53 protein-coding genes, 2 tRNA genes, 2 pseudogenes and 1 riboswitch (1 of these 58 cut by a window edge) are annotated in these 56,074 nt (G+C 71.8%); of the genes and pseudogenes, 29 read left to right on the top strand and 28 right to left on the bottom strand.

Translation table 11 applies throughout. The annotated features are described in order from the left end of the window. A protein-coding gene (locus tag ACFVT2_RS32025; RefSeq protein WP_390023555.1) for a cytochrome P450 crosses the window boundary here: on the top strand, window positions 1-389 show its 3' portion. The gene continues 844 nt to the left of window position 1, outside the view; the window shows 389 of its 1,233 coding nt (coding positions 845-1,233); its start codon lies off the left edge, out of view; it ends in the stop codon at window positions 387-389. Here the strand turns inward: ACFVT2_RS32025 and ACFVT2_RS32020 are convergent. Together ACFVT2_RS32020 and ctaD are read right to left on the bottom strand one after the other, a co-directional pair. Next, the gene (locus tag ACFVT2_RS32020) at window positions 361-735 is read right to left on the bottom strand and encodes a hypothetical protein (protein ID WP_390023553.1); all 375 of its coding nucleotides are present in this window, start codon (window positions 733-735) and stop codon (window positions 361-363) included. The genes ACFVT2_RS32025 and ACFVT2_RS32020 overlap by 29 nt on opposite strands. Before the next feature lie 25 nt (window positions 736-760). Then, window positions 761-2,419, bottom strand: a pseudogene (gene ctaD, locus ACFVT2_RS32015) (cytochrome c oxidase subunit I); the annotation flags it as partial. Window positions 2,420-2,546: 127 nt separating this feature from the next. Between ctaD and ACFVT2_RS32010 the strand changes: the two are divergent. From ACFVT2_RS32010 to ACFVT2_RS31995, 4 genes are all read left to right on the top strand, one after another. Next, complete coding sequence (locus ACFVT2_RS32010; RefSeq protein WP_390023551.1) at window positions 2,547-3,086, top strand: RNA polymerase sigma factor; 540 nt, start codon at window positions 2,547-2,549, stop codon at window positions 3,084-3,086. Beyond that, a complete protein-coding gene (locus tag ACFVT2_RS32005; RefSeq protein WP_390023549.1) occupies window positions 3,079-4,107 on the top strand; it encodes a CU044_5270 family protein in 1,029 nt (342 codons plus the stop codon). The genes ACFVT2_RS32010 and ACFVT2_RS32005 overlap by 8 nt, the downstream gene beginning before the upstream one ends. Window positions 4,108-4,609: 502 nt before the next feature. Further along, window positions 4,610-6,091, top strand: coding sequence for a glycine betaine/L-proline transporter ProP (proP, locus tag ACFVT2_RS32000; protein ID WP_390023548.1), 1,482 nt, complete (start codon window positions 4,610-4,612; stop codon window positions 6,089-6,091). Between the two features lie 166 nt (window positions 6,092-6,257). Continuing rightward, on the top strand, window positions 6,258-7,397 hold the full coding sequence (locus tag ACFVT2_RS31995; RefSeq protein ID WP_390023547.1) for a DUF2330 domain-containing protein: 1,140 nt from the start codon (window positions 6,258-6,260) through the stop codon (window positions 7,395-7,397). 16 nt (window positions 7,398-7,413) lie between these two features. Here the strand turns inward: ACFVT2_RS31995 and ACFVT2_RS31990 are convergent, their stop codons facing one another. The 5 genes from ACFVT2_RS31990 to ACFVT2_RS31970 form a co-directional block, all read right to left on the bottom strand. Further along, window positions 7,414-7,626, bottom strand: coding sequence for a hypothetical protein (locus ACFVT2_RS31990; protein ID WP_390023546.1), 213 nt, complete (start codon window positions 7,624-7,626; stop codon window positions 7,414-7,416). A 27-nt stretch (window positions 7,627-7,653) separates the two neighbouring features. Continuing rightward, the gene (locus tag ACFVT2_RS31985; protein WP_390023544.1) at window positions 7,654-7,923 is read right to left on the bottom strand and encodes a hypothetical protein; all 270 of its coding nucleotides are present in this window, start codon (window positions 7,921-7,923) and stop codon (window positions 7,654-7,656) included. Between the two features lie 232 nt (window positions 7,924-8,155). Then, the gene (locus tag ACFVT2_RS31980) at window positions 8,156-8,416 is read right to left on the bottom strand and encodes a hypothetical protein (protein ID WP_390023542.1); all 261 of its coding nucleotides are present in this window, start codon (window positions 8,414-8,416) and stop codon (window positions 8,156-8,158) included. A gap of 32 nt (window positions 8,417-8,448) precedes the next feature. Then, window positions 8,449-8,931, bottom strand: a complete 483-nt coding sequence (locus ACFVT2_RS31975) for a glycine-rich domain-containing protein (RefSeq protein ID WP_390023540.1) — start codon at window positions 8,929-8,931, stop codon at window positions 8,449-8,451. A 133-nt stretch (window positions 8,932-9,064) separates the two neighbouring features. Next, window positions 9,065-9,331, bottom strand: a complete 267-nt coding sequence (locus ACFVT2_RS31970; RefSeq protein ID WP_390023538.1) for a hypothetical protein — start codon at window positions 9,329-9,331, stop codon at window positions 9,065-9,067. A gap of 249 nt (window positions 9,332-9,580) precedes the next feature. Between ACFVT2_RS31970 and ACFVT2_RS31965 the strand changes: the two genes are divergently transcribed. Together ACFVT2_RS31965 and ACFVT2_RS31960 are read left to right on the top strand one after the other, a co-directional pair. Continuing rightward, complete coding sequence (locus tag ACFVT2_RS31965; RefSeq protein ID WP_390023590.1) at window positions 9,581-10,321, top strand: helix-turn-helix domain-containing protein; 741 nt, start codon at window positions 9,581-9,583, stop codon at window positions 10,319-10,321. A gap of 4 nt (window positions 10,322-10,325) precedes the next feature. Continuing rightward, entirely contained in the window at window positions 10,326-10,796 is a 471-nt protein-coding gene (locus ACFVT2_RS31960; RefSeq protein WP_390023536.1) for an NUDIX hydrolase, read from the top strand. Window positions 10,797-12,065: 1,269 nt separating this feature from the next. On the opposite strand, the gene ACFVT2_RS31955 is transcribed toward ACFVT2_RS31960, so the two are convergent. Together ACFVT2_RS31955 and ACFVT2_RS31950 are read right to left on the bottom strand one after the other, a co-directional pair. Then, window positions 12,066-12,136 (bottom strand) — tRNA-Asn (locus ACFVT2_RS31955). Continuing rightward, window positions 12,100-12,360: a recombinase family protein gene (locus ACFVT2_RS31950; RefSeq protein WP_390023589.1), complete on the bottom strand. Its 261-nt coding sequence runs from the start codon at window positions 12,358-12,360 to the stop codon at window positions 12,100-12,102. Before ACFVT2_RS31950 ends, ACFVT2_RS31955 begins: the two co-directional genes overlap by 37 nt. A 348-nt stretch (window positions 12,361-12,708) precedes the next feature. Here ACFVT2_RS31950 and ACFVT2_RS31945 point away from each other — a divergent pair, with 348 nt between their 5' ends. Both ACFVT2_RS31945 and ACFVT2_RS31940 read left to right on the top strand, forming a co-directional pair. Further along, window positions 12,709-13,029: an antibiotic biosynthesis monooxygenase family protein gene (locus tag ACFVT2_RS31945; RefSeq protein WP_390023534.1), complete on the top strand. Its 321-nt coding sequence runs from the start codon at window positions 12,709-12,711 to the stop codon at window positions 13,027-13,029. Between the two features lie 120 nt (window positions 13,030-13,149). Then, window positions 13,150-13,725, top strand: coding sequence for a GNAT family N-acetyltransferase (locus ACFVT2_RS31940; RefSeq protein WP_390023532.1), 576 nt, complete (start codon window positions 13,150-13,152; stop codon window positions 13,723-13,725). Between the two features lie 7 nt (window positions 13,726-13,732). Here the strand turns inward: ACFVT2_RS31940 and ACFVT2_RS31935 are convergent, their stop codons facing one another. Next, a complete protein-coding gene (locus ACFVT2_RS31935; RefSeq protein ID WP_390023531.1) occupies window positions 13,733-15,823 on the bottom strand; it encodes a DHA2 family efflux MFS transporter permease subunit in 2,091 nt (696 codons plus the stop codon). Window positions 15,824-16,744: 921 nt separating this feature from the next. On the opposite strand from ACFVT2_RS31935, the gene ACFVT2_RS31930 reads away from it, so the two are divergent. Next, window positions 16,745-17,323: a peptidoglycan-binding protein gene (locus ACFVT2_RS31930; protein ID WP_390023529.1), complete on the top strand. Its 579-nt coding sequence runs from the start codon at window positions 16,745-16,747 to the stop codon at window positions 17,321-17,323. 248 nt (window positions 17,324-17,571) lie between these two features. Then, entirely contained in the window at window positions 17,572-18,234 is a 663-nt protein-coding gene (locus ACFVT2_RS31925) for an HAD-IA family hydrolase (protein ID WP_390023527.1), read from the top strand. A gap of 114 nt (window positions 18,235-18,348) precedes the next feature. Here ACFVT2_RS31925 and ACFVT2_RS31920 read toward each other — a convergent pair whose 3' ends face one another. Continuing rightward, window positions 18,349-19,095 carry an ABC transporter permease gene (locus ACFVT2_RS31920; protein ID WP_390023525.1) on the bottom strand — a complete coding sequence of 249 codons (747 nt, stop codon included), beginning with the start codon at window positions 19,093-19,095 and terminating at the stop codon, window positions 18,349-18,351. 65 nt (window positions 19,096-19,160) lie between these two features. On the opposite strand from ACFVT2_RS31920, the pseudogene ACFVT2_RS31915 reads away from it, so the two are divergent. From ACFVT2_RS31915 to ACFVT2_RS31900, 4 genes and pseudogenes are all read left to right on the top strand, one after another. After that, window positions 19,161-19,427 (top strand): annotated as a pseudogene (locus ACFVT2_RS31915) (DUF1524 domain-containing protein); the annotation flags it as partial. A 221-nt stretch (window positions 19,428-19,648) separates the two neighbouring features. Beyond that, on the top strand, window positions 19,649-21,568 hold the full coding sequence (locus ACFVT2_RS31910) for an FAD/NAD(P)-binding protein (RefSeq protein ID WP_390023523.1): 1,920 nt from the start codon (window positions 19,649-19,651) through the stop codon (window positions 21,566-21,568). A gap of 120 nt (window positions 21,569-21,688) precedes the next feature. Beyond that, window positions 21,689-22,153, top strand: coding sequence for a DoxX family protein (locus ACFVT2_RS31905; protein WP_390023521.1), 465 nt, complete (start codon window positions 21,689-21,691; stop codon window positions 22,151-22,153). A 143-nt stretch (window positions 22,154-22,296) separates the two neighbouring features. Further along, window positions 22,297-22,935 (top strand): DedA family protein, encoded by a 639-nt coding sequence (locus ACFVT2_RS31900; protein ID WP_390023519.1) that lies wholly within the window; start codon window positions 22,297-22,299, stop codon window positions 22,933-22,935. A gap of 34 nt (window positions 22,936-22,969) precedes the next feature. On the opposite strand, the gene ACFVT2_RS31895 is transcribed toward ACFVT2_RS31900, so the two are convergent. Continuing rightward, a complete protein-coding gene (locus ACFVT2_RS31895; RefSeq protein ID WP_390023517.1) occupies window positions 22,970-23,920 on the bottom strand; it encodes a universal stress protein in 951 nt (316 codons plus the stop codon). Window positions 23,921-24,243: 323 nt separating this feature from the next. Between ACFVT2_RS31895 and ACFVT2_RS31890 the strand changes: the two genes are divergently transcribed. Next, complete coding sequence (locus tag ACFVT2_RS31890) at window positions 24,244-25,407, top strand: methyltransferase (RefSeq protein ID WP_390023515.1); 1,164 nt, start codon at window positions 24,244-24,246, stop codon at window positions 25,405-25,407. A 198-nt stretch (window positions 25,408-25,605) separates the two neighbouring features. Here ACFVT2_RS31890 and ACFVT2_RS31885 read toward each other — a convergent pair whose 3' ends face one another. Continuing rightward, window positions 25,606-26,181 carry a TetR/AcrR family transcriptional regulator gene (locus ACFVT2_RS31885; RefSeq protein WP_390023513.1) on the bottom strand — a complete coding sequence of 192 codons (576 nt, stop codon included), beginning with the start codon at window positions 26,179-26,181 and terminating at the stop codon, window positions 25,606-25,608. 106 nt (window positions 26,182-26,287) lie between these two features. Between ACFVT2_RS31885 and ACFVT2_RS31880 the strand changes: the two genes are divergently transcribed. The 4 genes from ACFVT2_RS31880 (at window position 26,288) to ACFVT2_RS31865 (ending at window position 30,178) form a co-directional block, all read left to right on the top strand. After that, entirely contained in the window at window positions 26,288-26,944 is a 657-nt protein-coding gene (locus tag ACFVT2_RS31880; RefSeq protein ID WP_390023511.1) for a nucleoside/nucleotide kinase family protein, read from the top strand. Window positions 26,945-27,119: 175 nt separating this feature from the next. Beyond that, window positions 27,120-27,818, top strand: coding sequence for a MarR family winged helix-turn-helix transcriptional regulator (locus tag ACFVT2_RS31875; RefSeq protein ID WP_390023509.1), 699 nt, complete (start codon window positions 27,120-27,122; stop codon window positions 27,816-27,818). Beyond that, window positions 27,815-28,663: an alpha/beta fold hydrolase gene (locus ACFVT2_RS31870; RefSeq protein ID WP_390023507.1), complete on the top strand. Its 849-nt coding sequence runs from the start codon at window positions 27,815-27,817 to the stop codon at window positions 28,661-28,663. Before ACFVT2_RS31875 ends, ACFVT2_RS31870 begins: the two co-directional genes overlap by 4 nt. Window positions 28,664-28,733: 70 nt before the next feature. Then, a riboswitch (cobalamin riboswitch) is annotated at window positions 28,734-28,948 on the top strand. Window positions 28,949-28,978: 30 nt separating this feature from the next. Continuing rightward, window positions 28,979-30,178, top strand: a complete 1,200-nt coding sequence (locus tag ACFVT2_RS31865) for a HoxN/HupN/NixA family nickel/cobalt transporter (protein ID WP_390023505.1) — start codon at window positions 28,979-28,981, stop codon at window positions 30,176-30,178. 86 nt (window positions 30,179-30,264) lie between these two features. On the opposite strand, the gene ACFVT2_RS31860 is transcribed toward ACFVT2_RS31865, so the two are convergent. Next, window positions 30,265-30,765, bottom strand: a complete 501-nt coding sequence (locus tag ACFVT2_RS31860; protein WP_390023503.1) for a VOC family protein — start codon at window positions 30,763-30,765, stop codon at window positions 30,265-30,267. 179 nt (window positions 30,766-30,944) lie between these two features. Further along, window positions 30,945-31,496, bottom strand: coding sequence for a DoxX family protein (locus tag ACFVT2_RS31855; protein ID WP_390023502.1), 552 nt, complete (start codon window positions 31,494-31,496; stop codon window positions 30,945-30,947). 469 nt (window positions 31,497-31,965) lie between these two features. On the opposite strand from ACFVT2_RS31855, the gene ACFVT2_RS31850 reads away from it, so the two are divergent. After that, a complete protein-coding gene (locus ACFVT2_RS31850; protein WP_390023500.1) occupies window positions 31,966-33,102 on the top strand; it encodes a nuclease-related domain-containing protein in 1,137 nt (378 codons plus the stop codon). Window positions 33,103-33,155: 53 nt separating this feature from the next. On the opposite strand, the gene ACFVT2_RS31845 is transcribed toward ACFVT2_RS31850, so the two are convergent. Next, complete coding sequence (locus tag ACFVT2_RS31845; RefSeq protein ID WP_390023498.1) at window positions 33,156-33,305, bottom strand: hypothetical protein; 150 nt, start codon at window positions 33,303-33,305, stop codon at window positions 33,156-33,158. Window positions 33,306-33,494: 189 nt separating this feature from the next. Beyond that, window positions 33,495-33,566, bottom strand: a tRNA-Val gene (locus ACFVT2_RS31840). A 210-nt stretch (window positions 33,567-33,776) separates the two neighbouring features. Between ACFVT2_RS31840 and ACFVT2_RS31835 the strand changes: the two genes are divergently transcribed. The 6 genes from ACFVT2_RS31835 to ACFVT2_RS31810 all read left to right on the top strand — a co-directional run bounded on the left by ACFVT2_RS31835 (window position 33,777) and on the right by ACFVT2_RS31810 (window position 40,154). After that, a complete protein-coding gene (locus ACFVT2_RS31835) occupies window positions 33,777-35,186 on the top strand; it encodes a hypothetical protein (RefSeq protein WP_390023496.1) in 1,410 nt (469 codons plus the stop codon). Window positions 35,187-35,613: 427 nt separating this feature from the next. After that, window positions 35,614-36,402: a DUF4383 domain-containing protein gene (locus ACFVT2_RS31830; protein WP_390023587.1), complete on the top strand. Its 789-nt coding sequence runs from the start codon at window positions 35,614-35,616 to the stop codon at window positions 36,400-36,402. Between the two features lie 228 nt (window positions 36,403-36,630). Then, a complete protein-coding gene (locus ACFVT2_RS31825; RefSeq protein ID WP_390023494.1) occupies window positions 36,631-37,335 on the top strand; it encodes a FadR/GntR family transcriptional regulator in 705 nt (234 codons plus the stop codon). Window positions 37,336-37,459: 124 nt separating this feature from the next. After that, window positions 37,460-38,608: a galactonate dehydratase gene (dgoD, locus tag ACFVT2_RS31820; protein ID WP_390023585.1), complete on the top strand. Its 1,149-nt coding sequence runs from the start codon at window positions 37,460-37,462 to the stop codon at window positions 38,606-38,608. Window positions 38,609-38,809: 201 nt separating this feature from the next. Beyond that, the gene (locus ACFVT2_RS31815; protein WP_390023492.1) at window positions 38,810-39,847 is read left to right on the top strand and encodes a sugar kinase; all 1,038 of its coding nucleotides are present in this window, start codon (window positions 38,810-38,812) and stop codon (window positions 39,845-39,847) included. 85 nt (window positions 39,848-39,932) lie between these two features. Beyond that, entirely contained in the window at window positions 39,933-40,154 is a 222-nt protein-coding gene (locus tag ACFVT2_RS31810) for a zinc ribbon domain-containing protein (protein ID WP_390023490.1), read from the top strand. 30 nt (window positions 40,155-40,184) lie between these two features. Here the strand turns inward: ACFVT2_RS31810 and ACFVT2_RS31805 are convergent, their stop codons facing one another. The 4 genes from ACFVT2_RS31805 to ACFVT2_RS31790 are packed head-to-tail and all read right to left on the bottom strand — an operon-like array spanning window position 40,185 to window position 45,419. Then, on the bottom strand, window positions 40,185-40,844 hold the full coding sequence (locus ACFVT2_RS31805) for an O-methyltransferase (RefSeq protein WP_390023488.1): 660 nt from the start codon (window positions 40,842-40,844) through the stop codon (window positions 40,185-40,187). A gap of 52 nt (window positions 40,845-40,896) precedes the next feature. Continuing rightward, window positions 40,897-41,724 (bottom strand): HAD family hydrolase, encoded by an 828-nt coding sequence (locus tag ACFVT2_RS31800; RefSeq protein ID WP_390023486.1) that lies wholly within the window; start codon window positions 41,722-41,724, stop codon window positions 40,897-40,899. Continuing rightward, on the bottom strand, window positions 41,724-44,189 hold the full coding sequence (locus tag ACFVT2_RS31795; RefSeq protein WP_390023484.1) for a phosphoribosyltransferase: 2,466 nt from the start codon (window positions 44,187-44,189) through the stop codon (window positions 41,724-41,726). Before ACFVT2_RS31795 ends, ACFVT2_RS31800 begins: the two co-directional genes overlap by 1 nt. A gap of 57 nt (window positions 44,190-44,246) precedes the next feature. Then, window positions 44,247-45,419, bottom strand: a complete 1,173-nt coding sequence (locus ACFVT2_RS31790) for an HpcH/HpaI aldolase/citrate lyase family protein (protein ID WP_390023482.1) — start codon at window positions 45,417-45,419, stop codon at window positions 44,247-44,249. Between the two features lie 218 nt (window positions 45,420-45,637). Here ACFVT2_RS31790 and ACFVT2_RS31785 point away from each other — a divergent pair, with 218 nt between their 5' ends. Then, window positions 45,638-46,810, top strand: a complete 1,173-nt coding sequence (locus ACFVT2_RS31785; RefSeq protein ID WP_390023480.1) for a TerD family protein — start codon at window positions 45,638-45,640, stop codon at window positions 46,808-46,810. Between the two features lie 84 nt (window positions 46,811-46,894). On the opposite strand, the gene ACFVT2_RS31780 is transcribed toward ACFVT2_RS31785, so the two are convergent. The 6 genes from ACFVT2_RS31780 to ACFVT2_RS31755 form a co-directional block, all read right to left on the bottom strand. After that, complete coding sequence (locus ACFVT2_RS31780) at window positions 46,895-47,632, bottom strand: Tellurium resistance (protein ID WP_390023583.1); 738 nt, start codon at window positions 47,630-47,632, stop codon at window positions 46,895-46,897. 99 nt (window positions 47,633-47,731) lie between these two features. Next, window positions 47,732-48,868 (bottom strand): DUF475 domain-containing protein, encoded by a 1,137-nt coding sequence (locus ACFVT2_RS31775; RefSeq protein ID WP_390023478.1) that lies wholly within the window; start codon window positions 48,866-48,868, stop codon window positions 47,732-47,734. 253 nt (window positions 48,869-49,121) lie between these two features. Next, window positions 49,122-49,697 (bottom strand): TerD family protein, encoded by a 576-nt coding sequence (locus ACFVT2_RS31770; RefSeq protein WP_390023476.1) that lies wholly within the window; start codon window positions 49,695-49,697, stop codon window positions 49,122-49,124. Between the two features lie 115 nt (window positions 49,698-49,812). Next, window positions 49,813-50,388 (bottom strand): TerD family protein, encoded by a 576-nt coding sequence (locus ACFVT2_RS31765; RefSeq protein WP_390023474.1) that lies wholly within the window; start codon window positions 50,386-50,388, stop codon window positions 49,813-49,815. Window positions 50,389-50,724: 336 nt separating this feature from the next. After that, window positions 50,725-51,183, bottom strand: a complete 459-nt coding sequence (locus ACFVT2_RS31760) for a peroxiredoxin (RefSeq protein WP_390023472.1) — start codon at window positions 51,181-51,183, stop codon at window positions 50,725-50,727. Between the two features lie 151 nt (window positions 51,184-51,334). After that, window positions 51,335-51,757 carry a DUF3052 domain-containing protein gene (locus ACFVT2_RS31755; RefSeq protein WP_390023470.1) on the bottom strand — a complete coding sequence of 141 codons (423 nt, stop codon included), beginning with the start codon at window positions 51,755-51,757 and terminating at the stop codon, window positions 51,335-51,337. A 517-nt stretch (window positions 51,758-52,274) separates the two neighbouring features. Between ACFVT2_RS31755 and aceE the strand changes: the two genes are divergently transcribed. Continuing rightward, on the top strand, window positions 52,275-55,022 hold the full coding sequence (gene aceE, locus ACFVT2_RS31750) for a pyruvate dehydrogenase (acetyl-transferring), homodimeric type (RefSeq protein ID WP_390023468.1): 2,748 nt from the start codon (window positions 52,275-52,277) through the stop codon (window positions 55,020-55,022). A gap of 98 nt (window positions 55,023-55,120) precedes the next feature. Here aceE and ACFVT2_RS31745 read toward each other — a convergent pair whose 3' ends face one another. Beyond that, window positions 55,121-55,543 (bottom strand): peptidase inhibitor family I36 protein, encoded by a 423-nt coding sequence (locus ACFVT2_RS31745; RefSeq protein ID WP_390023466.1) that lies wholly within the window; start codon window positions 55,541-55,543, stop codon window positions 55,121-55,123. Window positions 55,544-56,074 lie beyond the last annotated feature (531 nt).

Below are 56,074 nucleotides of genomic sequence, written 5' to 3'. Positions count from 1 at the left end.
GACCGGCGACCGCCGCCGAGGAGATCGTGCGGTGGGCGACCCCGGTGGTCTCCTTCCAGCGCACCGCCACCCAGGACACCGAACTGGGCGGCGCACGGATCAGGAAGGGCCAGCGGGTCGGGATCTTCTACTCCTCCGCCAACCACGACCCTTCGGTCTTCGACCACCCCGAGGTCTTCGACATCACCCGCGATCCCAATCCCCACCTGGGCTTCGGTGGCGGCGGCCCGCACTTCTGCCTGGGCAAGTCGCTGGCCGTACTGGAGATCAACCTGATCTTCAACGCCCTCGCGGACGCCGTGCCCGGGATCTCCCTGGCCGGCGACCCGCGACGGCTGCGCTCCGCCTGGCTCAACGGCGTCAAGGAACTCCAGGTGCACTACCGCTGAGGGAGAGCACCGCCAGGGTGAGCACCTCCAGGACGCCGACGCTCAGCAGCGCCACCACCAGTCGGCGCCGCAGCGTGCGGTAGGCGCCCTCGTATGCGGTCCGCAGTGCGGCGCTGCGGACCGCGATGCGCTCCAGATAGGAGCGGGACACCTCGCGCCGCTCCCGGCAGTAGTGCCGGACGACGTCCTCCCGCTGGGAGTCGGTGAGCCAGGGCAGCCGGTCGCAGAATTCCGCCGCCTGACTGCGGGCCCGCTCCTTTTCCGCCTCCCACAGCAGATAACCCTCGATCTCGTTGATCGTCTCCGCCGCGTGGAGGTCTTCTCCCCCGTCGATCTCCTTGGCCATGGGAATGTCCTTACGCCTCGATCGCGGCCGCGATGTCCGGATGGTGCAGGTCGAACGCCGGGGATTCCGAGCGAATACGCGGCAGGGACCTGAAATTGTGCCGTGGCGGTGGGCAGGACGTCGCCCACTCCAGCGAACGGCCGTAGCCCCACGGGTCGTCCACCTCGACCTTCTCGCCGTACTTGGCGGTCTTCCAGACGTTGTAGAGGAACGGCAGGATCGACATGCCGAGAAGGAACGAGGAGATGGACGAAACGGTGTTCAGGGTGGTGAATCCGTCGGCGGCGAGGTAGTCGGGAATGCGGCGCAGCATGCCCTCGGCGCCCAGCCAGTGCTGGACCAGGAACGTGCCGTGGAAACCGATGAACAGCGTCCAGAACGTGATTTTCCCCAGCCGCTCGTCGAGCATCTTGCCGGTGAACTTCGGCCACCAGAAGTGGAATCCGGCGAACATCGCGAAGACGACCGTGCCGAAGACCACGTAGTGGAAGTGGGCCACGACGAAGTACGAGTCGGAGATGTGGAAGTCCATCGGCGGCGACGCCAGGATGACGCCGGTCAGACCACCGAAGACGAAGGTGATCAGGAAGCCGATCGCCCAGAGCATCGGCGTCTCGAAGGACAGCGAGCCCTTCCACATCGTGCCGATCCAGTTGAAGAACTTCACACCGGTCGGCACGGCGATGAGGAACGTCATGAAGGAGAAGAACGGCAGCAGTACACCGCCGGTCACATACATGTGGTGCGCCCACACCGTCACCGAAAGGCCGGCGATGGAAATCGTCGCGGCGATCAGGCCGATGTAACCGAACATCGGCTTCCGGGAGAAGACCGGAATGACCTCGGAAATGATGCCGAAGAATGGTAGGGCGATGATGTACACCTCTGGATGGCCGAAGAACCAGAAGAGGTGTTGCCAGAGCAATGCGCCGCCATTGGCCGCATCGAAGACATGGGCACCGAATTTACGGTCCGCCTCCAGGGCGAACAGCGCGGCGGCCAGCACCGGGAAAGCGAGCAGGACCAGCACACCGGTCAGCAGCACGTTCCAGGTGAAGATCGGCATCCGGAACATCGTCATGCCCGGGGCGCGCATGCAGATGATGGTGGTGATGAAATTGACCGCGCTGAGGATCGTGCCGAAGCCGGAAAAGGCCAGACCCATGATCCACATATCGGCGCCGACGCCGGGGGAATGCACCGCGCCGGAGAGCGGCACGTACCCGAACCAGCCGAAGTCCGCCGCCCCTTGCGGCGTGAGGAAGCCGGCGACCGCGATCAGTGAGCCGAAGAGGTAGAGCCAGTAGGCGAACATGTTCAGCCGCGGGAACGCCACGTCGGGCGCGCCGATCTGCAACGGCATGATCCAGTTCGCGAAACCGGCGAACAACGGCGTCGCGAACATCAGCAGCATGATCGTGCCGTGCATCGTGAACGCCTGGTTGAACTGCTCGTTCGACAGCAACTGGTGGCCGGGCCGGGCGAGTTCGGCGCGCATCAGCAGCGCCAGCAGGCCACCGACGCAGAAGAAGGCGAAGGCGGTCACCAGGTAGAGCGTGCCGATGGTCTTGTGGTCGGTGGTCGTCAGCCACTTCACCGGGTTCCGCGGCGCGGTGGACCGCGCCGCGCCGGGCCATTGCGCGGCGGACCCGGCCGCCGGTGACGACAGTGCGGGGAGCTTCATGCCCCGTACGTGTCCGCCTCACCGTGGAACGTCACCGGTGGCGGGCCCCGAGCGGCCTCCCGCAGGGGTGCGAAGTCTCACGCCACCGGGGTGTGAAGATCGGGGCGGTGCCGGACACAGGGGGTTCATGAGCACGGACGATGCCTTCGCCGCGGCCTATCGCGCGCACTACTGGGCGGTCAGCCGCTTCGTGGCGCGGCGGCTGGACGCCCCGGCACACGAGGTCGAGGAGGTGGTGGCGGACGTCTTCTCCATAGCGTGGCGGCGCCGGGCCGAACTCCCCGACGCGCCGCTCCCCTGGCTGTACGGGGTGGCCCGGAACTGCCTGGCCAATACGGTGCGCGGGATCGGCCGCTACCGGCGACTGCTGCACCGGCTCGGCAACCACGAGGCGGCGCACGGCCGGCACACCGTTGCGAGTCCGGACGCCGAGCGGCCCGGCTCCTGGGTGCACGAGGCGCTGAACCGGCTGTCCGCCGGCGACCAGGAGGTGCTGCGGCTGACCGCCTGGGAGGAACTGACCGTCGAGGAGCTGGCGGTGGCCCTCGACTGCGGCCGGAGCGCGGCGGCCATGCGGCTGCACCGGGCCCGGCGCCGCCTCCGCACGGAGATCGACCGCACCCGGACCACCGTGTCCGCACCAGCAGGAGGCGACGGCAATGCGTGACGAACTGGAGCTGCTGCGGGCGGCCGACCCGGTGCCGGCCGGTGCGGACCGCTGGCGGGACCGCCCGCTGGACGCCACCGCGGAGCGCGGCCTGAACCGCCTGCTGCACCACACCCGCACCCGGCGGGCCCGCCGCCGTCTGGTGCTGCGCGCCGAGGCGGCCGTACTGGCGCTGGTCGCGGTGCTCGCCTTCACCCTCACCGACGCCGGCAGCAGCCCGGCCGTCGCGGCGCCCGCCGCGCTCGTCCCGCAGGCCGCCGGTGCCGCACCCTCACTGGACGGGCTGGCCCGCCTCGCGCAGGCCCGGGCCCGGACCGCCGGCCCCCAGGACGGGCCGCGGCGCGGCAGCCACCTGCAGAGCTGGAGCCTGTCCATGGGGACGGGCCCGGACGCGGCGTCCCCGGTGACCGTCCCCGAGGAACGCATCACCCGGTGGAACGCCGACGGCAGCGGCTCCGAACTGGTCGTGGCCACCGACCCGCAGCACCCGGGCCGCCCGGTCATCCACGACGACGACGGCCGCTGGCGGACCGTCAGCGACGGGAAGGTGCTGCACCGCGCGACCTACCCGGCGGGGTCGGGCGCACAGCACGACGGCCTCGCCGCCCGGACGAAGCCGCCCACCGACCCCACGGCGCTGCGGGCGCTGCTCGCCTCCCTCTACGGTGCGGCGAACCGCGACGGCGAGGACGCGTCGGCCGTCCCGCAACTGCTGATGGCGCTCTCCTCGTACCGTCAGGAGTGGACGCCGGGGCCGCGGGAGACCGCGGCGATCGTGCGGATGCTGGCGGACACCGAGGGCCTGCGGCCGGCCGGCGCGGTCACCGACCGACTGGGCCGGCGCGGGCAGGCGTTCGTACACGACGGGCCCGACGGCGCGATGGACGCCACCCGACAGATGGTGATCCTCGATCCGCGCACCGGCCAGCTCCTGGGCACGGAGATCACCTTCACCAAGGACCTGCCCGACTTCCGGATCACCGCGGGCCAGGTGATGTCCTACGAGGCGTGGATGCCGTGACACCCCCGCACGTGACGTCGCGCACCGGGACGCCTCCGCGCCGGGACGCCTCAGTACCGGGACGCCGGGGGTAGGGGTCCTGAGGGCGGGCGCGCGAAGCCGTCCGGTGATGGCGCGTAGGCCGCCCGAGTGGCGGGGTGCCGGCCCGTGGCCGATCCTGGAGGGACGCGACGATCCTTCGGCGCGGTGGTGCCCGACGCACCGCCGCGCCGTTTCCGTATGCGAACGAACACACCCCTGGATACCGACTCCCGCGTGACGCAGACCACAATCCACCTGCGGTTGCGGTCGATCTCCGCGAGATGGATCACAAACGGCGACCCCGTAAAAAAGTTCGCTGATGCACGTTTGCCCAGCGAGGAGGGGGTAGGCGGGTGACTGTGCAGTCATCCGCGCACTGTCCGTGATGACCCGGTCTGCCCGTATGGTCGACCTTTGCCCCTCCACGCCATGGCGGGGCATGTCCTTGTAGTCGTCCCAGAGAGCGCAGGCGAGCGAACACGTGCCGACGCAGTCCCCCCTCGCACCCGGGTCCCGTACGGGCGTCGGCAAAAGCACCGGCGCCACCCCCGAGCCGCAGCAGACCGCCCCCCAGCAGCAGACACCGGGCGAGGTCACCGTCGTCGACCCCGCGATGGTCAAGCGCGCGGTATCGGCGGCCGCCCTCGGCAATGCGATGGAGTGGTTCGACTTCGGCGTCTACAGCTACATCGCGGTCACCCTCGGCCATGTCTTCTTCCCGTCCGGGAACCCGACCGCGCAGCTGCTGTCGACCTTCGGCACGTTCGCCGCGGCCTTCCTGGTGCGACCGATCGGCGGGATGTTCTTCGGCCCGCTCGGCGACCGCATCGGCCGCCAGAAGGTCCTCGCCATCACCATGATCATGATGGCCGCGGGCACCTTCGCCATCGGCCTGATCCCCTCCTACGCCACGATCGGCGTCGGCGCACCGATCCTGCTGCTCCTCGCCCGCCTGGTGCAGGGCTTCTCCACCGGCGGTGAGTACGGCGGCGCCTCCACCTTCATCGCCGAGTACGCGCCCGACAAGAAGCGCGGATTCCTCGGCAGCTGGCTGGAGTTCGGCACCCTCGCCGGATACGTCGGCGGTGCCGGCCTGGTCACGCTGATGACCGCACTGCTGTCCACCGACGCCCTCCACTCGTGGGGCTGGCGGATCCCGTTCCTGATCGCCGGCCCGATGGGCATCATCGGCCTCTACCTGCGGATGCGGCTCGAAGAGACCCCGGCCTTCGCCCGGTTGGAGAAGGAGGCGCACGCCAAGGAGAAGGCGCGCCGCGAGGTCGAGAAGCGGATCGGGCTGCGCGAGATGGTCTTCGGCCAGTGGCGGGCGATGCTGCTCTGCGTCGGCCTGGTCCTGGTCTTCAACGTCACCGACTACATGCTGCTGTCGTACCTGCCGAGCTACCTCACCTCGGAGCTGAAGTACGACGAGACGCACGGCTTGATGGTCATCCTGGCCGTCATGGTCGCGATGATGTGCGTCCAGCCGTTCGTGGGCAAACTGTCCGACCGGTTCGGCCGCCGCCCGGTCATCGCCACCGGCTGCGTGGGCTTCCTGGTGCTGTCGGTGCCCGCGCTGCTGCTGATCCGTCAGGGTTCGCTGGCCGCCATCGTGGTGGGCACCGGCACGCTCGGCCTGCTGCTGGTGTGCTTCACCGCCGCGATGCCCTCCGCGCTGCCCGCGCTCTTCCCGACCAAGGTGCGCTACGGCTCGCTGTCGATCGGCTTCAACATCTCGGTGTCCCTCTTCGGCGGCACGACGCCGCTGGTGGTCACCGCCCTCATCGGCGCGACCGGCAACAAGATGCTGCCCGCCTACTACATGATGGCGGCGGCCGTGATCGGCATCGTCGCGGTCCTGCTGATGCCGGAGAGCGCCCGCAAGCCGCTGCCCGGCTCCCCGCCGGCGGTGGAGACCGAGGCCGAGGCCCGGCAGCTGACCGAGGCGGCCGCGGCCCGCTGAGCCGCACCCGACCCGCGCGACGGCCGGTCGCCGGACCCCTTTCAGGTCCGGCGGCCGGCCGTCCGTCATACGGGGCAGCGGGCGAAAAGGGGAACCGGTGACACCGCCCGTCCCGTCTGTGACCCTGGCGATCGTGGGATCACCGGGCGCGGAACAGGGGACCACCATGGCTGTGGCGGCAGGAACGACGGGTACGGGCGGCGGGGCGGGGCGCCGACGGGCACTGTGCCTGGTCCTGGTGCTGCTGGCCGTGCAGGTGGGCTGGCTCGCCCGCCCCGCGTACGCCTGTGGCTGCGGGGCGATGGTGCACGGCCCGGACACCACGATGGCGGTGCACCACGAGACGTCGGCGGTGCGCTGGGACGGCACCACCGAACGGATCGCCATGCGCCTGGCGGTCGACGGCACCGCCCCGGACGCCGCCTGGATCATGCCCGTCCCGCACCGCGCCACCGTACGGCTGGGCGATCCCGAACTCCTCGACGAACTGGACCAGATCACCGCCCCGGTCACCCGGCACCGCCACTACTTCTGGCCGCGTGCGGGCGACTGGCCCTTCGAGGCGGACTTCGACGGCTCCGCAGCCACCGCCCCGCCCCCGACCGACGCGTCGGTCGGCGTCGTCGGCCGCGAGCGGCTGGGCCCCTTCGACGTCGCCCGGCTGACCGCCACCGACCCCGACGCGCTGCGCAACTGGCTCACCGCCCAGGGCTTCCGCCTGCCGCCGGCACTGGCCACCGCCCTCCGCCCGTACGTGGACCGGCACTGGGAATACGTGGCGGTCCGGCTCGCCCCCGCCGACCACGGCACCCGCCTCACCGGCACCCTCGACCCGCTCCTGCTCTCCTTCGCCACCGAGAGCCCCGTCTACCCCATGCGGCTCTCCCGCCTCGCCACCACCCCGCAGGCGCTGAGCCTCTACCTCCTGGCCCCGCACCGGATGGAGCCACGCAGCGCCATCGGCGGCGCACCGCCGCACGTCCTCTACGCGGGCCGGATCGCACCGCAGGACGCCGTCCGCGACTTCGCCGGCCCCGCCCCCACCTTCCTGACCGCCCTCGACCAGAGCTTCCCGCAGCCGCAACGCATCGACGGCGACCACGAGTTCCACCGCACCGCCGCGGACACCCCGTACCAGCGGGTGCGCTACACCGACACCCTCCTGGAAGTCGGCGGCATCCCCCTCTGGATCCCCACCGTGGGCGCCGCCCTGCTCCTCCTGATGGCCACCGCCGCCCTGACCGCCGGCTGCCGCAGGCGCCGCCCGACGGTCCGGCACTTCCGGACACCGGCACCGCCGGCCTGACCGACCGCGCCCGCCGTCAGACGGCTTCGGCTTCGGCTTCGGCAACTTCGACGACGGCCGATACCGACCGGGTCGGCACGACGCGGTCGAGCCGGCAGCCGGAGCGGGTGAGCAGGGCCTCGAACTCGCCGGCGGTGCGCTCGCGACCCCGGTCACTTTCTGCGGCGGTCCACCGACTCCGCACCCCGGCTTCCGTGCCGGGCGCCGGGGTACGCACCACCAGGAGCACCGGTACCGGTCCGCCGCCGGCGTGGCACTACAGGGCCCGGTCGAGAACCTCCGCGACGACCGAGTACGACACGATGTGCGCCCGGGTCGGGTCCCCGAGGGGCGGGAACTCCAACCGCCGCCCCTCCTCGTCGAACCAGACCCGCCCAGCCACCAACTCCTCCGCCTTCTGCCGCGCGTAGTCGCGCGCCGCCGTCAACTGCGCCTTCGGTACGGCCAGATCGTCCGGGAGTCCAGCACCGCCCTCTTGGACAGCACCTACGCTGCCGTCGGCAATGTCACCGTGTCCTCCGGGCATGTTTCCCGTCCTCCCTGTCGCGGATCCCGGGTCTAGTCCGGGGCGGGCGTTACCTGTCCCGACACAGCACCGCATAACCGTCACAAACCAGCCGACTCCCCGACGACGCCCCGTTCACCGCCCCCGCACCAGAGGCAACCTGGCCAGCGGCGAGCCCCACCCGCCGGGGCGGGGAGGCATGCGGGCGGGCCGGCTCGGGTTGTCGGGTGGTCGGCCCTTGATCGACCCTTGGTCAGCCCTCGTTGGGCGGGACGATGAAGCCCCGCGTAGGACCGGACCGCGGCTTCCCAGGGGGCTCCGGGTTGGCTTCCCTGAACTTCGCCACGAAGGCGGCCAGGACGTCAGATGTGATGTCTTTGCGAGTCACGGGATCGGGGCTGTCATACACCCGCCACTTGCCCGCCGCATGCTCCGGATCCTCCGGGGCGACGACTCCCGGGATGCCGAGCCGCCGCAGCGTGGCGTCCACCTGCCGGGCCTCTTCCGCGTTCATGACCTCACCCTTCCGCCGTGCGTCCGGGGAGCCTAGTCACCGTCACCGCCGTGCGTGGCGCAGTTGCCGGGGTTGATCGGCCCGCAGCCTCCCGGCTTCGGCGTGTGGGAGCAACTGGCCGCCACGGCCACCAGGGCTTCGGTCGGCCCGGTCCACAGCTCGCGGTCCACCTGATGCCCGGCTTCCTCGATCAGGGCCACCGTCCGCGTCAGCGCCTGCGGGTCGTGGCGTCGGACGTCGGGCCGCTCCGGGTAGTGGTGCACGAACCGCCCCAGCCCCTCGCACAGCTTGGTGTACGGCCCGGTGTGCAGAATCAGGGCGTGCCAGCCCTCGTCCACCACGTTCGACGGCGTGATCTTCATGGTGGGGAACTTGGCCGCCGTGTGAACGAACTTCAGCGCTTCCATGACGATGCGGGCCGCCGTAGCCTCGTCCATGCCCGGGTTGTTGTCGAGAACCGTTGCGACGACACCCCCGAACGCAGCACGGGTGAGCAACTCGCGGACATCTTGCATGTGCGTACCTCCTCGTTGTGGTTTCCCTTAGCTGGGACGGGCATTGGGTGCTTCGGCTGCCCTGGGGCCGAAGCGGTTGCCCTCACCGCCCAGGACGGCACCGCAGTGAAGGGGCGGACCGGGGCTGCGGAACTCACCTGAAGCTCTCCGTGGTGAGAATTGAACTGTCGGCGCCGCCGGCCACCCCGGGGCCGACGGGCAGGACGTCGAGCAGCTTGCCCACGTCGCCGAGCCGGAAGGCCCCCAGCTCTACGTACGCGCGTCCCGTAGCCGTCACCAGGGGGCGCACCCTCACCGCCTCTGCCTCGGGAATTCCCGCGCGCACAAGGGCCGCTCGCAGCAGTGCCGCGCTGTGCTCCGCCTCCGCGCGAGCGCTCTTGTACTGCGCCATGGGGATCACGGGCGTGGCTCCTTCTTGTGCGGGTGTCGCCGGATCTCGGCATCCACCTCCGAGACCTTCAGAAGCTCAACAGGCGGAGTGGGATGGGCGGCTTGATTCGTCATGGGGTCGTCCCCTCGCACGTCGTGGAGCAACGAGCGTCCCGCCGTTCACCGGGACACAGGAACCTCGTACGTTTCCCACTTTGGGACGTCCCGCGAGTGCTAGAACGTCCCTAGCAACGTCCAGCGATGCGGGGTGACACTGACCATGCCGAACGAACGCCTACGGGCTGCCATGGTCGCGGGCGGGTGGACACACGCCGGGCTCGCCGAAGCAACCGGGGTCGATCCCAAGTCGGTTGAGCGCTGGGTCAACCTCGGACGCACCCCACGGCGAGTCACGGCGCTGAAAGCCGCCGAGACCCTGGGGGAAGACGTGCACGCATTGTGGCCATCTCTGCGCCAGGCACGGGCAGCACGAGCGGTGAGTCCTGAGTTGGTCGCGCTGTACGACAAGCGCGCGGACCTGCCCGTCTCGGTCTTCGTGGAGCTCCTCGCGGGAGCGCGGGAACACATCGACATCCTTGTGTACGCCGCCGTGTTCCTGCACGAGGCGTACCCCAGGCTCAACGACCTTCTGCGGGAACGGGCGGCGGAGGGGTGCAGCCTCCGCATCGCTGTCGGGGACGCCGACAGCGCCAACGTCCAACAACGGGGAAAAGAAGAGAAATTCGGGCACGGCATCGAATCCCGTTGTCGCCTGGCGCTGATGCATTACCGGCCCTTGCTCGCGGTGCCCGGCATCGAAGTGCGGACCCACGGTACGACCCTCTACAACAGCTTGTACCGAGCAGACGACCAAATCCTGGTCAACGCCCACGTGTGGGGCGTGAACGCCTATGGGGCACCCGTGTGGCACCTGCGGCGCAACAACGACGGCGGCATGTTCGACGCTTACACGGACAGCTTCAGCGCCGTATGGGAGACCGCCCGCCCCGTGGAAGGCTGAACCCATGGCACGGACCGAGTTCTACAACGATCCCCACGCGCCCGAGCCCAACAGTCTCGTCGTCGCCGCCTCTGCCGTCGTCACCGACGAATCAGGACGCGTACTGCTCCAGCGGCGACGAGACAACGACCTGTGGGCCCTGCCGGGCGGAGGCATGGACATGGGCGACAGCCTGCCCGGCTGCGCCGTACGAGAGGTCAAGGAAGAGACCGGGCTGAACGTCGAGATCACAGGTCTCGTCGGCACCTACACCGACCCCAAACACATCATCGCCTACAGCGACGGGGAAGTACGCCGCCAGTTCAACGTCTGCTTCACCGCCCGCATCGTGGGCGGGACACTGACAATCTCCGACGAGAGCACAGAACTCCGATTCGTCGCCCCGGGAGAGTTGGACGCCCTTCCCATCCACCACACCCAGCGCCTCCGGATTCAGCATTATCTAGAGCAGCGATCCGCGCCTTATCTCGGTTAGACGCACACCCAAGAACCCCAGCACCGAGAACTCCCCGGAGTCGAGCCTCGACTCCTATTCCCCCGTCGACGTCGACCTATAACCGCTCCGGGAACGGCCCATACATGCAGGCACCTCCCGGACCCGTTCAAAGCACCGAAAAAGCCACTACATTCATCTATCGACGACCACCCTTGAGGCCATCCACCCAGTTCACAGCGTTGCCGACGGTGGCCGAAGGGGCCCTCTGGCGACCTTGAAGCCCGTGATGTCGCCCGTAGAGCTCAGCCGGTATTACCTGTTGCAGGCCGCAATGACGCCTAGAATCACCGCGGCCACCAAGAACGTTGCAATGCAGCCGCATGCGGCGCTCTCTGCTTCTAACACCTTCCGCTCGCCGGTGGATCGGTCAGGTTCTGGACCTACCCCAACGTTGTTGGCTCAGCCCAACTCCCGCGGATGCCGGCCCTCTGGTCTCCGCCCGGACACTCGCCTCCACCGAGCCGCCGCAACCTCCGCACTGGACTTCCGTGCGCGATGCCACCGGCACAGGTACTGAAGGTTCGCCGGGTCGTGGTCGTCGCTCGGGACGATGTGGTCCACGTCCGTGGCCGGCACCGAGCACCGCGCCCCTGCGTCCCGCAGAACGGCCACGCATCGGAAGCCGTCCCGCTTCAGCACGGACATGCGCAACACTGGCCAGTTGCTGGGGAGTCGGAGCCGCCGTTCACTGCCATACGCTCCAAGACACTGCCTCTCGTGAACGGGCGGAACCCGTGCGCCTGAAAGTCGTCACTGATCGGCTGGTCGGTGGCCAGATTGCTGTACGCATAGCGCTCGACCTTCCGCTATGGCCGCCTTTGGCAGGTAAAAGAGCTGCCGGCGTGTGAGGCCAGGAGCGGTTTTCGGGGGGCAAGAACGCGGAGCCCACCATTCGGCGTAAGGGGGAGCGCGTGTGTTTGCCTGAGAAGGACCTGAGGGATCTAATGACCCACGAACCAACTCATTTGGCCTAACCACTCATCCAAGAGCGCCCAGAAGGGGGCTGGTTGGCGTGCCCGCGAACTCGAAATACACAGAAGATCCGCCGAGTCCATACATTGAAGTCCGCGTGGGGCAAGCTCGCTTCACTTGCGGTCGAGCCCCGGTCCGATTCACATCCGGCGTGATCACGCTCGCAGTGTCGTTCGCAACCTGGTGGTTCTCAACGCACTAGTAAGCCGATCCCCCATGGCCGCCCGTATGAGTCGGCTGTAGAGGCCGCACGAAGGCCACCGATTGCAGCCGAAGCGGTCCCATCCGGAATCGAACCGGTACCCTCCGCTCAACAAGCGGACCCTCTACCAGGGATGCGGAGGACCGTGGAAGAGATCCACGCGCTGGCCTTCGACGGTGCCGGCACGGCGCGTGCGCGGCGAGCCGTGAGCCGGGTCGTTTCCTCGGTCTTCTTCGTCGGCACGCCCGCGTTGTTCAGCTTCCTGGCAATGGCGGACGCCGACAGGCCCTCCAGCGCCCACGCCACACTGTCGCGGACGTCCGGCGCCTCCTCCGGGTCGGGGGCGGACGCACCACCGACAGCTTTCAACGCTTCACGCGCTCACCGGTGAACCCGTACCGAGCCCTGCCGGAGGTGTGGCCGCCGGCAGGGCGAACACCACGACGGCGTCCACGTGCCCAGCCCGGACGGCCGCCATCATCTCCTCGAACTCCGGGCGCTCCACGGTCGGGGCCCAACCGGAGCGGCCACGTCGGCGACGCTCCCCGCCAGGTCCCAGCCCTTCGCGGTGATCAGCGCCTCGCACTTCTCCCGCTGGGCCTCGGGACTGGCCTGGGAATCGTCCTCACGACGCTTTGACTGTCTGATGTAGGAGACTGCACGCACTTGGTCGAGATTACGACGCCGGTCAGGCGTCCGTTTCGTGAGAGGTGTCATGTGCCTAGCGTGGTAAAGATCAATGTGCTGACCGTCCCTGCCGAGCAGCGGGAGACGCTTGAGAAGCGGTTCGCCTCGCGTGCCGGTGCGGTGGAGAACTCGGACGGCTTCGAGTGGTTCGAACTCCTCCGGCCCGTCGAAGGCACCGACGACTACCTCGTGTACACCCGGTGGCGTGACGAGGCGTCGTTCCAGGCGTGGATGGAGGGGCCGATGAAGGCCGCGCACCAGGGCGGCAGTGACCGGCCGAAGCCGGCCGCCAGTGGGTCCACGGTGTGGTCGTTCGAGGTCGTGCAGCAGGCCGCGCCGAAGGGCGCGTAGCTCCGTACCGAGCGGCCCCCGGGCTGCGGTCGTCGGGCGTCGTGCGTCGGTCGTCGGGCGCCGGGCAGCCGCACCCGGGGCGGGCAAAACCGGTTGCACGCGGCCGTCCCGCGGCGTGACATGGCCCTCATGAGCGACGCTGCCGCCCCGTCCTGGACCATCGCCCCCGAGCCGGCCGCATCGGCGGTGGCACGGGCCCTGTTGCGCGAGTACTACACCGATGTCGCCGACCGCTATTACGTGTTGCACGAGGGGCGCCGCTCGACGCCGGAGGAGATCGACGAGGGCGTGGCCGAGTATCCGAGCGACGCCCTGATGCCGCCGCACGGGGTGTTGTTGGTGGCGCGGTACGGGGGCGAGCCTGTCGGGTGCGCCGGGGTGCGGCTGTTGGATGCCCGTACCGCCGAGCTGAAGCAGGTGTTCGTCCGGCCCGACCTGCGGGGTCTGGGCGCCGCGGGCCGGCTGCTGCGGGCCGCGGAGGCGGCCGCGGCCCGGCTGGGTGCCGAGCGGATCCGGCTGGACACCCGGCTGGACCTGACGGAGGCCGTCGCCCTCTACCGGCGGCGCGGTTACGTCGAGATCGCCCCGTACCACGACGATCGCTATGCGGAGATCTTCTTCGAGAAGCGGCTGGTGGGAATGGGGACGGGAACGGAGGCGGGGGCGGGGGCGGCGGATACGGCCGTCGGTCGGTGAGGGGCGGCTACTTGGTGAGGTCCGGTGGTTGCGGTGACCGCGGCGGGGTGTGGGCCGGGGTCCGCGGTACCAATGGGCGGGCGTCGCCGTTGTGCGGCTCCTCCTCGTCCGAGCCGCACAGTTCCGCCGTCAGCTCCTGGACGAGTTCGGTGAGGTCGGTGGGCCGGTCCTTGGTCCACCAGTCGCCCAGCAGTTGCGCCAGCGATGCCTGACGGGCCGCGGAGAGCCGCTCCGCGGTATCCCGGCCGTGGTCGGTGAGCAACAGCATCAGTCCTTCGCGTCGCGCCAGGCCGCGTGCCTCGACCTGCCGGACGCCCTCGCTGATCACGCCGAGCGGTACCCGGCTGCGCTCCGCGAGCAGTGCCGGTTCCACCGAGCCGTAGCGGTGGATGCGCAACACCAGCCAGCTGGCGGCCGGTTTGAGGTCCAGGCCGGCGCGGTTGGTGATCTTCTCGTAGATGTCCTTGCGGCCCGCCATGCTGCCGAGTTTGGACAGCGCGCGGGCGACCTCCTCATGGGAGGACCGCTCGACGGGGTTGGAGCAGAGGACCTCGCTGGTGTCGGGGGCGGTGACGCTGCCGCGCAGCGGCTCCTCCTTGAGGAACCAGGCCAGGGCGAAGGCCACGAGGACGATCGGCACGGCGTAGAGGAAGACGTCGGTGATGGAGGCGGAGTAGGCGCCGAGGACGCCGGCGGCCTGCGCGGGCGGCAGCTTGGTGATCGTTCGCGGGTCCTGGGCGATCGCCGACGGGGAGATGCCGGGCGGGAGCTGTGCTCCGGCGAGGACGTCGGCGATCCGTGGGCCGAGCCGGTTGGCGAAGATCGTGCCGAAGAGGGAGACGCCGAACGAGGCGCCGATGGAGCGGAAGAAGGTGGCGCCGGAGGTGGCCACCCCGAGGTCCTGGTAGGGGACGGCGTTCTGCACGATGAGTACCAGGACCTGCATGACCAGGCCGAGCCCGAAGCCGAAGACGAAGAAGTAGGTGCTCATCAGGGCGACGCCGCTGGACGGGTCGAGCTGGTGCAGGAGCAGCAGGCCCAGGGCGACCACGGCGGTGCCCGCGATGGGGAAGACCTTGTAGCGGCCGGTGCGGGAGACGATCTGCCCGGAGGCGGTCGACGAGAGCAGCATGCCGAACACCATCGGCAGCATGTGCACACCGGACATGGTCGGCGAGACCCGCTGGACGACCTGGAGGAACGTCGGCAGGTACGTCATCGAGCCGAACATCGCGAAGCCGATGACGAAGCCGATGACCGAGCAGAGGGTGAAGGTGCGCGAGGTGAACAGGCGCAGCGGAATGACTGGTTCCGCGGCCCGGCGTTCGACGACGATGAACGCGGCGAGCAGCGCGACGCCGAGTCCGGCGAGCAGCGCGGTCTGCCAGGAGCCCCAGGGGTAACTGACGCCGCCGAGCGAGGTCATCAGCACCAGGCAGGCGGCGACCGCGGCGATCAGGGCGGTGCCCAGGTAGTCGATGCGGTGCGGGGTGCGGCGGGCCGGGATGTGCAGCACGGCCGCGATGACGGCGAGCGCGACGACGCCGATGGGGAGGTTGATGTAGAAGACCCAGCGCCAGCTGAGATGGTCCACGAACAGGCCGCCGAGCAGCGGCCCCAGGACGCTGGTGCCGCCGAACACGGCGCCGAACAACCCCTGGTACTTGCCACGTTCGCGGGGCGGCACGATGTCCCCGACGATCGCCATCGACAGCACGATCAGGCCGCCACCGCCCAGGCCCTGGAGCGCCCGGAAGCCGATCAGCTGCCCCATGTTCTGTGCGAGGCCGCAGAGCGCCGAGCCGATCAGGAAGATCACGATGGCGGCCTGGAACAGCTTCTTGCGGCCGTACTGGTCGCCGAGCTTGCCCCACAGGGGCGTCGCGGCCGTGGACGCCAGCAGATAGGCGGTGACCACCCAGGAGAGGTGCTCAAGGCCGCCGAGGTCGCTGACGATGGTGGGCAGCGCGGTGGCGACGATGGTCTGGTCGAGTGCCGCGATGAGCAAGCCGAGCAGCAGCGCGCCGATCGCGACGAGGACCGTCCGCCGGGAACGGTCCTCGCCGGGAACGGCAGGAGCACCGGTGTCCTGCACCATGAGCGTCGTCTCCCTCGTATCCGGCTCGTACGCCCGGCACCGGCGCGCAGGTCCGCGTCCGGGGCCGGGTGGTGTTCTCGGCCTTCCGGGCCTTCACTCCATCGTGGGCGTTTCCGCCCGATATGGCCCGCTGAGCGGTCGGGGCCGGCTGCCGCCCCGGGGCCGGCGGGACGGACCGGGGGCGGGGAAACGGGCCCGGAGTGGGGAAACGGGCCCGGGGCGGGTGGGGACGGGCCCGGGCCGCGGGGGACGGGGCGGGCGGTACCGGGAGACGTCGGGCGGATGTCGTGGAGCGCCTGCGGGGGACGGCGGACGCTCTGCATAATCGGCTGCCGGTTCGCGCCTCCAGAGAGAGGACCCTTCGTGACGGCGGAATCCACCTGCCCGCACTGCTTCGCCCCGGTACGCGGGGACGGCCGGCCGACCTGCCTGTGCGCGGCGACCGAGGCGGACGACTTTGATCCGCTGCGCGTACGGCCGTACGTCTCCCTGCCGGACCGGGGCGGCCGTCCGGACGACGGCGGGGGCGGGGGCGAAGAGGGGAGCGCCGGCCCCGACATCGGCTTCGGGCCCGACCCCGGTGGCGGTGGCGATGGCCCGGGTATTGGCGGCGGCCCGGGTGTTGTCGGCGGCCCCGGCATTGGCGGTGACGGATGGGGGCGGCGGGACGCGCTGGAGGACTTACCGGGGGTGGACGCCGCGGTCCACCGGGTCCCCCACCCCACCGGTCCGGCCTCCAGGACCTTTCATTCCTCCCACGCCTCTGATTCCCCTGACTCCCCTGACTCCTCCGATTCCTCTAACTCCTCTCGTTCCCCTCATTCTTCGTATCCCTCCGGCTCCTTTCCTCTCTCCCGCTCCTCCGGGGCGGCTCCTTTCTCCCGCTCCTCCGGGGCCACCCCGTTCGACCCGCCCGCATCGGTGGGGCGGCGCCGCACCCGGCCGGCCTTACTGGCCGTCACCGGCGCCGCCGTGGCCGCCGCGGCGATCGCGCTCGGCACCGGGGCGTTCCAGGGCGGCGACCGGGACCGGGCGGCGCCCCCGGACCGCGGCACCGGCGCCCCCACCGCCGCGGTGCCGACCGCCACCGGCCCCGCCAGCTCCGTGCCGGCCCCCGACCGCCCCTCTCCCGCCACCTCACGCTCCAGGAGCCCCGGGGCGACCACCCACCCGCCCCGACCGCCGGCCGCCACCCCTCCGCCGCCCCCGGTACGGGCATCCGGCAGCGTCGCGGTCCCCACCGGCGACGCCGCTCCCAGTGCGCCGCCCAGCGGGCCGATCGTGCTCCGCGAGGGATCCAGCGGCCCCGAGGTGACCGAGCTCCAGGGGCGACTGCGGCAGGTGGCTCTCTATACGGGGGCAGCGGACGGCCAGTACGGCGCGGCGGTACGGGAGGCGGTGGCGCGCTATCAGCGGACCTACGGGGCGCAGGGCGACCCGGAGGGCGTCTACGGGCCCGCGACCCGCGCGTCCCTGGAGGCGCGCACCCAACAGCCGTGAGTGAACGTGAGCGAACGTGCACCCGATGCGCCTCGTGCGCCTCCGGAGCGTGACATGTCCCCCGGACCGTGACGTATGCCATGCCGTTTGGGGCGGTGCGCGGTTGTCGGCGACCCGAACTGTTTTGTATCGTGAAAAAACAAAGTGGTTCCGCCCGCACTCCCTGACCGGCGGGCGGGACCGCATTGTGTTCTTCCGCCCGTCCTGACAGTGCAGCTGCCAGCCCCACCGCGCCCAGGAGCCCGCCGATGACGGCCACCACCACGCTCATAGCCCGCGCCCTGCTGCTGGACATGGACTCGACGATCGTGAACTCCGAGGCCGTCGTGGAGCGCTGCTGGCGGCGCTGGGCGGCCGAGCAGGGGCTCCCGGCGGAGGACGTGCTCAAGGTCGTCCACGGGCGGCAGGGCTGGGCCACCATGGCGGCGCTGCTGCCGGACCGCCCGATGGAACTGAACCTGGTCGACAACCGGCGGATGCTGGAGCAGGAGACCGCCGACGTCGAGGGCGTGGTGCCGGTGGCCGGCGCGCCCGCGTTCATGGCCGCCCTCGCCCGTCTGCCGCACGCCCTGGTGACCTCCGCCGACATCGCGCTGGCCGAGGCCCGGATGGGCGCGGCCGCGCTGCCCATGCCGGACGTGCGGATCACCGCGGAGTGCGTCAGCGCCAGCAAGCCGGACCCGGAGGGTTTCCTCAAGGGCGCCGCCGAGCTGGGCTTCGCGCCCGAGGACTGCCTGGTCTTCGAGGACTCCGAGGCGGGTATAGAGGCCGGCCGGGCCGCCGGGATGCGGGTCGTCGGGGTCGGCGACCGCGCCGCCCGGTTCGCACCCACCGCGCACGTCCGCGATCTCACCCAGGTCCGCGTCGAGGCGCTGGTGGACGGCGGGATCGCCGTCCGGATCACGGCCTGAGCCGCTAGCAGAGCCCCGTCTCGCGGGCCGGGCCTCGTGGACCGGGCCTCGCTGGTCGGGCCTCGTGAGCCGAACCTCGTGGACCGGGCCTCGGCTCTGCCGCGTGGCGGGCAGTCAGCGGGGCGTCGGCGTGCGGTGGATCCGTCCGCGGGCGATCAGTTCCAGTACCACCGCACACGAGACCGTTTGTACGGCCAGGAGTGCGACCAGGACGAACAGTTGGACCGCACCGGCCTGTACGGGTGAGGCGCCGCCCAGCAGCATGCCGACGAACGCCCCGGGGAGGGTGACCAGCCCGACCGTCCGGGTCTGGTCGAGGCCCGGCAGCAGGGCGTCCGACGCGGCGGGGCGGGCCACCTCCATCCGCGCCTCCCGGTCCGGCAGCCCGAGCGCCAGTCCCGCCTCGAACTCCCCGCGCCGCAGCTCCAGTTCGTCCAGCGCCCGGCGTCCCCCGAGGACGGTGGCGGTCAACGCGCCGCCGATGAGGATGCCGGTGATCGGGATCAACGTGAGGCCGCGCGGCGGCACCAGACCGGTGAGCAGCAGCACCCCGACGACCGGCAGGACGCCGGCGGCGATCGGCGCCGCGGCCCACCACCAGGTGCGGTTGGCGGTGATCCGGCGGCCCGCCGTGCGGACCGCCACCGTGAACATCAGGACCAGGAAGCTCAGCAGCCAGGGCAGGGCGTGCACGACCCAGCCGATGAGGTAGGAGACGGCGGCGAGTTGCGCCGCCGCGCGCAGGCCGGCGAGGGCGATCGCGCGGGCGTGGCCGAGGTGGGCCAGCGCGGCGGCGGCCACGGCGGCGAGCAGGAGGACGGCGAGGACGATCCCGAGGGTGGGGTTGACCGGCAGCAGCACCCGCTCACTGTAGGCGGGCGGGTACGGGCCTTCGCAGGCGTCGGGCGCTGGACACCGGACGCCGAGCGGAGGCGTGGAAGTCCGGCGCCGCCCAGTGGACCACCGCACGTCGCCAGGAGTTCGCCGACGACCTGACGCACTCCCAGCTGATCGCCGTCACCGACAACGTCAACCAGGCCAAGGGCGACAAGGACCCGGCGGAACGGCTGCCGCCGAAGAGCTCGTACCACTGCGAGTACGCCCGGATGTGGGTGTGGGTGAAGCACACCTACGGGCTGACCGCGGACCAGGCGGAGAAGGCCGCGCTCAAGAAGATCCTCGCCGGCTGCTGAGTCGGCGGGGCGGGGCGCCGGTACGTCGCGGCCGGATTTGCGCGGGTTCGCCGGCGCCGGCACCCGCCCGCCTGCGAATCCGGCCGGTTTTTTGCCCACCCGGGTGCCGCGCCTGCGCACCGGACGGTGATGATGGGGCGCACATTCGCCGTCATCCGCCCCCTGATGGCCGGCACGCTCTCCCGCGCGCCGGCCGTCCGCCGCCCCAGGGAGAGCCACTCTTGGCCGCCGCCCACCCCGCCGACCGCCCCGACCGCCCCGCCGCCAGCCTCGCCGTCGTCGGGGCGGGGCCGCGCGGGACGAGCGTCCTGGAGCGGATCTGCGCCTCGGCCGCCGGGCTGGCGCCGGGCACCCGGCTGACCGTGCACGTCATCGACCCGGCACCGCCCGGCGCCGGCCAGGTATGGCGCCCCGACCAACCCGCCGACCTGTTGATGAACACGGTGGCGTCCCAGGTCACCCTGTTCACCGACGCCAGCGTGGAGTGCGCGGGGCCGATCCGCCCCGGGCCGAGCCTGTACGACTGGGCGGGGTGCGACGTCGGACCGGACGACTATCCGGGGCGCGCGCTGTACGGCCGCTATCTGGAATGGGTGTTCCGGCGCACGGTGCGGACCGCCCCGGAAGGGGTGACCGTCGTCCCGCACCGGGCCCGCGCGGTGCGACTGACCGAGGCCGCCGACGGCACCCAGACGCTCGCCCTCGACGACGGCCGGACGCTGCCCGGGCTGGGCGCCGTGGTGCTGGCCCAAGGCCATCTGCCGGCCCACCCGGACGCCGGCCAGCGGCACCTGGCCGACCACGCCGCCGCCCACGGACTGCACTACCTGCCGCCCGCCAACCCCGCCGACCTCACCGCCGAGTTGGCGGCACTGCCCGCGGGCCGCCCGGTGCTGCTGCGCGGTCTCGGGCTGAACTTCTTCGACCACGTGGCGCTGCTGACCTCGGGCCGCGGCGGCCGGTTCGTCCGCGGCCCCGGCGGCACCCTGACGTACCGGCCCTCGGGCCGCGAGCCGCGGCTGTACGCGGGCTCCCGGCGCGGCGTCCCGTACCACGCGCGGGGCGACAACGCGAAGGGCGCGCACGGCCGTCACCTGCCGCTGCTGCTCACCGCTGATGTGATCGCGGCGTTCCGCAAGCGGGCGGACTCCGGCGACCCGCCGGACTTCCTGGTGGAGATCTGGCCGCTGGTGGCCAAGGAGGTGGAGGCGGTCTACTACGAGGCGCTGCTGGCGCGCCGGGCCACCGCCGAGCGAGACCGCTGCCGGGACCGCTTCCGGGAGCGCTTCCTGGGCAGCGCGCACCGCAGCCCCGAGGAGGCCGCGACCCTCGACGCCTTCGGCCTGGGGCCCGCGGACCGCTGGGACTGGGACCGGATCGCCCGGCCGTACCCGGACGGGCCGTTCGCCGACCGGGCCGCGTTCCGTGGCTGGCTGTTGGACCTCCTACGGGCCGACGTCGCGCACGCCCGGCAGGGCAATGTGACCGGCCCGGTCAAGGCGGCCCTGGACGTACTGCGGGACCTGCGGAACGAGCTGCGGCAGATCGTCGACCACGGCGGGCTGGCGGGCACGTCCCGCCGCGACCACGTGGACCGCTGGTACACCCCGCTGAACGCGTTCCTGTCCATCGGGCCGCCGCGTCGCCGGATAGCGGAGCTGGCGGCGCTCATCGAGGCGGGGGTGCTGGAGGTGGTCGGCCCCGGCATGGAGGTCCGGGTGGCGGGCGCGGACGGGGCGGCGCCCGGTTTCACGGCGCACTCCCCGGCCGTCCCGGGGTCGCGGATCACCGCGCAGGCCCTGATAGAGGCCCGACTCCCGGAACCGGACCTGCGGCGGACCGGGGATGCGCTGCTGGCCCACTTGCTGGCGGACGGCGGTTGCCGACCGCACGCCGCGGACGGGTACGAGACCGGCGGCCTGGACGTGTCACCGAGCCCGTACCACGTCATCGGGGCCGACGGCCGGCCGCATCCGCGGCGGTTCGCGGTGGGGGTGCCGACGGAAGGCGTGCACTGGGTGACAGCCGCGGGGGCGCGCCCGGGGGTGGGTTCGGTCACGTTGGCCGACACCGACGCGGTGGCGCGGGCGGCACTGCGTGCCGCAAAGACCGCCCCAAATCTCATTGGTTCGGACCAATAGCTCCCGCTACGCACGGAATGTTGAACTTGCAAGCATTAGTTAGGTGGCCCTAATCTACAGGACTCCGGTGGTCGCGCGTCCCCCGCGACCGTCCGTCCCCGAAGACCTAGGAGTCACCGCATGTCCGCTCCCCTGAGCTCCTTCACCCAGAAATCGACCCCGCACGCGCTGGCGCTGTTCCGCATCGTCGTCGGCCTGCTCTTCGCCTGCCACGGGGCGTCGTCGCTGTTCGGCGTGCTCGGCGGCGCGATGGGCACCGGCCACTCCGTCCCGACCGGCACCTGGCCCGGCTGGTACGCCGCGGTCATCCAGCTGGCCGGCGGCCTCCTGGTGCTGCTGGGCCTGGGCACCCGCGCGGCGGCGTTCATCAGCTCCGGCTCGATGGCCTACGCCTACTTCTCGATGCACCAGCCCCACGGCCTGTGGCCGATACAGAACGGCGGCGAGGCAGCCGCGATGTTCTCCTGGGCCTTCCTCCTGATCGTCTTCACCGGCCCCGGCTCCTGGGCGTTGGACCGGCTCTTCTTCGGCGGCTCGGAGCAGGAGCAGGCGCCCGTCGCCGAGCCCGCGGCGAGCGTCGTCTGACGCGTTCGGTGCGGGCCGGGGCGGGGCCGCTTCCCCGCCCCGGCCCGTTCTGCCGTTCGGGCCGGGCGTACGCTGTACAGCCGTAGTGCCGCCCCTGCCGCGCCGAGCGACGTCGCGGCGGGGTCCGGACCGGGAGCAAGACGTTGGTGGAAAGCCTGGGGTCGCTCAGCGGCACCAACTGGGTGTACGTGATCGTCGGCCTCTCGGTCGTCCTCGACGTCTTCGTCCCGATCCTGCCGAGCGGGGTCCTGGTGATCACCGCGGCCACCACGGCCGCCGGTTCCGGCCCCGCCGCCGACGTCGCCGCCTCCGTCCACGACGGGAACCACCTGGCCGAAATGGGCTCCCTCGTACTCTGCGCGGCCACCGCATCGGTCCTCGGCGACCTGGTCGCCTACCGGCTGGCCTGGCGCGGCGGCGACCGTTTCGACCGCGCCATCGGCCGCTCCCGGCGACTGTCCGCGGCCCAGCAGCGGCTGGGCGCGGCGCTCACCCGGGGTGGCGGCGGCATCGTGGTGCTGGCCCGCTTCGCGCCCGCCGGCCGCTCCGTGGTCAGCCTGGGCGCCGGGGTGGCCCACCGGACGGTCCGCGAGTTCCTCCCCTGGTCGGCGCTGGCCGGCCTGGCCTGGGCCGCGTACAGCGTCAGCCTGGGCTACTTCGGCGGCCACTGGCTCGGCACGTCGTGGGTGAGCACCGCCCTCTCCGTCGTCGCGCTCTTCATCGCCGGATCGGTGGCCGCCTACCTCATGCGGCGCCCGCAGCGGGAGACCACCGCGCACTGACCGGCGACCGCCCGCCGCACGTCCCGGGACCGGCCTACGAACCGTCGCCCTCCGAGCCACCGTCGCCGCCCCTGCCACCGGCACCGGCACCGTCATCGGATGTGGTCTCCGGCACCACGGCGACCGGACAGACCGCGTGCAGCAGCACCGCGTGCGCCACCGAACCCAGCCGCGGGCCGACCGGCAGCCGGCGCCGATGCCGGGCCACCACCACCAGGTCGCTCCCGGCGGACGCGGCCACCAGCTGCCCCGCGGCGTCCTCGGCGCGCAGCTGCACCACCACCTCGACGCCGGGGTGCCGGACCCGGTGCGGTGCGAGCGCGTCCACCAGCTGGACGCCGAGCGCGTCCTCATACTCCGGCTGCGTGGCCTCGTAGACCGCCGCGTACTCGAAGGCGGGCGGCAGCAGCATCGGCCAGGTGTAACCGGAGACGACCCGGAGGCGGGCGCCCCGCCGGGCGGCCTCGGCGAGCGCGAAGCCGATCGCGGCGGGCTCGTCGGAGGACGCGTCCACGCCCAAGGTCACCTGCCGGTCGGCCGGCGGCACCGCCTCGCCGTCCGGGCCCCGCTCCGTGCCGGCGCGGTCCGGACGCGGCACCACCACGACCGGGCAGGCGGACCGGGCGGCGCAGGCCAGCCCGTTGGAGCCGAGCAGCAGACTGGCGAAGCCGCCGCGGCCGCGCGAGCCCAGGACGAGCAGCTGCCCCTCGGCGCCGAGCGCGGGAAGCTGGGTGTCGGCCAGTCCGCTCAGCCCGCGGAACTCCACGTCCGGCAGCTCCGCCAGGATCGGCCGGTCCCGGAGGCCGGCCAGCACCCGGTCACCGCCCTGCTCGCCGGCCGCGGCCCGCTCCGCGGTGGCGTACGGCCACACGTGCACGACCCGGAGCGGCGCCGACCGCGCCCGGGCCGCCTCCGCCGCCCACCGCAACGCCCGCTCGCTGTCCGGGGATCCGTCCACACCGACGATGACCGGCAAGGTGCCCATACATGCCTCCACCCATGAACCCGTTGAACTTGTCGAACCCGTTGAACCCGTGCGCGCCGGTGTACGTCTTCGCACACCGGCCCTCCGGCGTCCGTACGTCCGTACGTCCGCATACACCCGGTACATCTGCTTGCACTGCCATAAGACCCGATCTGACCGCACTGGACGGGTTTTGACCGGCTCACCTTCATCCTGCCCCGGCACCCGTGGGGGACACGGGGACGAAGGTCCCTCCCCCGGCACGGAGTAGAGTCGAACGTCACCACCCCGCCCCTCTCCCGCCCCGGGCGCGGATCCGAACCACTGACGCGAGGCACACTGCGGTGAACCACCCCCCGGTCGTCGAATGGACCGAGGACGACCAGGTCCGTACCGCCCATTGGCAGTCCGAGAACGGCGCCCGGCCACCCCGCCGGATCGTCATCGCGGACGACCGCACCCGGGCCGACGAGGCATACCGGCTCGCCTGCGAGGGCACCGCGCTGCTGTGGCGCGGCGACTTCCACAACGCCCGCCAGTTGCTCACCGCACTGGCCCGCCGGGTCGACCGCCGCCCGCACAAGACGCCACCCGCCGACGTCACCCAGGCGTTCCATCTGCACCGCGCCGCCCAGAACCAGCGCGCCCGCATCCTCGGCATGCTGCTGGTCCCTCTCGACGCGGAACTGGCCGTCCCGTTGCACCGCGCCCCCGACGTCCGCGAGGCGTGCGCCCGGGCCTACGGCCCGCCGGACGGGGTCGAGCTGCCTGCCGGCGCCTCCGGCGACACCGCCGTCCTGGTGTCCCTGCGGGAACTGCTCGGCGTGATCGGCGCCAACGAATGGCGCCGCAAGGGCGTGGAGATCCCGGCCCTCGGCGGCGACCGGATCCACCCCCACTACGGCGTCTTCTCCCCGGCCCGCGGCGAATACGTCGACCTGGTCGCCGAGGCCCCGCTGCCCGACCGGGACCTGGCCTTCGACATCGGCACCGGCACCGGCGTCCTGGCCTCGGTGCTGGCACGCCGCGGCGTGCGGCGGGTCGTGGCCACCGACCAGGATCCGCGCGCCCTGGCCTGCGCCCGGGAGAACACCGCCCGGCTGGGCGTCGCGGACCAGGTGGAGATCGTCGCGGCCGACCTCTTCCCGGCCGGCCGCGCCCCGCTCGTCGTCTGCAATCCCCCCTGGGTCCCCGCCAAGCCGACCTCGCCCGTGGAACACGCGGTCTACGACCCCGGCAACCGGATGCTGCACGGCTTCCTGACCAGTCTCGCCGACCATCTGACCCCGGGCGGCGAGGGCTGGCTGATCCTCTCCGACCTGGCCGAACACCTCGGTCTGCGGCCGCGCGCCGAACTCCTCGCCGCATTCGCCGAGGGCGGCCTCACCGTCCTCGACCGGCTCGACATCGCCCCCCGCCACCCGCGCGCCCGGGACACCTCCGACCCGCTGCACGTGGCCCGCGCCGCGGAGGTCACGTCCTTGTGGCGGCTGGGCGCGGCGGCTTAGCGGCGTAGTGGAGTAGCGGCCTAGTGGAGTAGCGGCGTAGCGAAGCAGAGGCCGGGGTCCGGGGCTCGGGTCCCGACTCGGGCCGTGGCGTCACGCCGACCTGCCGCACGGGGCGCGTCGGACGGGGCGCATCGGACCGGGCGCGTCGGACCGACCGTGTCAGACCGGCCGCGTCGGATCGACCGTGTCGGACCGGTCCTACGGCCGCAGTCCGGCGCACGCGGTGCGCACATAGCGGCGCCAGTCCCCGGCGTCGTTCCGGATCACCGCGGCCAGCCCGCACACCGCCATCACCACGTCCGTGACCTCGGCGTCGGCCCGGACCGTGCCCTCCTCCTTGCCGCGGGCCAGGAGTTGGGCGGCGACCTCCTCGGCGCGCTCCCGCCCCTCCCCGCCCGGCTCGGTGGAGCCGAACGCCGCCTCGATGGCCGCGGACAGCCCGCGCTCGGCGTCGAGCACCTCCCCGATGTGCGTGAGGTAGGCGGTCAGCCCCTCGGTCGCGGTCGGGCAGGCCAGAGCGCGGCCGCGCCCGAACTCCACGATCTCCGCCTGCCGTTGCTCCCCGACGGCGGCGATCAGGGCGGCCCGGTTGGGGAAGTGCCGGTAGACCGTCCCGACCCCGACGCCCGCGGCACGGGCGATCTCGGGCATCTGCGCCTCGTCGCCGCGCGCCCGGAACACCTCCCGGGCGGCGTCCAGCACACGGCCGCGATTGCGTTCGGCGTCGGCCCGCGGCCGGCGCTGTGGGGCGGAAGGGGTGGGGGAGGGGGACACACCGCCGATGCTACTGGCCGCACACCGGGCGGAATCGGACGCCGCCCGCCGGGCCACCCCGACCGCCCGGCGGGCACCCCTGCCCATCAGGCACGATGGTCCCATCATGAACCTCGACGACCTCGTGGCCCGTGCCCGCCGGCTCGCCGCTTCCGCGACGCCCGGCCGGCGCCGGCTGCTCGGCATAGCCGGGCCGCCGGGCGCCGGAAAGTCCACCCTCGCCGCCCGGCTGGCGGCGGAGCTGACCGGCCAGGCCGCGCTCGTCCCGATGGACGGCTTCCACCTCGCCGAGGCGGAGTTGCGCCGCCTGGGCCGTAAGGAGCGCAAGGGCGCGCCGGACACCTTCGACCCCGCCGGCTACGCGGCCCTGCTGGCCCGTCTGCGCTCCCCCGAACCCGGCACGCCCGTCTACGCGCCGGCCTTCGACCGCCGCATCGAGGAGCCGGTCGCCGGCAGCATCCCGGTGGCGCCGCACATCCCGCTCGTCATCACCGAGGGCAACTACCTCCTGCTGCACTCCGACCCCTGGGCACGGATCCGCGAACTCCTCGACGAGGCGTGGTACATGGACCTGGACGCCCAGGAACGGGTACGGCGACTGATCGACCGGCACGAGCGGTTCGGCCGCCTGCGGGTCGATGCCGAGGACTTCGTCCGCACCTCCGACGAGGCCAACGCCCGCCTCGTGGCGGCCACCCGCCCCCGGGCCGACCTCGTCGTCTCCTTCACCGCCGACGAGGCCCCCTCCCCACTGGACGACTGACCCCGCCCCCCTGCCCCTTCCCATCCCTTCCCATCCCTCCCCGCCCCGCCTCGCGGCGGTTCCCCCTCACCCCTCCCTACCGAGTATCAACACCCCTTCCAAAACGACATCATGAATGTCACTATGACAGCGTGAGTGTCATCAAGGGGATGTGGACGGGGACACGGAGGGGGATATGAACGGGGATGCAGAGGGGGACCTGGGCGGGGACATGGGCAGTGGCATGGAGGGGGACACGGGCGGGGGCATCGACAGGGACATCGACGGGGATGCAGCGGCCGCCGAAGAGCTGCTGTACGACGTCATCCGGCGACTGCGGCCGCTGCACCGGACGATCGTGCGCGCGACGGAGCGCGAGCTCGAAGGCACCGGCCTGACCGCCGGCGAGCGCACCCTGCTCGACGCACTGCGCGCCCACGGCCCGCGCACCGTCCCGCAGTTGGCGCGCTCCCTGGACCTGGACCGGCAGCCGGTGCAGCGCTGGGTGAACCACGCGGCGGAGCTGGGCCTGGTCGTGACGGCCCCCAATCCCGCGCACCGCCGCTCCTCGCTGATCCGACTCACCGACGAGGGCACGGCGGTGGTGCACGGGATCCGGGCAGCCGAGGCGGCGGAGCTCCGGCGCAGTCTGACCGACCTGTCGACCGGGGAGGTCCGTACGGCACTGCGGGTCCTGGATCGGCTAGGTGAGGAATTCCGGCACTTGGCGGACGGCTCGCGCGTTCCCCCGGAGGAAAGCGGCAATCCCGAAAAGCGGGACGCCGCCCACCCGGACGCCGCACAGGACGCGATATCGCCCGCAATCGGGCACCGGCCACCGGCGCCCGCCCGTCCGACCGACCGCCCGACGCGCACAGAACGGCCCGCAGAATGACGCACGACTTCCAGGCCTGGTCCGAGATCGACAACGACACCGTTCCGGTCGACGACGGCGAGCTGTTCTACGAGACGGCCGGCTCGGGGCCCGCGGTGATACTGCTGCACGACGGGATGCTCGACCAGCACATGTGGGACGAGCAGTTCGCCTGGCTGGTCAACTCCGGCCTGCGGGTGGTCCGTTACGACGCGCGCGGTCACGGCCTCTCCTCCACGGTGACCGGTGACTGGGCCAACCACGACGACCTGGCGACCCTGCTGGACGCGCTCGACATACCGCGCGCCGTCCTCGTCGGCCTCTCGCACGGCGCCCGGGTCGCACTGGACACCGCCCTCGCCCACCCTGCCCGGGTCACGGCCCTCTTCCTCGCCTCCCCCGGAATCAGCGGCCGCGCCTTCACCGACCCCTTCCTCCTGGAGCACATCCGGGAGCAGGTCGCCGCGATCGGCGAACCGGACGGCGCCGAGCGCTATGTGGAGCACTTCCTGCGGATGTGGGTGGACGGTCCGCACCGCGCGCCGTCCGCCGTGCACCCCGGCTTCCGGGAGCGGATGCGCGCCTCCGCGTCCGCCAATGTCGAGGTGCACGCCGACGACGCGGGCCCGGGCATGCCCCTGGAGGTCGGCGCCTTCGACCGCCTGGGCGAGATCCGGGTGCCGACCACCGTCCTCGACGGCGACCTCGACTCCTCCGACATCTCCGCGAACGCCCATGCCATAGCGCTGCACGTCCCCGGCGCCCGCCGCATACGCGTGCCGGCCGCGGGCCACATGGTCAATCTGGAGAACACCCCGCTCTTCGACCAGGAGTTGCACAGCTTCCTGTCGTCCCTGGCCCTCTGACCCGAGCCGCCCGGCGCCCGGTCGCCGCCTGCACCGGGCACCGTGCGTGGCCGGTTCTCGCCGGTGCCCGCTAGAGTGACCGGGCCGTGGTGTTCGGGAAGACCGGTGCTGGACCTCGTGTCCCAAGCCGGCGCGGCCCTCGCCACTGTGATCGGGGAGTTTCCACCCCTCTCCGTACGCGCCGAGCGCGCGTACGGCGCCACTGACCGCAGCCTGCGGCCGGGAAGGCGGGGTGGACGCGTGCACCCGTAAGCCAGGAGACCGGCCACGGCATCTCACGAAGTGATCCACGAGGTGCTGGAGCGTGATGGCCGGATGGCCCTGTCCACTGATTCCCCGAGCAATTCCCCTTCTCCCCGCAATTCCTCCCTTATCGGCATACCCGGCTCCACCGGGTCGTTCCGCTGGCAGCGCCGTGACACCGTGCGCACGGCGGGCCTGATGGCCGTGATCGCCGCGCTGCACGTCGTCGCCTTCGGCGTGCTGTTCCTGCTGGTCGTGCCGGGCCACTACACGGTCGGCAGCCAGGTGTTCGGCGCCGGACTCGGCATCACCGCATACACCCTGGGCATGCGGCACGCCTTCGACGCCGACCACATCGCGGCGATCGACAACACCACCCGCAAGCTGATGGCCGACGGCAAACGCCCGGTCTCGGTGGGCTTCTGGTTCGCCCTCGGCCACTCCAGCGTGGTCGTCGTGATGGCCGCGCTGGTGGCGGGCGGCGCCCAGCTCGCCGGCGCGCTGATGAACGACAACTCCCGTACGCACCAGACGCTCGGCCTCGTCGGCACGACCGTCTCCGGCACCTTCCTCTACCTCATCGCCGCCCTCAACCTGGTCGCCCTGATCGGCATCCTGAAGGTGTTCCGGGCGATGCGGGCGGGCTCGTACGACGAGCAGGAGCTGGAGGCGCACCTCGATTCCCGGGGCTTCATGAACCGGATCCTCGGCCGGCTCACCAAGTCCATCAGCCGCCCCGGCCAGATGTACCCCCTGGGCTTCCTCTTCGGAGTCGGCTTCGACACCGCGACCGAGGTGACGCTGATGGTGATGGCGGGCAGCGGCGCCGCGGCGGGCCTGCCCTGGTACGCGGTCCTGTGCCTGCCGCTGCTGTTCGCCGCCGGGATGAGCCTGTTCGACACCCTCGACGGCACCTTCATGAACTTCGCGTACCAGTGGGCGTTCGCCAACCCGGTGCGCAAGGTCTACTACAACCTCACCATCACCGGGCTGTCGATCGCGGTCGCGTTCCTCATCGGCACCATCGAGCTGGTGACCGTCCTGCACGACAAGCTCGGTCTCGACGACCCGCTGACGGCCGGGATCTCCGCCCTCAACCTGGACAACGTGGGCTTCATCATCGTCGGCGTGTTCGTCGTGGTGTGGGCGGCGGCACTGGCGTACTGGCGACTGGGCGGCGTCGAGAAGCGCTGGGCCGCCCGGACCCAGGAGGCACCCTCCGCCCAGGGCACCGTCCCGGCCCCCCGCGCGGAGGGAACCGACACCCCCTAGAGACACCCCCACACACGCCTGCGGCCCTCCCCACCACCCGGTGGGGAGGGCCGCAGCACGCGAACAGGTCACGCCGGGGCGGCGCCTCAGGTGGCCGAGCCGGCCGCCGCACCCGTCAGCAGGTCCGGGCCCCAACGCTCCAGCGCCGCCGCCAGGTCGAGCGGCCGCAGCCGGTCCGGCTCGTCCGCCCCCGGCCAGTCCTCCTGGGGCACCCGCCACATCACCTCGAACTCGTTCCCGTCCGGGTCCCGGGCGTAGAGCGACTTGGAGACCAGGTGGTCGGTGGCGCCGACCAGCGCGCCCCGCTCCCGCAGCTGCGCCGCGATCGCCGAGAGGTCGCCGAGCGTCCCGACCTCCCAGGCCAGGTGGTAGAGCCCGATCCGGCCGCTCTCCGGCCCGGGCGCGTCCGACCCCACCGCGAACAGCCCCAGGTCGTGGTCGTTGTCCGAACCGGGCGCGCTCAGGAAGGCCGCCCGCCCCGGAATCTCCACGTCCACCGTGAACCCCAACACCTCGGTGTAGAACGCCACCGACCGTGCCACCTCACGGATGTACAACACCGCATGATTGAGCCGCCGTACGGACATCAAAGCCTCCCGTCTTCCCTCACGTCGTCGCCCGGCCGTTGCCTGGCCGGCCCTCTGACCGATTCCCGGGCCAATTCCCGGGCCGATTCCCCGGTCGTTCCTCTGACCGACTCCACGGCCGATTCCCGGTCGTTTCTCTGAGGCCGCCGCGCCGGGGTCGCGTCCGCGCCCCTCCGGACTCACTTCCGGAGCAGCAGCACGATCGCCGCGAGCACCGCGCTCAGAACCAGCGCGGCCGCCCCGTACACCAACCGGTGGGCACGCAACCCGGGCAGGAAGCGGTCGACGGCGTAGCGGCCGGGCCCGGTCAGCGCCAGCGCGGCCGCCCCGGTGACGATCAGCAGCTCGTACTCCACGCCCTGGGGCGCGAAGAAACCGCCGCCCCACTTCACCGCCAGCGCATTGATCATCGCGCCGACCACGGCCGCGCCGGCGAGCGGCGTCAGCAGCCCAAGCACCAGCCCGAGCCCGCCCAGCGTCTCGGTGAGCCCGGCGAACAGGGCCATCACCTTGCCCGACGGATAGCCACTCGCCTCGAAGAACTTCCCGGTGCCGTCCAGGCCCGGACCGCCGAACCAGCCGAACAGCTTCTGGCCGCCGTGTGCCGCCATGGTCAGTCCGAGGACCAGCCGCAGCAGAAGCAGGCCGACGTCATAGCCGTGCAGAGAAGGGGCGAACCGCACCGCGGCACCGGCGCGATCGGCTCCGAACGTGCTGTGGGGGGTTGTCATGACAAACGCTCATTCCCTCTGAACCGCGTGCCGGACCGACTGCACCGCGTGGCGAACCGGCCGGTCAGGCCACCGGTTGATCACTCCTGAACCATTTACTTGAAAGTTCAAGTCAACACCCACCATACACATCACCCCGGAAACACCAAAGACCCCCAATCACCATCGATCGGGGGCCACCCCAGCCAGCACCGCCCGCCCGCCCGGAGGTACGGAGGCACGGAGCTACGGAGCCACGGACGGCTACTGCCGCCACCGCTCCCGGCGCCGCCGGACGCAGTCAAGATCGATCACGCGCTGCGGATGGACACGGAGTACGCCACACACCCCGCCGGCCCGCACCACGGCGCCCGACGCTCTCGCCGTCGCCCGTACCGGCCGCGGTCGGACGCTCGGGCACACCGAGCCCACAACAACCCGTCCGGCGCGGGCGAGTTGGCCGGTTTGACGCGTTGGTCGACTGGGCGGGTTGGTCGACTCGGCGATGGGTCGGCTGGGCGACTGGGCGACTGATCCCGCATGGCCAATCAGGCCGTCTTGCGCGGTCCCACGTTCCGTGGTGACCTCGATACGGATGATCGGCTTCGGGGGGAGCGCCGTGGACGAACTGGTGGTCAAGCGTTGGCGGAAGGGCGGCAAGGACCGGCTCTACGTGAATCGCCCCGGCCCTAAGGGCGAGGCCGTTGCCTGGTACGACTGCATCACCGGTGAGCTGAACGTACTCGTCGAAGAGCTGCGGGAGGCCGCCTCGACGAAGATCACGGAGTGGCTTCGACACCAGGACGGTTCGGGACGCCACAAGAACACCCACCCGACCGCGCCGAACCCACCGAACCCACCACAAGCCTCTCCCCCACCGGCCCGTCAGGCCCCACCGACCCCACCAACCCCTCAGACCCCACCAACCCGTCAGGCCCCTCAGTCTCCGCAGGCGATGGCCGTTCCGCCGCTTCCCACGCTGACTCCGGGCGACGATCTGGCAGCGAACCGCCCGGGTGCCGCCCTCCAAGAGATGGCCCGCGCCGCGGAGTTGGAGCACAGCAAGCTCGTCCGCATCGCCTCTCGCCTGACGCGGGGGACCCTCGTCCCCGAACGCATCCGGAGCGGCCTCGCGGGCGAGTTGGCCGTTGGGACCGCCCTTGAGCGGCTGGCTCCGGCCGGTTGGCGCATCCTGCACGGGATCAAGTGGCCGCGGGGAAGCGACATCGACCACCTGGCCATCGGCCCGTCGGGCGTCTTCACCGTCAACGCCAAACACCACGCAGGCGCGAGCGTGTGGGTCGGCGACGTGATGCTGCGGGTCAACGGCGGCAGCACGGACTACCTGCGCAACAGCACGTCCGAAGCGACGAGGACCGCGGAACTGCTTCGCCACTGGTGCGGGCGGGACGTGCCCGTTCAGCCAGTCATCGGGGTCGTGGGCGCACGGTCAATCAAGATCGACGCACACGATCCGCGCGTACTGGTGATTGACGGCGCCGCCATCGATCACACCTTGGCCGCCCGGCCCCACGTCTTGTCAGCCAGCCAGGTGGCCTCTATCTACGCGGTCGCGCGGCACCGGCAGGTATGGCTCACCAACCGACGAAAGAATCGGTCGCGCTGACCTCTCGACGACCTCGCGCGGCACACCCCGCAATGGCTACCCCGCCTGGACACTCAGGCCCACACGTCCCGTCCACCACCGCGCCACTCGATCAACGTTTGGTCGTCGGACCACACCAGGTCCGGATCAAGCCCGGCCCGGGACAGGAACTCCGACAGGTCGGCGGGCCGGTACGCCAGGCCCAGGACTTCGACATCGCCCACCCCTCACCGGCCGCCCGACAGCAACGGCAGACGCACCACCACGGGCAGGTGCGCGGCCATACGGCCAGAGCGCACCCGGGAGCCCGACGACGCACGTCAACGCACGTTGGACTCCCAGTGGACTCCGATCATGAAAGCGGCCCCCCACTCAGTGGAGTGGGGGGCCGCTGACCTCACGGTTCATCTATGTGGGCACAGACGGATTTGAACCGCCGACATCTGCTTTGTAAGAGCAGCGCTCTACCGCTGAGCTATGCGCCCTGGTCGAGCCGACAGACTACCTTGCCGTAGGGCCGGGACCGCAAACCTGGGCCGGGGGGCGGAACGGCACAGCGTTCGGCTGTGGGTCGAGGGGTTCGGGCCGGTGGATGGGCGGGGACGAAGGGGTCGTGAACTCACCGGTCGAGATGTTCGTTGGGGTGGGTGGGAGAATGTCAGCCGGTCCTGGGGCGATCCGATCGGGAGAGGGATGTGACGGCGACACATATGCAGCCGCAGCCGCGGCCGTCCGGGCGGGAGATCCGCCGTCGCACCCGCGGGGGCCAGGTGCGCCAGGCGGCCCTGGACGTGGTGGGGCTCGTCCTGTTGCCGTTGCCGCTGCTGGCGGCGGTGGCGCCGATGGCGTTCGCCGGGGGCGGCACCCGGCGCTGGTTCGGGCGCGGGGAGAGTCAGCGGGCCGATGCGCAGGCCGCCAAGGATGCCGCCGCGGCGGCGTTCTACGAGCTCGACACCGCCCATCGGGACCTGCGGATCTCGGTGGAGACGATCACCGCCGTCGACGATTCCCAGCGGGCCCGGCAGGCCGCGGCGGAGTACGAGAGCTTCGGGCAGCGGATCGACCAGGTCAGCCAGGGGTACATCACCGCGGTCGATTCCCATGATCTCGATCGGGACGACGTCGACGGTGCCGCGCTGGCGCGGGCGCGGGCGGATCTGACCCGGGCCCGGGAAGAGCTGGAGCGGGTCCGCGGGGAGCTGGACTGGTTCGCGCAGAGCCTCACGCCGCTGTTGCAGAACGCCGAGACCCAGCTGGCGCGGGTGGCCCCGGCGGTGGAGCAGGCCCGGCAGGCGCTGCTGGCCGCGAGCAACGGCCTGGACGCGGTCCGGGGGCAGGGCCTGCGGGCGGACGACCTCGCGGCCCGGTTGGCGGCGCTCGGGCCGGAGCTGACCAAGCTGAACCAAGGGGCCGGACAGCACGGCGTACCGGGCACGATCCAGCGTGCGGAGGAGGTGCAGCGGCAGGCCGGGGCGATCCGGTCGGAGGCGGAGCGGCTGCCGGCGACCGCCGCGGAGATCGACAAGCGGCTGGTGTCGCTGCGGACCCGCGCGGAGGCCATCACCACCCGTGCCCAGCAGGTCGCCCCGGTCCTCAGTGAGCTGCGGCGGCGGTACAGCGCGGCATGCTGGCAGGACCTCCAGAAGGTGCCGGAGCAGGCAGTGGAGTCCGTCGGGCAGGCGCGGGCCGCGCTCCAGGAGGCCGGACAGGCCCGCGCGGAGCAGCGTTGGGCGGATGCCACCAGCCGGCTGGCGACGGTACGGGCGCTGCTCAACACCACCGACGAGGCGGTGTCGGCGGCCGGCGACCGGTTGCGGCGGCTGGACGCGGTGGCGGCCGACCGGCAGCAGGAGATCGAGCGGACCCGCTTCACGATCCGGGACGCGCAACGGCTGGCGATGGCGGGGCGCAGCACGCCCGACCCCCGGCACGCCGGGCCGCTGGACGAGGCGGTGGCGCGGCTGGACCGCGCGGTCGCGGGCCTGGAGGGGCGGCATCCGGACTGGTGGCACTTCCTGACCGAGACCGAGGCGGTGCGGGAGGCGGCGGCCCGGGTGGTACAGGAGATCCGGGACGCGCGGGGCGGGGCTACGGGCGGTCGGTGACGGCGGTGGGGTTGTGGCCCCCCGTACGGCTGTGGGGCCGTAGGGCCGTGGGGCGGTAGGGCCGTGGGGCGGTAGGGCCGTGGGGCGGTAGGGCCGTGGGGCGGTACGGCCGTGGGGCGGTACGGCTGGCGGTACGACTGTGGGGCGGTACGGCTGTGGGGCTTGGGGGTCCGGGTCCGGGGCCGGTAGTCGCTGGTCGGGCCCGCCTCCATCCCGCGACGGCTCCACCCGCCCCACCACTCACGCGCAGCCCACCGCTCCCCCACCACTCCCGCGCACCCCACCACTCCCCCACCCCCCACCCGCAATGGCATGAAATGCCCCCGTGGCGGATGCTGGAGTTCTGGAGTTCTGGAGCGAATACGGCCCAGGCGGCTCAGCTGTGCGAAGGAGGCCGGATATGGCTGCTACCGGTGCACCTGGCCAGGTGCTGCACAAGCCCGCGAACCCCCTCCGCCGGTTCAAGCGGCGGCGCACCCAGATCAACGAACACCTGCCCGTGGACCATCGGCTGAGCCAGGTCTACCGCATCGGCGCGGGCGTGATGGGGCTGGTGCTGGTCGCGTTCGGCGTCCTCGGCCTGACCCACAACATCGGGTTCTTCGACACCGGCGGTTCGACCGCGGCCGGGCTGAACACCAACGGCGCGCTCAGCGTGCTCTCGATCGTCGTCGGCGCGCTGCTCTTCGCCGGGATGGTGATCGGCGGCAATTTCGCCTCCACCCTCAACATCGTGCTCGGCGGGCTGTTCCTGCTGAGCGGTTTCGTGAACCTCGGGCTGCTGCAGACCGACTCCAACTTCCTCGCCTTCAAGATCCAGAACGTGCTCTTCAGCTTCGTGGTGGGGCTGTTGCTGCTGGTGTTCGGGATGTACGGGCGGGTCAGCGGCGGTCTGTCGCACGACAACCCCTACTGGCGCGCCCGACACCCGGAGGAGGCCGAACGCTTCGAGCGCGGGGAGCTGCACCCGGTGTCCGGGATGACGGCCGGGCGGCAGTCGGCGCGGGTACGGATGCAGGGCGCCTGGCACGGTGGGCTCGGCTCGCTCGGTCCCGGCACCAGCGTCACCGGCCCGCACCCCCGGCACACCGGTGCGCACGCCGAAGCGCGCCCGGGTACGGGGACGGGTACGAGCACGGGTACGGGGACGATGAGCGCGGAGAAGGGCGCGGGACCCGGCGGAGCGCCTCCGGCCGGCAGCTCCGAGGAGTTGTGACGAGCGGGAGGAGTGGTGACGAGCGGGGGCGCACCGAGCGGTAGGGAGTGGTGAGCCGGACGGCAGGACGGCAGGGCAGCAGGACGGCAGGGCGTGCCGAGGTGGGGTCGTGTGCTCGGCGCGCCCTGACGGCTGCGGGGCGGTGGCCCACACCACGGGCGGGGCGCCGGGGCGTGGGTATGAGGAGTACGGGGGCAGCACGGGAGTACCGGGTACCTGGGAGCGACCATGGGGCAGTTGGGGAATCCCACCTCGTACGCGGGTCACGGGCGGCACGGAGCGGCCGTCGAGGCGCTCGCCAAGCGGATCTGCGAGGGCAGTTACGGCGAGGGGGACGTCCTCGCCGTGTCGGAGCTGGTGGCGGAACTGGACGTCAGCCAGACCGTGCTGCGCGAGGCGGTGAAGGTGCTGACCGCCAAGGGGCTGCTCGCCACCCGTCAGAACCACGGCACCTACGTCCGCCCCCGTGAGGAGTGGAACCTCCTCGACTCCGACGTGCTGCGCTGGAAGCTGGCGGCCGGCGCCTCGTCCGACTTCTTCGCCGACGTGCTCGAACTCCGCCGGTCCATCGAGCCGGCGGCCTCCGCCCTGGCCGCGGAGCGCCGTACCGACGACGACCTCGAAGCCCTCAGTGCCGCACTGAGCGCGATGTCCGCGACCGAGGACGATCCCGTGCTGCTCATCCGCGCCGACGCCTCCTTCCACACCGCGATGCTGCTCGCCTCCAACAACCGCTTCTACGCGCAGATGCACCGGGTGATCGTGCCCGTGATCATCCAGCGCGGCCGGGAGGTGTACGCCTCCGGCGGCGCCTTCGCGCATCCGCACGCCGTGCACGCGGCGGTGGCCGAGGCGGTCCGGGACCGGGACGTGGACGGGGCGTACATGGCGATGCTGGAACTGCTCGACAAGTCGGCGCGCGAGCATCCGTAGGGCGGGGCGGGGGCACGGCCGGTCGGGGAGGGGCCGGGGCCGCCGGGCGCGGGTAGGGGGAGGGGTGGACGCCGCTCGACGGAAACCGCGACGGAAGGACGGTCCCCGCGCCATGGCCGACTCCCTGAAGATCACCCGTATCGAGACCTTCCTCGCCCCGCCACGCTGGCTGTTCGTCCGGGTGGAGACCGACCAGGGTGTGGTGGGCTGGGGCGAGCCGGTGGTCGAGGGGCGGGCCGAGCCGGTCCGGGCAGCGGTGGCGGTGCTGGCGGAATACCTGCTCGGGCAGGACCCGGCGCGCATCGAGGACCACTGGCAGGTGCTGACCAAGGGGGGCTTCTACCGCGGCGGCCCGGTGCTCTCCTCCGCCGTCGCCGGCCTGGATCAGGCGCTGTGGGACATCAAGGGGAAGCACTGCGGGCTCCCCGTCCACCAACTGCTGGGCGGACCGGTCCGCGACCGGGTGCGGGCCTATGCCTGGGTCGGTGGCGACGAGCCGGCGGAGATCCGGGACGCGCTGGCCGAACAGGTCGAGGCGGGCTTCACCGCCGTCAAGATGAACGGCTGCGGGCGGATGTCCCCGCTGGCCACCCGCGCCGAGGTGCGCGCCTGCCTGCGGCGCGCCGAGACCGCCCGTGAAGTCCTCGGCGACGAACGGGACTTCGCCCTCGATTTCCATGGCCGCGTCTCCCCTTCCACTGCCCGCCGGCTGCTGCCGCTGCTGGCGGAACACGCGCCGATGTTCGTCGAGGAGCCCGTCCTCCCCGACCATCCACAGGCCCTCCCCGGCCTCGTCGACGCGTCCGGCATTCCGCTCGCACTCGGTGAACGCCTCTACACCCGCCGTGAATTCCTGGCTCCGCTCCAGGCAGGAATCGCGGTCGTGCAGCCCGACGTCTCGCACGCCGGCGGGATCTCCGAGCTACGCCGGATCGCCGCCCTGGCGGAGACCTACGGGGCCCATCTCGCCCCGCACTGCCCGCTCGGCCCGGTCGCCCTCGCCGCCAGCCTCCAAGTGGCCTTCACCACCCCGAACTTCCTCATCCAGGAGCAGTCCCTGGGCATCCACTACCACCAGGACGCCGAGCTGCTGGACTACGTCGTCGATACCGCGCCGTTCCGCTTCGACCGCGGCGCACTGCTGCGGACCGACCGCCCGGGCCTCGGGGTGGAGGTGGACGAAGCGGCGGTCCGCGCGGCGGACGCGGCGGGCGGGCACACCTGGCGGAACCCGGTCTGGCGGTACGAGGACGGCGCGTTCGCCGAATGGTGACGGATCTCAAAGCCGCATGGTGACGGATCCGAAAACGGCGACGGGTACGAGATCGGCGACGAGACCCCACCGGCGACGCGCCGGGCAACACGGGCCGCGGACGCAGCACATGGCAGGAGCACTGCACGGCAGGAGCACCGCATGGCAGGAGCACCACGTAGCAGAGCGCGCACGCACCGTTCGCACGGCCCAGGGGGACAGATGGACGCCACCGCACAGGACGGCACCGGCGTACCGGCCGCCACCGGGACACCGGCCGGCACGAGGACACCAGCCGGCCCCGCCCGCCCGGACGTGCTCACCTTCGGCGAGACCATGGTGGCGCTGCGCGGCAGCGGCCCCCTGAAGCTCGGCGGCACGCTACGGGTCTCGGTCGCCGGTGCGGAGAGCAACGTCGCGATCGGCCTGGCCCGGCTCGGCCACCGCGTCCACTGGACCGGCACGGTCGGCGCGGACGAGGCGGGGGAACTGGTGCTGCGGACGCTGCGGGCCGAGGGCGTCGAGGTGTCCGGTGCCACCGCCGACCCGGACGCGCCCACCGGCTTGATCCTCTTCGAGCCGCGGCTGCCGGAGGTCACCCGGGTCCACTACTACCGCACCGGCTCGGCCGGCTCCCGGCCCGCGGCGGCCGCCGTCGAACACGCCTTCGCCGCCGCCCCGCCGCGCGTACTGCACCTCACCGGCATCACCCCGGCGCTGGGCCCGGTGGCCCGCGCGACGGCCGGGCACGCGCTCCGGCTGGCCCGCCGGCACGCCACGCTCGTCTGCCTGGACGTCAACTTCCGCGCCCGGCTGTGGACCGCCGCCGAGGCCACCGAGGTGCTGCGGGACTGGCTCCCCTCGGTGGACGTGCTGATCGCCTCCGACGACGAGCTGTCGCTGTGCCTGCCCGGACCGGCCGGCGGCACCGACGAGGACGCGGCCCGGCTGCTGGTCCTGGGGGTCCGCGAGGTGGTGGTGACGCACGGTGCGGACGGCGCGACGGCCTACGCCGGGGACGGTGGCCCCCGCCACCAACCCGCCGTCCCGGTCCGGGCGGTGGACCCGGTGGGCGCCGGCGACGCCTTCACCGCGGGCTACCTCTCGGCGCTGCTGGACGGCGCGGACCTCGCCGGGCGGCTGGCGCGGGCGGCCACCACCGGCGCGTTCGCGGCCGCCTCGGTGGGCGACTGGGAGGGCGCGCCGACCCGCGCGGAGCTGGACCTGCTGGGCGCGCCGCCGGGCACCGTGGTGCGCTGAGCGGGGGGCGTAGCAGGACGCGGCAGGGCGCAGCGGGGGCCCGTCCGGTGGGTCGGTCCGGGCGGGCAGGCCCTAATCTGTGGCCATGCCCCGTTACGAATACCGCTGCCGCCCCTGCGGGACCACCTTCGAGCTGAACCGGCCGATGGCCGAGTCGTCCGCCCCGGCCTCCTGCCCCGAGGGCCACCAGGACACCGTGAAGCTGCTCTCCACCGTCGCCGTCGGCGGGACCGCGTCCGCCCCCGGCCCGTCGGCCGCCCCGCGCGGCGGGGGCGGCGGCTGCTGCGGGGGCGGCTGCTGCGGCTGACCACGGCCCCGGCCCGCCGGCGGACACGGCCTAGCGCTTGCGGGCCAGCGTCACCCCGTCCGCCACGGTGAGCAGCACCGCCTCCATCCGCACGTCCTCCAGGACGTGGTCGTTGAACTCCCGGATCGCCAGGGCCGGTCCGGTCGCCGCGGGGTCGGTGACGTCACCGTGGTACAGGACGTTGTCGGCGACGAGCAGGCCACCGGGCCGCAGCCGCGGCACCAGTTCCTCCCAGTAGGCGATGTAGCCGCCCTTGTCGGCGTCGAGGTAGACCAGGTCGATGTGCGGCTCGGCCGGCATCCCCCGGAGGGTTTCCAGCGCGGGGGCGATCCGCAGCCGGATCCGGTCCGCGACCCCGGCCTTCGCCCAGGCTTCCCGGCCGTAGGCGGTCCACTCCTCGGAGACGTCGCAGGCGGTCAGCGTTCCGCCGGCGGGCAGCGCGCGGGCCATGGCGAGGGTGGCGAAGCCGGTGAACGTGCCCACCTCGACCACGTGCCGGGCCCCGGTCAGGCGGACCAGGAAGGCCAGTAGGGACGCCTGCTCGGGCGCCGAGAGCATCCCCGCCGCCTCGGGGAACCGCTCGCGGGTGCGCTCCGCGAGTTCCTGAAGTGCGGGGTCCAGCGGTGGGTTGTGCGCCAACACGTAGTCGTACAGCTCCGGTGTGAGCGGGGCGCTCTTGGGCTCGGCCACGGACTCTCCTCCCAGTCGCCGGCAGCCTATTGCCGGCGACCGGGCCGCGTCATCAGACGCGCCCCGGGTCCGTGGCGCCGGCCAGGAAGGCGCGGGCGATCACCTCGCCGGCGGCCACCCCCCGTTCGCGGAGCGCGGTGACGTGCGGGGCCCGCCAGCCGGTGTCGGCCAGTTCGCCGTGGCCCGGCCGCCAGCCGCGGTCCGCGGCCAGCAGCAGGTCGGTGTCGAGCAGTGAGTCGCCGGCCGCGAGGATCCCGGTGGCGCCGGTGCGGCGGGCCACCTCGGCGACCGCGGCGCTCTTGGTGAGCGGCTTCGGAACGGCGTAGATCTTGCGGCCCTGGAGGGAGACCGTCCAGCCGCGCGGCTCCGCCCAGTCGGCCAGGTCCTTCACCCAGGTCTCCGGCAGCAGCGACCGCTCCACGACGAGGTAGGCGAAGAGGTCCTCGGCGGTGCGTTCCGAGCGCAGCCAGGCCGGGTCGGCGGTGCGGACCAGGTGCGCGCGGATCTCGGCGAGCGGCGCGCACCGGGCGGCGAGCCGGGCGGCGACGGTGCGCTGCCAGTCCGGGTCGGACTCGCCCCGGACCAGCAGGTGGCCGCCGTTGGCGCAGACCGCGAACTCCGGTGGCGGGCCGGGGAGATGGATGCGCCGGTACTGCTCGCGGGTGCGGGTGGTGGCCGGTACGAAGGTGGTGCGGCCGGCCAGTTCGGTGAGCAGCGCGGCGGCCGTCTCGGTCATATAGGAGAGCGGCCGGCCCTCGTAGACCTCGACGCAGAGCAGCCGGGGGGCCGCCGCGTCCGGCCCGGACAGGTACAGCGCGGCGGACGAGTAGATCAGGGTGCGGTCGAGGTCGCTGGCGACCAGCGGTGCGGGTGTGGTCATCAGGAGGCCACCGCCTTGCCGTCCGCGCCGGTGGCCCCGCGGGTGAAGCGGGGGTGGATCAACCCGACGCAGGTGTAGGGGAGTTCGTCGACCTCCTCGACGGGTACGCCGCGTTGCTCGGCCAGCAGTCGGACGTGGTCGAGGTCGCTGCCGGCGCCGCGCCGGGCGAGGATCCGCCAGGGGACCCGGCGGAGCAGGACCCGGGTGGTCTCGCCGACGCCGGGTTTGACGAGGTTGATGTCGTGGATGCCGTACTCCACGCTGATCCGCTCGACGGCCGCCCAGCCCGCCCAGGTCGGGGTGCGGTCGGTGGCGGCCAGTTCCCGTACGTCGGCGGCGACCTCGTCGGCGACCGCGTCGAAGCGGGCGGTGACGGTGTCCAGGAACGTCGCCGACAGGTCGCCGCCGGCCAGTTCGCGGTAGAACTTGGCGCCGTGGAAGTCGTCCGGTCCGACCAGGTCGGCGCGGAGCACGGTGCGCGAGATCAGCCCGGAGACGGTGGAGTTCAGGCAGGCGGACGGGATGAGGAAGTCGTCGCGGGTGCCGTAGGTCGTCACGCAGCCGCCGGGGTCGGCGAGCACCGCGATCCGCGGGTCGAAGTCGGGGAACTCCGTGAGTCCCGCCAGCGTCCCGGCGAGTTCGCGGGTGATGGCGCCCTTGCCCGTCCAGCCGTCCACGAAGACCACGTCCGCCGGGTCGTGGTGGGCGGCGAGCCAGCGCAGGGCGGTGGTGTCGATGCCCCGGCCGCGGACGATGGAGACGGCGTAGTGCGGCAGGTCCAGGCCGTGGGCGTACGCGGCCCAGCGGCGCATCAGGATGCCGACGGGGGTGCCGGCCCGGGCCAGCGAGACCAGGACGGGGCCGGGGCCCCGTTCGGCGAGGACGGTCTCGGTGACGGTCCCGACGGCGCGGGCGATCCGGTCGGCGGAGGTGCGCAGCGCGGCGTGGAACAGCTCCTGGTACCCCTCGCTGGGCTGGTACTCGACCGGTAGCGACTCCGCGTAGTGGGCGCCGCCGCGCTGGATCGCCTCCTCGCGCTCCTCGGTGGGCGCCTCCAACGTGACGTCGGACAGGTCCTGGAGCAGCCAGCCGACCTCCTCGGGGGCGTAGGAGGAGAAGGCGGGGCCGCGCAGCGGTCCGGGGAGCGCGCCGCGCGGGGTGTGGGCGGGGACGACGGCCAGCAGCAGCCGGTCGGTGTGGGCGGCGAGCCGGTCCAAGAGGCCGCCGGGGGCGTGCAGTTCGGGGCGGTCGCCGGCGGAGTCGACGACCGCGACGACGGCGTCGAAGCGGCGCGCCGGGTCGCTTCCGGGCGCGACGTTGTACGCGTAGCGCTCCCGCGGGCCGTCCGCCGGGTGGTCGTGGGCGGGGAACGCCAGCCGGGTGCGGATGGCGTAGCCGGGGTCGTCCACGGCGAGCACCGGGGAGCGGGTGGTGGTCGAGAAACTGACGGTCCCGCCGGTCCCGGCGATCCGCGCGTCCAGGGCACCGGCCAGGCGCAGCGGGGCGTACATCAGCTCCTCGTTGCCGAGGACGAGGATGCGGCGGGCGTCGCCGAGGTGCGCCGCGATCCGGGCGGCCATGGCGGGCAGTCGTTCCTCAAGGAGCGCGCGGTGGGCGGGGGTGAAGCCGTGCCGTCCGCCGTCGGGCAGCCCGGTGGGCCAGCCGAGGTCGATGCGCACCGCGTCCGGGCGCGGGGCCGCGCCGCTCACGGGGGGCGCGGGCGGCTCCTCGTGGGCGGCGACCAGGTCCCGGCCGCGGTCCAGGACGTCGTCGGGCAGTTGGACGCCGCCGCCGGCCAGGGCGACCAGGTCGACGCGGGCGCCCAGGTCGGCGGCGAACTCCGCGAGCCGCTCGCGGTCCGCGGCGGAGCGCATGTCCACCAGGGCGACGACGACGTACCGCTTCCGCGGATAGCGGGCGTGCAGCGCCCGGATGGTGTTCAGGACCGTGCGCCCGGTGGAGAACTCGTCGTCGACGAGGACCAGGGGGCCGTCGCCGGCGAGCAGGGTGCGGTCCTCGGGGAGCAGCAGGTGCGCGGTGGCGTGACTGTGCTCCTCCTCGAAGCCGGCGGCGTGCGGTACGCCGGGGACCGGGCGGCGGGTGGAGTGCAGGTACGGCGCGAGCGCCAGCCCGTCGGCGACCGAGTGGCCGAGCCCGGTGGCGGTCTCGGCGTATCCGAGGACGAGGGCGCGGGCGGCGTCCGCGTCACCGAGCAGTGCGCGCACCCGGCGGCCCAGCCCGACGCCCGCGCCGTACACCACGTCCGGGCGCTGCGGTACGTGCTTGCCGAGCACGTTGGAGACCAGCAGATGGGCCCGCTTGGGGTTGCGCCGGAGCGCCAGCCCGAGCAGTTCCGACAGCTCGTCCCCGCCGCTCAGCGCGACGCCGAGCCGTCCGGCGACCCACTCTCCCGTCCACACCACGTGCCGTGTCTCCTCCGTCGTCGCGTCCATGCCGTCGTTCATGCCAGTGCTCTTGCCGTCGTTCTCGCTGTGGTCGGGGTTCCTGTCGGGCCGCCGTGCTCAGGCCGGTTGGAGGCTCGCGGTGAGCAGTTCCACGAAGCCGACGTCCTCGCGGGCCACGCCGAACGCCTCGGCGCGCAGCAGCGTCCGCTCGGCCCACGCCCGGTGCGGCTTCACCTCGTTCATCTTGTTGGTGTACGCGGAGCGCAGCACCCCGCCGTCGCCGCGCTCCGGCCGCAGGATGTCGGTGGCGTCGCTGTACTCCTCGTGGCTGACGACGGACAGGGCGTGCACCGGGGCGACGTGCGAGGGGTGGATGCAGGTCTTGCCCGTCAGGCCGTTGGCGCGGTCCAGTTCGATCTCGCGCAGCAGGCCGTCCATGTCGTGCTCGATCAGGGTGGTGCGGAGTTCCTCGGCCTGGCCCAGGAACGGGCTGCGGCGCAGCTGCGGCTTGAACATCCGCTCGTGCAGCCGGAAGTACTCCCACACCGGGCCGGTGACGGTGAAGCCGGTGCCGTCCGCGCGGCCGAGGACGTTGACCACGTCGGCGATCACGGAGGCGACGATCTGCACGTCGTACGCCGTCATGTCGGGGGCCCGGCGCAGGCCGTAGGCGGAGCAGAAGTCGGTGACGCCGAGGCGCAGCGCGAGCACCCGGTCGCGGTGGGCCTCGACGGTACGGGCGATGCCCGCCAGGGTTGCGGCGCGGCTCTCCAGGTGGAGCAGTTGCGGGGATTCCAGCACCGGCATCGCGAACAGTCGCCGCCCGCAGGCGGATTCGGCGCGGGCCAACGCCTCCAGAAACGGCTGGCCGCTCTCTGCGGTGAACTTGGGAAGTACGAATCCGGACAGTCTGCGCACGGCTGGTCCCATCCGGCGCACCAGGTCCGGTATTTGGGCCGGTTCGCGGACCCGGACGAAGAGCAGCGGAAGGTCCTCGCCACGGTCGGCCGCCTCGTCGAGCAGGCCGAGCTGCCGGACGAGGTTCTCCTCACCGGCCGCCACGTCGCCGTCGCCTATGGAGTCTTCGAGGCACAGCACCATGGACGTGACGCCGTGGGCGGCCTGCTTGAGGACGTCGACGGCGAGGCGGGGGCGGGTGGCGGGGCTGTAGAGCGTGGCACCGAGGGCGGCTGCGAGCGTGCGGGCCGGGGAGTCGGCGGTGAATTCCACCGGCTCCTTATGGAACAGGGTCTTCCGGATGTCGGGCGCAAGATGCCCAAAGTGACGCATACAACTCCCCGTATAGAAGCGGGACCCGGGCACCCCCGCTGCATCTCGGTGTCTGGATCCAGCCGGTAATCGTACGTGTGTGGGGGTCCGGAAAGTTCCCGCGCACACGAAAAACCCGCCACCGTCCGGCCACCCCGACGCGGCCACCGGGTGTCCGGGAAGCACCGGGCCCGGCCCCCGCGTTGTGGCCGCCACCGCAGGGAAGGCAGGATTGCGGCATGACGCACGCGATGCTGAAGGGGTCGAACGTCCCCCTCGACGCCACGGCCGTCCGGGCCGTCCTGCGCTGGACGCCGGGCACCGGCGTCCCCGACGTCGATGCCTCGGCCCTGCTGGTGGGACCGGACGGGCGCGTGCGCTCCGACGAGGACTTCGTCTTCTACAACCAGCCGCGACACCCCAGCGGCCTGGTCCGGCACCTGCCCAAGGCCCGCCTGACAGACGCCCTCACCGACACCATCGAGGCGGAGCTGACGCCGCTCGACACCTCGGTGGCGCGGGTGGTGCTCGCCGCCTCCTCGGACGGCGGCCCGTTCGGCGGGGTGACGGACCTACGGGTGCTGCTGTACGACGCGGCGGCGGACGGCGCGGAGCCACTGGCGGTCTTCGACGTGGTGCCCGAGACGGGCGAGGAGACCGCGCTGATCTGCGGTGAGCTGTACCGGCGCGGCGACAGCTGGAAGTTCCGGGCGCTGGGCCAGGGCTACGAGAGCGGACTGGTCGGCCTGGCCACCGAATTCGGCATCTCGGTGGACGAGAACGACACGTCCACCGGTCGGACGGCCCCCAAGCCCCCCGCGCCCCCGGAGGCGAGCGCCGCGGAGCCGCCGGCCGCCGACTCCCCGTCCCCCGAGGCGTCCACCGCGGACCCGCAGGGCGAGGACCCCACCGCGGCCGTCGCACGCCCCGCGACCGGCGCGCCGACCTCGGCCCCGCCCGGCCCCACCCCGTCCGGCCCGGTCTCCCCGCCCCCCGGCGCCTGGCCCGAGCAGGCCACCGCCCCGCCGGCCGGCGCCCCGCAGTCGGACCCGGCGGCGATCACCCAGCACGTACCGGACCGGATGCCGGAACCGTTCTCCGCCGCTCCGCTCCCCCCCGCCCCCACCGGCGGCTACGGCTACGGCTACGGCTACCCGGCCAACGTCCCGCCCCCGCCGACGCAGCCGCCGGCCCAGCCCGCGGCTCAGCCCGCTTACGGCTACCCGGGCCCGCCGCAGCAGCAGCCCTACCCGCCCCAGCAGCCGCCCACCTACGGCTATCCGCAGCAGCCGCAGCCCGCCCCCGCGTACGGCTACCCGGCGCCGCCGCAGCAACCACAGCAACCACAGCCCTTCATGCCCGACCCGGCGTTCGTCCTGCCGCCCCAGGGGCCGCAGTTCCAGCGCCGCTGACGCACCGGAAACGGCCGGGGTGCCGGGAGACACGCACGGTGTCCCCCGGCACCCCGGCCGTGCCGGGCGTGCCCGCCCGGTTGCTCAGACCTTCGACTTGTAGCCGCGGCCCCACTGGAGCCCCCAGCCGTACAGCCGGTCCAGCTCGGCCTGGAAGCCGTAGACGTACTTCACCTCGCGGCGCACCGACAGGCCGTCCTTGCCGTTCTCCAGCATGAAGATGGCGCAGGAACGGGCCTGCGGCGCCCGCTCGTCCAGCTTGACCTCGACCCGCGGCCCGGTGCTCGGGTAGAGCGTCACCACCGCGTGCGTACGGTCGAACGCCGGGGTCCCGTCGTAGATGTAGACGAAGATCAGCAGTCGCTTGATCTCGTCGCGGTGGTCCAGGTTGATGTACAGCGTCTCGCCGGACCCGGAACCGAACCGGTCGTCGCCGCTGAGCTTGACGAACGGCGGGGCGTTGAGGTCGCCGAGGAAGTCGCCCAACGGCTGCACCACGCCCTTGCTGCCGTCCTGGAGCTCGTACATACAGGCCAGATCGAGGTCCACGTTGACCACGGCCGGGCCCTGCGCCTGCACGATCTCCGGCCGGAACAGCCTGCTCGGGTTGCGCAGCAGACTGCCGGAGCGCTGCCCGCCCCGCTCGCCGAAGTCCGAGGTCCGCATCTGCCAGCTCAGATTGACCCGCAGATGGCCGCTGGCCGCCCCCTGCTTCGTCAGCGAGACGACCGGATTCCGCTTCGTCAGCTCGACGACGTACGACGCGCCACCGCCGTCGAACTTCGGCGCGTTGCCACGCCACAAGTTCCCCAGGAACGACACTTTCCCCACCCCATCGTTGTGGCCCCTACCCAGTACGGGGCGGCCGTGGGTGTGTCCCCGTGGCCGCCCCGCAGAAAGCGTTCCTCATTCAGAGGTCCGTCACACTCCCGACGACACTTCCGACTGCGCCGACGACCTCTCGCCCGGCTTGCCCTCGCGCCGGTTGCGCAGCACCGAGGAACCGAAGGAGAGCGCGATCAGGACGACGCCGACCAGGCCGGTGATGACCTCGTTGATCTCGTACCGGATCGTGACCAGCAGGATGACGCCCAGCGCACCGATGGCGTAGTGCGCCCCGTGCTCCAGATAGACGTAGTCGTCCAGGGTCCCCTTGCGGACCAGGAAGACGGTCAGCGAGCGGATGTACATCGCGCCGATGCCCAGACCCAGTGCCATCTCGAAGATGTCGTTGGTGATGGCGAACGCGCCGATGACACCGTCGAAGGAGAACGAGGCGTCGATGACCTCCAGGTAGAGGAACATGAAGAACGCCGCCTTGCCGGCCAGGCCCACCGCGGCGCCGGCCCCGCTGCCCTTCTTCTGCACCGCGGCCCCGGCGCCGTCCTCGCCGTCCGCCTCGTCGTCCTCCAGCCGGCCCTCGAAGTAGCCGGAGATACCGCCGACGACGAGGTAGGTGACCAGGCCCGCGATGCCGGCCAACAGGACCGTGGTGGTCTTGTCACCGCCGCCGTGCGCGGCCTGCGGCGCCACCGTCACGGCGCTGACCAGCAGGACGACCAGGGCGACGACGACGGAGAGGGTGTCGAGCTTGCCGATCCGGGCGAGCGGCTTCTCGATCCATGACAGCCAGGTGTAGTCGCGGTCCTCGAAGATGAAGTCGAGGAAGATCATCAGCAGGAAGATGCCACCGAAGGCCGCGATGGCCGGGTGGGCGCTGGTGACCAGCTCCTCGTAGTGCGCCTTGTTGTTGATGGCGAGCTGGACCGCCTCGATCGGCCCCATCTTCGCGGTGATCGCGACGATGACGACCGGGAAGACCAACCGCATGCCGAACACCGCGACGAGGATGCCCACGGTGAGGAAGATCTTCTGCCAGAAGGCGTTCATCTTGCGCAGGATGCCCGCGTTGATGACCGCGTTGTCGAAGGACAGCGAGATCTCCAGGATGGACAGGATCCCGACGATCGCGAGCCCCTGCCACCCCCAGAGGACGCCGGCCAGGCCGAGGCCGAGCACCGTGATGGCGAACGACCAGCCAAAGGTTTTCAGGAGCACTGCCTACCCAATCCCTCGCTGTGTGGGTCCCCCGCGCGCAGTGCGCGGCGCTTTGCAAAACGTTGACCCGAAGTCTAGAGCGCGCACTTTCCGGCCGGGCCGGTCGACCCCCGCCCGACCGGAGAACCGCAGGTCGGGAACAGCGTTCCCACTCTTCGAGGACGGCAGCCCCAGAGTGCCGCCCGCCGCGCCTGGCCCGCGGCGGACGACACACCTTCCGACACCGCCGACGACCGGGCGGTGTCGTACCCGCTTACGAAACGTCGACCCCGAAGTCCAGGGCGATGCCCCGCAGGCCCGACGCGTACCCCTGGCCCACGGCCCGGAACTTCCATTCGCCGTTGCGGCGGTAGACCTCTCCGAAGATCATCGCGGTTTCGCCGGCGGCGTCCTCACTGAGGTCGTAACGGGCGAGTTCGCTGCCGTCGGCCTGGTTGAGGATCCGGATGAAGGCGTTGCTGACCTGCCCGAAGCTCTGCCCGCGCAGATCGGCCTCGTGGATCGAGACCGGGAAGACGATCGTCTCCACCTGCTCGGGGACCTGGGTGAGGTCGACCAGGATCGTTTCGTCGTCGCCCTCGCCCTCACCGGTGAGGTTGTCCCCGGTGTGCTCGACGGACCCCTCGGGGCTCTTGAGGTTGTTGTAGAAGACGAAGTACTCGTCCCCCAGCACCCGACCCGACCGGCACAGCAGCGCACTGGCGTCGAGGTCGAAGGGTGCTCCAGTGGTGGACCGCGCGTCCCAGCCGAGGCCGACCGTGATCTGAGTGAGATTCGGAGCGGCCTTGGACAGGGAGACGTTGCCCCCTTTGGCGAGCGTGACGCCCATGGTGTTCGCTTCCTCCCCGGTGTCGGTGCGGGGCGCGGCGCACGCCCCGGAAACGCGCCCGGCGCCGCACTCCCCGATCGGGGCGTACGGCGCCGGGCACGGTCGCGCCGTGCGGTCAGACGTTGACGCCGAAGTCCTGCGCGATGCCGCGCAGGCCCGAGGCGTAGCCCTGACCGATGGCGCGGAACTTCCACTCCGCGCCGTTGCGGTACAGCTCGCCGAAGACCATGGCGGTCTCGGTCGAGGCGTCCTCGCTCAGGTCGTAGCGCGCCAGCTCCTTGCCGTCGGCCTGGTTGACCACGCGGATGTAGGCGTTGCGGACCTGGCCGAAGCTCTGCTGGCGGGTCTCGGCGTCGTAGATCGACACCGGGAACACGATCTTGTGGACGTCGGCGGGGACACCGACGAGGTTCACCTTGATGGCCTCGTCGTCGCCCTCGCCCTCACCGGTGGTGTTGTCACCGGTGTGCTCGACCGAACCGCACGGGCTCTTGAGGTTGTTGAAGAACACGAAGTTCTGGTCGTTGGCGACCTTGCCCTGGTCATTCGTCAGCAGGGCGCTGGCGTCCAGGTCGAAGTCCGTACCGGTGGTGGTACGCGCGTCCCAGCCCAGACCGACGAGAACGGCGGTCAGATTGGGGGCTTCCTTCGTCAGCGAGACGTTGCCGCCCTTGCTGAGGCTGACTCCCACGAGTCCTCCCGTAGATTCGAGGGGTACGTCCAGATGTGCGCCCCCATCGTGCATGGCATCGGATCAACGATTTGATCCTAGTGACCGGTTCCCGCCGAACGCAGATAACGCACATGGATCTCGACGGATGTCCGGCCCCGGCCATGATCCACCGGGCAGGTCTAGGGCCTGTCGTCACATTCCCGTCGTCGCCCGAAGGGCGGCCCCGCGGCGTCTGGTGCGTGCTCACGGCGTGCCGGGCGGAAGTCCTTGTACTGGACGTACTTGGGCTTTCGCCCGGTGCGGCGAGAGGGCGTGCCAGGCGTCGCGAGGCAGACGGGAATGTGACGACCGGCCCTAGAGGGCCGCGAGCGCCTTGACGTAGTCGTTGAGGTCACGGGCGTCGGGCAGGCCGTTGACGATCGTCCAGCGCACCACGCCCTCCTTGTCGATGACGAAGGTGCCACGTACCGCGCAGCCCTTCTCCTCATCGAAGACGCCGTACGCCCTGGAGACCTCGCCGTGCGGCCAGAAGTCCGACAGCAGCGGGTACTCCAGGCCCTCCTGCTCGGCGAAGACCCGCAGCGAGAACAGGGAGTCGTTGGAGACGGCCACCAGCTGCACGTCGTCGTTGACGAACTTCGGCAGCTCGTCGCGGAGCGCGCAGAGCTCACCGGTGCACACGCCGGTGAAGGCGAACGGGTAGAAGAGCACCACGACGTTCTTCTCGCCGCGGAAGTCCGAGAGCTTCACCAGCTCGCCGTGCTGGTTCCTCAGCTCGAAATCCGGAGCTGCGGTGCCGACCTCGATCGCCATGGGACTGCTTCCTTCCCGCGTCACCCTCTACTGGACGCGACCACCCTACGCGTCCGCCCAGATGGCCGGCGCACCGCTCCTGAACTGCACCGAGCCCCTTCCGGAACGACTCCGGAAGGGGCTCGGCGAGGACGTCGGGTGGCGCGGTCGATCAGCGCTTGGGCGAGATCAGCCGGCTGCCGGTCCAGTCCTTACCCGCGTTGATGCTCCGGGTCTGGGACAGGCCCGCGGTCTGTGCGGCGTCGTTGATGTCGCTCGGCTCGATGTAGCCGTCGCGCCCTGTCTTGGGCGTCAGCAGCCAGATCATGCCGCCCTCTTCGAGCAGGCCGATGGCGTCCACCAGCGCGTCCGTGAGATCGCCGTCCTCGTCCCGGAACCATAGGACGACGATGTCGGCAACATCGTCATAGTCCTCGTCCACAAGGTCCTGGCCGATGATGGACTCAATGCCTTCTCGGAGCTCCTGCTCGACGTCGTCGTCGTAGCCGATCTCCTGGACCACCTGTCCGGGCTCGAACCCCAGCCTGGTGGCAGGGTTGGTCCGCTCCTCCGCGTGGTCCGCGGTCGCGCTCACGGATTGCCTCCTGTCATGTTTCGGAAAGTACTCGGGGACTCCGCGCGTGCGCGGAGCATTGGCCGTAGTCCACACGTGCCGGGCGGATCGCGCAAGTACCCGACGGTCGAGACCGCCGAAACGGTGACGATCGACGGGCCCACCGCCGCGGCCCGGCCCCCACCAGGACACCATGAAGTGATACGCACCACAGCATTGTGCCGGGTATATGGGGTAGGCGGGAAGGAATGGCCCCCGCGAAGGGTATCGGAGCCTTCCGGCTCCCCTTGCCGGCGCCGCACGGCCGCACGCCGGGGCGTTTCGAGATGCGCGTATGGTTGCGATTTGGCCGACCACAAGTATCGGCCCTTTCCGCGCCATCTCTCAGCGGGTGGTTACCCATCGGTAGAGGTGACGTATCCCAGTGGCTCGGTACACGATGGAAGACGGCGCGACACAAGGCACAAACAGCTTTCGTCCCCGTGCGCAGCGGCAATAGCAGGCAGAGCACGACACGAACCGAACCCGAAGGAACAGCGTGGCTTCCGGATCCGATCGAAACCCGATCATCATTGGCGGCCTTCCCAGCCAGGTCCCGGACTTCGATCCCGAAGAGACCCAGGAATGGCTCGACTCGCTCGACGCGGCCGTCGACGAGCGAGGCCGGGAACGTGCCCGCTACCTCATGCTCCGCCTGATCGAGCGCGCCCGCGAGCGGCGTGTGGCCGTGCCCGAGATGCGGAGCACGGACTACGTCAACACCATCGCGACCAAGGACGAGCCGTTCTTCCCGGGCAACGAGGAGATCGAGCGCAAGGTCCTCAACGCGACCCGGTGGAACGCCGCCGTGATGGTCTCCCGCGCCCAGCGCCCGGGCATCGGCGTCGGCGGCCACATCGCCACCTTCGCCTCCTCCGCCTCGCTGTACGACGTGGGCTTCAACCACTTCTTCCGCGGCAAGGACGAGGGCGACGGCGGCGACCAGATCTTCTTCCAGGGCCACGCCTCCCCCGGCATCTACGCCCGCGCCTTCCTCCTGGACCGACTCACCGAGACCCAGCTGGACGCCTTCCGCCAGGAGAAGTCCAAGGCCCCCAACGGGCTCTCCAGCTACCCGCACCCGCGGCTGATGCCGGACTTCTGGGAGTTCCCGACCGTCTCGATGGGCCTCGGCCCGCTCGGCGCGATCTACCAGGCCCGGATGAACCGCTACCTGGAGGCCCGCGGCATCGCCGACACCTCCAAGTCGCACGTCTGGGCGTTCCTCGGCGACGGCGAGATGGACGAGCCGGAGTCGCTCGGCCAGCTGTCCATCGCCGCCCGCGAGGGCCTGGACAACCTGACCTTCGTCGTCAACTGCAACCTCCAGCGGCTGGACGGCCCGGTCCGCGGCAACGGCAAGATCATGCAGGAGCTGGAGTCGCAGTTCCGCGGCGCCGGCTGGAACGTCATCAAGCTGGTCTGGGACCGCAGCTGGGACCCGCTGCTGGCGCAGGACCGCGACGGCATCCTGGTCAACAAGCTCAACAGCACCCCCGACGGCCAGTTCCAGACGTACGCCACCGAGACCGGTGCGTACATCCGCGAGCACTTCTTCGGTGACGACCACCGGCTGCGCGCGATGGTCGCGAACATGACCGACGACCAGATCCTGCACCTGGGCCGTGGCGGTCACGACCACCGGAAGATCTTCGCGGCGTACGCGGCGGCCAAGGCCCACCGGGGCCAGCCGACCGTGATCCTGGCCCAGACCGTCAAGGGTTGGACGCTCGGCCCGAACTTCGAGGGCCGCAACGCCACCCACCAGATGAAGAAGCTGACGGTCGAGGACCTCAAGCGCTTCCGCGACCGGCTGCACCTGCCGATCCCGGACAAGGACCTGGAGGACGGCGCGCCGCCGTACTACCACCCGGGCCCGAAGTCCGAAGAGATCCAGTACATGCACGACCGCCGCAAGGGGCTGGGCGGCTATGTGCCGACCCGGGTCGTGCGTGCCAAGCCGCTGGAGCTGCCCGGCGACAAGGCGTACGCCACCGCCAAGAAGGGCTCGGGACAGCAGAAGATCGCCACGACCATGGCGTTCGTCCGCGTCCTGAAGGACCTGATGCGGGACAAGGAGATCGGCAAGCGCTTCGTGCCGATCGCCCCGGACGAGTACCGCACCTTCGGCATGGACGCGTTCTTCCCGTCGGCCAAGATCTACAACCCGCTGGGCCAGACCTACGAGTCGGTGGACCGCGAGCTGCTGCTGGCCTACAAGGAGTCCCCGACCGGTCAGATGCTGCACGACGGCATCACCGAGGCCGGCTGCACCGCGTCGCTGATCGCGGCGGGCTCCGCGTACGCCACCCACGGCGAGCCGCTGATCCCGGTCTACGTCTTCTACTCGATGTTCGGGTTCCAGCGGACCGGCGACCAGTTCTGGCAGATGGCCGACCAGCTCTCCCGCGGCTTCGTGCTCGGCGCGACCGCCGGCCGCACGACGCTGACCGGTGAGGGCCTGCAGCACGCCGACGGCCACTCCCAGCTGCTCGCCTCGACCAACCCGGCGTGTGTCGCCTACGACCCGGCCTACGGCTACGAGATCGCGCACATCGTCAAGGACGGTCTGCGGCGGATGTACGGCGAGACCGCCGGCGGCCAGCCGGGCGAGGACATCTTCTACTACCTGACCGTCTACAACGAGCCGATCCTGCACCCGGCGGAGCCGGAGGACGTCGACGTCGAGGGCATCCTCAAGGGTCTGCACCGGATCAAGCCGGGCGAGAAGGGCGAGCACCGGGCCCAGATCCTTGCCTCGGGCGTCGCGGTGCCGTGGGCCGTCGAGGCCCAGCAGATCCTCGCCGACGAGTGGAACGTCAAGGCCGACGTGTGGTCGGCGACGTCCTGGAACGAGCTGCGCCGCGAGGCGGTGCAGGTCGAGGAGCGCAACCTGCTCCACCCGGAGGAGGAGCAGCGCGTGCCGTACGTGACGCGCAAGCTCCAGGGCGCCGAGGGCCCGAAGGTCGCGGTCTCGGACTGGATGCGGGCCGTCCCGGACCAGATCGCGCGCTGGGTGCCGGGCACGTACCAGTCGCTGGGTGCCGACGGCTTCGGCTTCGCGGACACCCGCGGTGCTGCCCGCCGCTTCTTCCACATCGACGCCCAGTCGATCGTGCTGGGCGTGCTCACCGAGCTGGCCAAGGAGGGCAAGGTCGACCGCTCGCTGCTCAAGCAGGCCATCGACCGCTACCAGCTGCTGGACGTGACGGCCGCCGACGCGGGTGAGGCCGGCGGCGACGCCTGACCTCCCCGCGGCCGTCCGCCGCACCGTCTCCTCCGCGCCCCCCGACCGGCGAAGCCCGCCGGTCGGGGGGCGCGGTGCGTCCGTCGGGGCCGGACCGTTCAGTGCTCCCACAGCTTGAACGCCCTTACCTGGTACGGGGAACGGGGCACCCAGCTGCCGCCGCCCGGGTAGGTGTCGAACTCGCCGGTCTCGGCGCAGACGGCGCTCTGGTAGGTGGTGACCGGGCGGCCGGTGCGGTTGGCGAGCGAGGCGGCGGTCATCCCCTTGGGGAGGGTCACGCAGCTCTCGATGTCGGTGCCGGACAGCTCGTAGCTCTGTCGACGGCCGCCGAAGTCCGTCTTCGGCCACAGGCACAGCTGCCCGGCCGAGCAGTCACCGGACGCGGTGGCGGTGCGGCCGCCGCCGGCCGCGTGGGCGGCCGGGGTGCCCAGGATGTACGGCGTGGCCAGCGCCGCGGCCAGCGCGGCGAGGCCGGTGACGAGTGCGGCGCTGCGGGACGTGCCTGACGTGTGGATGCGCATGAGAATCGCTCCCCCGTGTCGTGGCCGTGGTGGGCCGCGCAGGTCGGCGCGGGCCACGGCGGTGTTGTCCGCGGCGGGCGGGTGCCCGCAGCGGGTTCGGGTTCGAGCGTGCGGCGGAACGGGCGCGTCCGCCAAGCCCGCGGCGACTCCTCCACCCGGATCAGGTATGGGGATAACTCGACGATCGTGAACCGGGCTGCCGGTAAGCGGAGTTGACGTGCCATGGACGGTAGGGGCGGGGCGCGGAAACGGTTCCTCTGGTCTGCGGCAAGGGAGTTGGATGGGGCCGCGGTCCAGGAGGCGGGGACCGGGCCCGCTGGTTCCCGCCTCGGGCCACCCGAACGAGGGATGCGCCTCCGGCTCGGAGGTCAACTGCTGCCTGGGGAGCGGTGATTGCCGGTGGGGGGCGGTGCTGGAGTGCGGGTTGACGGCGGATGACGGCCGACGGGCCGGTCTCCGGACCGGCCCGGCCCCGGCCGCGGACCCGTACGCGCAACGGCGCGCGGCCGGCCGAGGGGGTGGTTCGGCCCT

Source organism: Streptomyces sp. NPDC058000, assembly GCF_042886435.1.
Taxonomy (GTDB): Bacteria; Actinomycetota; Actinomycetes; order Streptomycetales; family Streptomycetaceae; genus Streptomyces.
The sequence above is the reverse complement of the archived record's forward strand: the minus strand, read 5'-3'. Positions and strand labels throughout refer to the sequence as shown.

Coding starts and splice junctions, on each gene's coding strand:
- ACFVT2_RS32020 (WP_390023553.1), bottom strand. CDS start 735: ATGGCCAAGGAGATCGACGGGGGAGAAGACCTCCACGCGGCGGAGACG.
- ACFVT2_RS32010 (WP_390023551.1), top strand. CDS start 2,547: ATGAGCACGGACGATGCCTTCGCCGCGGCCTATCGCGCGCACTACTGG.
- ACFVT2_RS32005 (WP_390023549.1), top strand. CDS start 3,079: ATGCGTGACGAACTGGAGCTGCTGCGGGCGGCCGACCCGGTGCCGGCC.
- ACFVT2_RS31995 (WP_390023547.1), top strand. CDS start 6,258: ATGGCTGTGGCGGCAGGAACGACGGGTACGGGCGGCGGGGCGGGGCGC.
- ACFVT2_RS31985 (WP_390023544.1), bottom strand. CDS start 7,923: ATGCCCGGAGGACACGGTGACATTGCCGACGGCAGCGTAGGTGCTGTC.
- ACFVT2_RS31980 (WP_390023542.1), bottom strand. CDS start 8,416: ATGAACGCGGAAGAGGCCCGGCAGGTGGACGCCACGCTGCGGCGGCTC.
- ACFVT2_RS31975 (WP_390023540.1), bottom strand. CDS start 8,931: ATGCAAGATGTCCGCGAGTTGCTCACCCGTGCTGCGTTCGGGGGTGTC.
- ACFVT2_RS31965 (WP_390023590.1), top strand. CDS start 9,581: ATGCCGAACGAACGCCTACGGGCTGCCATGGTCGCGGGCGGGTGGACA.
- ACFVT2_RS31960 (WP_390023536.1), top strand. CDS start 10,326: ATGGCACGGACCGAGTTCTACAACGATCCCCACGCGCCCGAGCCCAAC.
- ACFVT2_RS31940 (WP_390023532.1), top strand. CDS start 13,150: ATGGCCCTCATGAGCGACGCTGCCGCCCCGTCCTGGACCATCGCCCCC.
- ACFVT2_RS31935 (WP_390023531.1), bottom strand. CDS start 15,823: ATGGTGCAGGACACCGGTGCTCCTGCCGTTCCCGGCGAGGACCGTTCC.
- ACFVT2_RS31925 (WP_390023527.1), top strand. CDS start 17,572: ATGACGGCCACCACCACGCTCATAGCCCGCGCCCTGCTGCTGGACATG.
- ACFVT2_RS31905 (WP_390023521.1), top strand. CDS start 21,689: ATGTCCGCTCCCCTGAGCTCCTTCACCCAGAAATCGACCCCGCACGCG.
- ACFVT2_RS31895 (WP_390023517.1), bottom strand. CDS start 23,920: ATGGGCACCTTGCCGGTCATCGTCGGTGTGGACGGATCCCCGGACAGC.
- ACFVT2_RS31880 (WP_390023511.1), top strand. CDS start 26,288: ATGAACCTCGACGACCTCGTGGCCCGTGCCCGCCGGCTCGCCGCTTCC.
- ACFVT2_RS31875 (WP_390023509.1), top strand. CDS start 27,120: ATGAACGGGGATGCAGAGGGGGACCTGGGCGGGGACATGGGCAGTGGC.
- ACFVT2_RS31870 (WP_390023507.1), top strand. CDS start 27,815: ATGACGCACGACTTCCAGGCCTGGTCCGAGATCGACAACGACACCGTT.
- ACFVT2_RS31865 (WP_390023505.1), top strand. CDS start 28,979: ATGGCCCTGTCCACTGATTCCCCGAGCAATTCCCCTTCTCCCCGCAAT.
- ACFVT2_RS31860 (WP_390023503.1), bottom strand. CDS start 30,765: ATGTCCGTACGGCGGCTCAATCATGCGGTGTTGTACATCCGTGAGGTG.
- ACFVT2_RS31855 (WP_390023502.1), bottom strand. CDS start 31,496: ATGACAACCCCCCACAGCACGTTCGGAGCCGATCGCGCCGGTGCCGCG.
- ACFVT2_RS31825 (WP_390023494.1), top strand. CDS start 36,631: ATGGGGCAGTTGGGGAATCCCACCTCGTACGCGGGTCACGGGCGGCAC.
- ACFVT2_RS31815 (WP_390023492.1), top strand. CDS start 38,810: ATGGACGCCACCGCACAGGACGGCACCGGCGTACCGGCCGCCACCGGG.
- ACFVT2_RS31810 (WP_390023490.1), top strand. CDS start 39,933: ATGCCCCGTTACGAATACCGCTGCCGCCCCTGCGGGACCACCTTCGAG.
- ACFVT2_RS31800 (WP_390023486.1), bottom strand. CDS start 41,724: ATGACCACACCCGCACCGCTGGTCGCCAGCGACCTCGACCGCACCCTG.
- ACFVT2_RS31795 (WP_390023484.1), bottom strand. CDS start 44,189: ATGAACGACGGCATGGACGCGACGACGGAGGAGACACGGCACGTGGTG.
- ACFVT2_RS31790 (WP_390023482.1), bottom strand. CDS start 45,419: ATGCGTCACTTTGGGCATCTTGCGCCCGACATCCGGAAGACCCTGTTC.
- ACFVT2_RS31785 (WP_390023480.1), top strand. CDS start 45,638: ATGACGCACGCGATGCTGAAGGGGTCGAACGTCCCCCTCGACGCCACG.
- ACFVT2_RS31770 (WP_390023476.1), bottom strand. CDS start 49,697: ATGGGCGTCACGCTCGCCAAAGGGGGCAACGTCTCCCTGTCCAAGGCC.
- ACFVT2_RS31760 (WP_390023472.1), bottom strand. CDS start 51,183: ATGGCGATCGAGGTCGGCACCGCAGCTCCGGATTTCGAGCTGAGGAAC.
- ACFVT2_RS31745 (WP_390023466.1), bottom strand. CDS start 55,543: ATGCGCATCCACACGTCAGGCACGTCCCGCAGCGCCGCACTCGTCACC.